Genomic DNA, 57671 nt, shown 5'->3' on the forward strand with positions numbered 1-57671 from the left:
CAGATCAGCGGGTTCATTAATTGCTACTACCTGCATCTGCTGGCGATATTCGGATTCATAAAGCGCACGCAACACACAGCGCCCAATGCGACCATAACCATTAATGGCTAAACGAAACACGGGGGCGCTGTCATCACTGACGGCTGACACAGTCATAGTTATCCCAGCGCGTCGACTACCGCTTCTACCACGGCCTCAACGGTAAAGCCAAAATGCTCCATTAAGTCTTTAATGGGCGCCGATTCACCAAAGGTTTCCATGCCCACAATGCGACCATCAAGGCCGACATACTTGTACCAGAAATCTTTATGGCCCGCTTCCACCGCCACTCTGGCCAACACATTACTCGGCAAAACTGACTCGCGATACGCCACATCCTGCGCATCAAATACTGATGTAGAAGGCATCGACACCACGCGAATTTTACGGCCTTGCTGTTCCAACTCGGTTTTGGCATCAATAGCTAATTGCACTTCCGAACCGGTGGCAATAATAATCGCATCGGGATCGGTGTCACAGTCGCTGAGGATATAGGCACCACGGGCGATATTGGCTAACTGCTCATTATCCCGCGGCTGGTGTGCCAGACTCTGACGCGAAAAGATCAACGCACTGGGGCCATCGGTGCGCTCTAATGCAGCTTTCCAGCTGACTGCAGATTCAACTGCATCACAGGGACGCCAGGTATCTAGCTGTGGCGTAGAACGCAATGAGGTTAATTGCTCTACCGGCTGATGGGTAGGGCCGTCTTCACCCAGGCCAATTGAATCATGGGTATAGACGAAAATGACTCGCTGACGCATCAAGGCCGCCATCCGCACCGCATTGCGGGCGTATTCCATAAACATCAAAAAGGTTGCTCCATAAGGAATGAAGCCACCATGCAAGGCCATACCATTCATCATGGCCGACATACCAAACTCGCGCACGCCGTAATAGAGGTAGTTACCGTTGGCATCATCGGCACTCACACCCTTGGAACCACTCCAGATGGTTAAGTTGGAACCCGCCAGGTCAGCGGAGCCGCCTAGCATTTCTGGCAGCAATGGACCGTAGGCATTCAGGCAATTCTGCGAAGCTTTACGCGACGCTACTGAGGCGCCGTCTTGCTGTAACTGAGCAATATAGGCATTGGCTTGCTCGGCGAAATCTTCCGGTAAGTCACCGCTTAAGCGACGGGCTAATTCCAGCGCCAATTCAGGATGCGCTTCGGCATAGGCGTCAAAGCGTGCATTCCATTCCGCTTCCAGCTTTGCGCCTTTTTCCTTGGCGCTCCAGCCACCATAAATATCGCTGGGTACAAAGAACGGTGCGTGGGACCAGCCAATGGTTTCGCGCACTAGCGCTACTTCCGCTTCGCCCAAAGCTGCACCGTGACAATCTTCCTTACCCTGCTTATTCGGTGAGCCTTTACCGATAATGGTTTTGCAACAAATCAGCGTCGGTTTGCCGGTTTCAGCCTGTGCCGCTTCGATTGCCGCAATGATGGCCTTGGCATCATGACCATCAACCGCAGGGATCACCTGCCAACCGTAGGACTCAAAACGCTTGGGCGTGTCGTCGGTAAACCAGCCTTCCACTTCACCATCAATAGAGATACCGTTGTCATCATAGAAACAAATTAGCTTGCCCAAACCCAAAGTACCCGCCAGCGAGCATGCTTCATGGGAGATACCTTCCATCAAGCAGCCATCGCCCAAAAAGGTATAGGTATAGTGGTTAACAATCTCGTGACCATCGCGGTTAAATTGCGCTGCCAACACCTTCTCTGCTACCGCCATACCCGCGGCATTTGTAATACCTTGCCCCAGCGGGCCAGTGGTGGTTTCAACACCGGGAGCGTAACCGTATTCCGGGTGACCCGGTGTTTTCGAGTGCATTTGCCGGAAGTTTTTCAATTCCTCCATCGGCAAGTCATAGCCGCTAAGGTGGAGTAGCGAGTAGATCAACATTGAGCCATGACCATTGGATAGCACAAAGCGGTCGCGGTCAGCCCAATTGGGATTAGCCGGGTTGTGGCGCAGATAATCATTCCACAGCACTTCGGCGATATCTGCCATCCCCATCGGGGCTCCAGGGTGGCCAGAATTGGCCTGTTGAACGGCGTCCATACTAAGGGCGCGGATGGCATTAGCTAACTCGCTACGAGAAGGCATCTATTTAGACTCCTGAGATAGGGTATTCATTACGGTGGTATTTGAGGGCGGCTATTTTCCCCTACCGGCGGCCCCACGGCAATTGCTGAGGGTAAAAAAACTGGCCAATACCGGCTAATTAACGTAATTGCACTCATAAATCCCGAATATCTGGCCGCCGAAAGAATTCTGCTTGCCTAAATTCGCTACCAGACTCCCAATAAGCCCTCAAAATCTATATCGAAATATTTTGATATAGATGCAAAGTGCTGATAGACTCCTCCGCCATGACTGAATTATCACCCACAAATGTGACCCCGCTGGTGGCCAACAACACCGACCCGGACGCCCTGCTTGCCTTTTGCAAAGCCAGCGCTGACCAGTTGCGGTTGGATATTTTGCGGGTACTCAATCGGGATTCCTACGGTGTGCTCGAACTGTGCAGCATCTTTGACACCAAGCAATCGGGCATGAGCCATCACCTGAAAATTCTCGCCAATGCCGGCCTGGTTAAAACCCGCCGAGAAGGCAATACTATTTTTTATCGTCGCGCCAACCGCAATAACAATTCTGAACTCACTGCCCTACAACAGGCCTTGCATCAGGTTATTGATAAGCAACCCAATTGCGAACAGCTACAAGATAAAATTGAACAGGTGCAACACAACCGCGCCGCGAACTCGGAAAACTTTTTTGCTGAAAACGCAGATAGTTTTCGGCAACAGCAAGAACAAATTGCTGCCTACGAATTGTATGGCCCTAATGCGATTGAAATGATTGGCCGTTGCTTTGGCAATCAGCGCCATCCCAAAGTGTTAGAAGTTGGACCAGGTGAAGGTGCATTCCTGGCGGAATTATCGCCACGCTTCCAACAAGTCTACGCTCTCGACAACTCACAAAAGATGTTAGACAAAGCCACCGTATTTGCTGAGCAAAGCGGCTTATCCAATATCAATTTTATTCAGGGCGATACCAAAGACCCGCAACTCGATAACCTCCATGCGGATTGCGCGGTAGTGAATATGGTTTTACATCACACCCCATCTCCTGCTGACATATTTTTCGACTTAGCAAAACTATTAAGAAAAGACGGGCAACTATTTGTTACTGATTTATGCAGCCATGATCAGGAGTGGGTGAAAGAATCCTGCGGTGATTTATGGCTGGGCTTTGCCCCGGAAGATTTAACCCAATGGGCCGCTGCCGCAGGATTTAAAACCGGTGAAAATATTTATCTGGCACAACGCAATGGCTTTCGTGTGCAGATAAGACAGTTCGTAAAAATTTAATTTAACGTTACAGCATTTTATTATCAGGAGAAGTATCCATGTCAGAGTATTCCGTATTCACATCAGAGTCAGTCTCTGAAGGCCACCCGGATAAAATGGCCGACCAGGTATCCGACGCGGTACTGGACGCGATTATTGCCCGCGACCCAATGGCCCGTGTCGCCGTAGAAACACTGGTCAAAACCGGTATGGCGATTGTTGCCGGTGAGCTCACCACGTCGTGCTATGTCGACCTGGAAGATATTATCCGCGACGTCATTATCGGCATTGGCTACAACAGCTCCGACGTTGGTTTTGATGGCGCCAGCTGTGCGGTATTAAACGCGATTGGTAAACAGTCGGTCGATATCAATATGGGCGTGGATCGCTCCAAGCCGGAAGATCAAGGCGCAGGCGATCAAGGTTTAATGTTTGGGTATGCCACCAACGAAACCGAAAGCCTGATGCCAGCAGCGGTGTATTATTCGCACCGTCTAGTCGAGCGCCAGGCGCAATTGCGTAAAGACGGCGTGCTGCCATGGTTGCGTCCCGATGCCAAATCCCAGGTCAGCTTGCGCTATGAAAATGGCAAGCCAGTAGCAATTGATGCCGTTGTATTATCCACCCAACACGATCCCGATATTTCATTAGATGATTTGCGCGAAGCCATTTTGGAAAACGTAGTGTTACCCGTTTTACCTAAAGAATGGTTGCATGAAAACACCCAGTACCACATCAACCCCACCGGCAACTTTGTCATTGGTGGCCCGGTAGGTGACTGTGGCTTGACCGGCCGTAAAATTATTGTTGATACTTATGGCGGCATGGCACGTCACGGTGGTGGTGCATTCTCGGGTAAGGATCCCTCTAAAGTGGACCGCTCTGCCGCTTATGCGGGCCGTTATGTTGCCAAGAATGTAGTAGCAGCGGGCTTGGCCGAGCGCTGTGAAATTCAGGTCTCTTACGCGATTGGCGTTGCCGAACCGACCTCTATTTCTATTAACACCTTTGGCACCGGTACCGTGTCCGATGAAAAACTAACCGCAGCGATTCGCGAAGTGTTTGACCTGCGTCCTTACGGCATTACTAAAATGCTGGATTTGCTACACCCCATGTATCAACTGACTGCGTCTTACGGTCACTTTGGTCGTGAACCATTTGAACATACCTATTCCTGGAAAGATGAAACCGGTGCTGAAAAGTCAGACACCTTTACCGCCTTTACCTGGGAAAAAACTGACAAAGTTGATGCGTTAAAAGCCGCCGTCAACGCCTAACCCCTTAGCCATTTACTTGCGTCGGGTCAGCACACTGACCCGACTTACCAAAGGACAAAAACATGACCGATTATAAAGTAGCAGACATTTCTCTCGCGGCCTGGGGCCGTAAAGAACTGGACATCGCCGAAACCGAAATGCCAGCACTGATGGCGATGCGCGCTAAATACAGCCCCAGCCAACCACTAGCGGGTGCCAAGATTTTAGGCTGTATCCACATGACCATTCAAACCGGCGTATTGATTGAAACACTGGTAGCACTGGGTGCAGAAGTGCGCTGGTCATCATGTAATATTTTCTCAACGCAGGATCACGCTGCCGCCGCTATCGCTGCTGCCGGTGTACCCGTTTATGCCTGGAAAGGTGAAACCGAAGAAGAGTATGAGTGGTGTTTGGAACAAACCATCTTAAAAGACGGTCAGCCTTGGGATGCCAATATGGTGCTCGATGACGGTGGCGATCTGACATTAATGCTACATGAAAAATACGGCCAGATGCTAGACAATATCCACGGTATCACCGAAGAAACCACCACCGGCGTTCACCGCTTACAAGAGATGTTAGAAAAAGGTACTTTGAAAGTACCGGCGATCAACGTTAACGATTCCATCACTAAATCCAAAAACGACAATAAGTATGGCTGTCGCCACTCGTTAAGCGATGCGATCAAGCGCGGTACCGATCACTTGTTATCGGGTAAAAAAGCACTGGTTATTGGTTATGGTGACGTGGGCAAAGGTTCTGCACAATCTTTGAACCAGGAAGGAATGATTGTACGGATATCGGAAATTGACCCCATTTGTGCAATGCAGGCATGTATGGACGGCTTTGAAGTCGTATCACCTTACAACAACGGCATTAACACCGGCAAAGCTGAAGATACCAATAAAGCATTGTTAGAAAATACCGATATTGTGGTAACCACCACCGGTAACTTGAACGTGTGTGACTCAGCCATTTTACAATCGCTGAAGAACGGTGCTGTGGTTTGTAACATCGGTCACTTCGATAACGAAATCGATACCGCGTTTATGCGCAAGAACTGGGAGTGGGATGAAGTTAAACCACAGGTCCATAAAGTCTATCGCGACAAAGCCACTAACGATCATTTGATTCTGTTATCAGAAGGTCGCTTGGTTAACCTGGGCAACGCTACTGGCCACCCTTCACGGATCATGGATGGTTCCTTTGCTAACCAGGTACTGGCGCAGATTCACTTGTATGGTTTGAAGTATGCAGATAAAAAAGATACTGCAATCACGTTGGAAGTATTGCCCAAACACTTGGATGAAGAAGTTGCGGCGCATATGGTCAATGGGTTTGGTGGTGTGATTACCAAACTGACGCAGGAGCAAGCTGACTACATCAATGTGGCGGTTGAAGGTCCGTTCAAAACGGATTCTTATAAGTACTAAGGCTGTTTCCCTAGCGGAGACTTAACCAAATAGCGCCTTGCTTTGCGAGGCGCAGTGTCTGGTCCATAACCAGACCTTTTGCTTAGAAGCGATGACCATGACTGACAAAAAACGCTTTAGTTTTGAATTTTTTCCGCCGAAAACTGATGTCGGTAGAGAAAAATTGAATGTCGTACGCGATGAACTTAATCAATTAAATCCTGATTTTTTCTCAGTAACCTATGGTGCTGGCGGCTCCACCCGCGACAACACTAAAGAAATTGTATTTGCCATGAAAACTGCAGGTATTGCTACCGCGCCGCACCTGTCTTTTGGCGGCGATGATGAAGCCTCTATGCTGGCACTGATTAACGAATACAAAGACGCAGGTATTGATCGTATTGTGTCACTGCGAGGCGATATTCCATCAGGCATGGGCGCCCAACGACTGGTCTATGCCGAGGAGTTAGTTCAGTTTATTCGTAAACATACTGGCGATCACTTTCATTTAGAAGTTGCCGCTTATCCGGAAATCCATCCGGACGCAGCCAGTTATGATAGTGATATCCAGTTTCTCAAGCGGAAATTTGATGCCGGTGCTAATAGTGCTATTACCCAGTACTTTTATAATGCCGACAGCTTTTTCTATTTTATCGATCAATGCCAAAAAGCGGGTATCGAAAAACCGATCTATCCAGGCATTATGCCGATCACCAATTTTCAAAACCTTGCCCGCTTCTCAAAAAATTGTGGCGCTGAAATTCCTCGATGGATGGCGCAAAAGCTTGAAGGCTATGGTGATGACACTGCAAGTATAAAGGCATTTGGTATAGAAGTAGTGACTCGCTTATGCGAGCAGCTGCTGGCCGCCGATGCTCCTGGTATTCATTTTTACACCATGAACCAGATAGAGCCTAATAAAACTATTTGGAATAATTTAGGCTTATCATCTTAGACTATTTAAGCTTAAGACGATTGTTAAAAGCCGCTTAGCTGTACTTGCTAAGCGGCTTTTTTATTTATTGAATCAGCACCGCAGTGCTACTATTGGCTCACATTCTTTTATATACAGAATACTATGCGCATACCCCGAATCTACGTGGCACAGCCATTAACTGAACATCAGACCACTGAATTAAATGAGGCTAGCAGTCACTACATTAGCAAAGTACTACGCCTTAACGAAGGTGCTCCACTGATCTTATTTAACGGCCAAGGTGGCCAGTTTGATGCGTGTATTGAGGCGGTGAGTAAAAAATGGGTCACTGTTACTGTTCAGCAGCAGCACTTACTTGAAACTGAATCCCCACTGAGCATCCATCTCGGGATAGCTATTTCGAAAGGCGATCGCATGGATTGGGTTATTCAAAAGGCTACCGAATTAGGTGTTACGGAAATAACCCCGCTACTAAGCGCGCGTGTAGAACTTAAACTTAAAGGCGAGCGTTTAGAAAAAAAGCTACAACACTGGCAAAAAATTGCTATTAGCGCCTGTGAACAATGCGGCCGCAATCGTATTCCTACTGTGCATAAATTACTGGGGATAGATCAATGGCTAACTAGCGTACAGGCTGATAAAAAACTGGTATTGCATCATCGCACAGAGCAAACTCTTAACAGTGACGATGAAGTAAATAAAACGGCCTTATTAATTGGACCAGAAGGCGGATTAAATGAAACGGAGATAAATGACGCTGAAAAAAATGGCTTCCAAGCTATGCAGCTTGGCCCAAGAGTATTGAGAACCGAAACGGCGCCACTGGTAGCGATCACGTTATTACAATCGGTATGGGCGATATTTAATTCTGGCTGTAAAAACGATGCTTAAATATGCAACAAAGTTTGCTGCTGAATAAAATCAACATTGGGAATAACTGCCTCTTCGCCGCTCACTAGCACTCTCGCTAGCTCAGCCGGGCCTATGGTTACCGACTCGTCGTTTGAAACCTCGTTGGGTAAAACCCGCATCAACCTCGGCATACCCTCGGTAACAATCGCGCAAAATGGCAAACGATCATCCACTAAACCATTTAGTACGGCAATCCGTTTACCCACACTTTGACTTTGAAATGATTCGTCGTTTAAAGACTCAAAAGACACTAATGGCACCTCTGTGTTGCGCCAGGAAAAATATCCTAGAAACCAGGCTGGACTACCTTCTTTAGCAGTAGGTTTAACAAACGGAATTATTTCGGCTACCGACACATTGGGTAACACCAGCTGCTTACCATTCATTGGGATTAATAATGTAGCCAATTCATTAGCGGCAATTGTGGATTGGACTTCTGTGCTCATGGATTGCCTCTCTATATATTTACGTAGGAATTAGGCCGGTAATGCTATATTTGCATTACTGTCGGTACTAATTTTTTTAACTAACTCAGCCGCCAATTGCTCTGGAGTCCCCTGAAAACTCACACAGCCAGTATCAATGGCGGCATTGGGCATTGCAGCACTGACACAACTTTCTGGTTCCTGTGCCCAAATTGTCGCGCCACAAGCTTTAGCTACTCGACAACCAATTTCGCCGTCGTTACAGGTACCACTAAATATAATCACACCTAATTTATCACGGTAGATCCGTGCCAAATCAGCAATAACTTGATCCAGTGCCGGTTGGTAGCTACCCGCCCAGGCCTTGCGAGTTTCGATCACTCGACCGCGAGGCAAAAATCTAAGTTGACGGTCTGCTGGCACTACAGCAACAGAACCTTGCGCCAACATCTGCTCACCACGAACCAACTGTAGAGGGTAACAATGTTGTGTACCAATTCCTTTAGCCAATACAGTATCGAAATTCGTTTCAATATGCTGCCCGTAAACCAGGGCAACCGGTAAACCTGCTGGCAAAGCCGATAAAAAAAGCTTTACTGCTTCTGGCCCACCCAGTGATGCTGCCAATACCCAAATCTGCGCAGGCAAATCTGGCGATTGCAGCTCTGCTGTAGTTGACAAACTACTGTCGTCGTTTCTTAACGCTACTACTTCCAGTTTTTCCAGTAATCGACGTCGCCATAAATCAGTAGCAGCGATATCTGTAGTCAGTGGTATATTATCGTTAAGCAATAACGGCAAATCACTTTGTTCTAGCAGTTTTTCTAAAGAGGGCTGGATATTACTTCCTTCAACATCCAACAACCAGGCATCAAAAACTGCAGCTTCATCTTTTGCTAAAAAGCCATCCAGGGCACTAAAGTCCATGGACTGGGCTAATAGATAACCGCCGTCACTAAGTACGTTTTGCAGCAGGTGACGATTAAGATCGCTATCTGTCACCAGAGCAATACGCGGCGCAGCGCTATCCGTCATTTTTTATTTCTCAGCCGCAACGCCCGTCAGTAGCTGAATTTTCTCCAACAACTCGGTTTCCTGGAACGGCTTACCCATATATTCATTCACACCTAACGAAAATGCTCTTTCGCGATGTTTTTCACCAGTACGTGACGTAATCATAATGATGGGAATATCTTGCAAGCGAGTGTTATGACGGACACGACTGGCGACTTCAAAACCATCCATACGTGGCATTTCAATATCCAACAACATGACATCAGGTATTTGTTCAATTTCCTGCAATTGCGTTACCGCATCCATACCGTCTTTGGCAGTGATAACCTCCATGCCTTGACGCTCGAGGAAGCGCGAGGTTACTTTCCGCACGGTAACTGAATCATCGACTACCATAACCAATGTAGCGCGCTCTTCTACCTGTTGCTCCTGCTGGGATGAAATCATATCTTTATGCATAAAGGATGCATCGGCACGAATCATCGCTAACAAATCCAATATAACTACCACGCTACCATCACCCAGCACGGTGGCACCGGACAAACCCTGTACCATACTGAATTGCGGGCCCAATGGTTTAACCACAATTTCTCGTGATCCCATCAAACTATCCACTTGTATTGCAATGGAATGCTCGGCACCGCGCACTAGCACAACAGGCAACGGCATTACCTGGCCTTCCAGATTTGGTTTCTCACCGCGGTGTAGTAACGCACCCATATAACGTAATAAATAAGGCTGACCCGCGTATTCGAACATGGGGGCATCAGGTTGATAATACGCCTCCAGTTCAAATGGGCTGACTCGTACAATACCTTCAATACTATTCAGTGGAATCGCGTAACGATCACCACCTACATTAACCATCAAGGCACGATTCACTGACACGGTAAATGGCAGACGTACCGTAAAGCGTGTTCCTTTGCCCAGTGTTGATTCGATATCCATCGAACCACCCAACTGTTTTATTTCACTATGGACCACGTCCATGCCCACACCCCGGCCTGAGATTTGGGTAACTTTTGCGGCGGTACTGAACCCGGACTGTAAAATAAATTGCAGTATTTCGTGGTCACTTAACTCGGCATTTGCCTCCATTAATCCACGCTCAATCGCCTTGGCTTTTACTGCCGCCAAATTAATACCGGCACCGTCATCAATCAATCTAATAACGATTTCGCCACCTTCCCTTGCTAGATCGAGGGTGACATTGCCGCGTTTATTTTTCCCGGATGCTTCTCTTTGCTCTGCTGATTCGATCCCGTGGTCAACCGCATTACGCAGCATATGCTCTAACGGTGCTACCATCCGTTCCAGTACTGAGCGATCCAGCTCACCCTCAACATTATCCAAGTGGAAATCTACGCGCTTATCCAATTCACCACTGATCTGGCGAACAATGCGGCGCAAACGCGGTACCATTCTTGAAAACGGCACCATCTGTGAACGCATCAAGCCTTCTTGTAATTCTGTATTAATCCGTGACTGTTGGACTAACAAGGTTTCCATGTCGCGAGATTTATCAGCCAGTGTGCTCTTGATATCAATCAAATCAGATGAGGATTCCAGCAGCGAACGAGAAAGCTGTTGTAGTTGTGAATAACGGTCCATTTCCAAGGGGTCAAAGCCCTCAAGACCCTCACTTTCAACCTGCTCCTGGCGATACAAAATTTGTTGCTCCGTCTCCATATCCAAACGACGGACTTGTTCCTGCAAGCGATCGACCGTGATCTGCATTTCATCCAGCGAGAATACCAACTCGGAAATTTGTTCTTCCGCTCGGCTTCGAGAAATAGACGTTTCACCTGCAAGGTTAACCAGCTCTTCCAATAACTGGGCAGATACTTTGACCACTTCCTGTGATCCTTTGCGCCCGGAATTATCGATACTGGCTGACAGCGCCTGCTCAGCCGACACCTCCCTTAACTGATGCGTCACTGATGGCAAAGTATTTGTTTCAACAGGCTTTTGCTCTACAGGAGCAATGTCATCAACAGGGGGCGGCGCCTCAGCCGCAACATCCTCTTCAAGGTCTGCATCTACCGCAGCAAAATCCAGATCATCAAGCTCAAAACTTTCATCGGTATCGTCAGCACCCAAATCCAGTGATTCAGATGCTGTTTCCGCTATGGCATCCACATCGTCTGCGGCAGGCGAGTCATCTATGTCCAGTTGTTGCTCTGGCTCTGGCTCTTCCTCAAACTCAACTTTTAATTCAGTCGTTTCATTTTCAACGCTAGGTTCGGACTCCAGCGGAGCAATCGACGCCAGGCGCTCACCAGCCTTAATAGCGGTTAGCTGGGCTAATAATTGATCCTGATACTCTTGCAAGGAATGCAGCGTATCGTCATCGACCTCGCCAGCTAAACCTTCCAGCCCCATTAACGAAGTTTCAAAATTATGGCTTAAATCGCCCATCGGAGTTATACCCGCCAGGCGCGCGCCACCTTTCAAGGTATGTAAAATACGCAGTAAATCATCCAGATGTTCACGGCTACCACGATTATCGCTCCAACCATGAATCGCTTCGTCAATGTCTTCTAATAAATCCTCAGCCTCTTCCAAAAAGATTTCGACAATCTCTTCATCGATATCATCGTCTTCAGTACTTTCCGGCGCAACTGAGGTTAGCTCCAGTTCTGGTTCTGGTTCTGGTTCTGGTTCTGGTTCTGGTTCTGGTTCTGGTTCGAGAGCTTCAGGGGAATCAACACCATTGGCAATGGCATCAGCTAAATCACTCATTGCAGCAGTAATAGTTTCATCATCCTGCGTCTCATCGGCAACTGCGGCCGGAACGACTTCATCACTCAACTCAGGAACGAATTCATTCAGCGCTTCTATTTCAACCGGCTCGGGCTCCAAGGCATCAAGGTCTATATTTTCTGTCAGGGCTTCATCAGTGACAGGTTCCAGAGTGGGTATCTGGTCGATGGAATCTTCAGGTTCAGCAATAGTGTCTAGCACTTCTTCCAGAATAGGGGCATCCAAAATAGGCGCTTCGAAGGTGATGTCCTCCTCATCATCACCGGATGACGCTACATCTTCATCAGATAATGCGGGCATACTCACAGTCGCATCCAGATCTAATTCGTAGACTTCCGCTTCAGCAAACATGGCATCGTCTTCAGCGATACCTTCGACAAAATCAATATCCTGCAACATAGCAACGTCGTTACTATCGACAACGTCTTCACTAGCGTCCGCCTCAATCGCTTCGGCTGCGAATTCAAAATCCTGCATCCGATTAAATAAATTATCATCGTAGACTGGCGTTTGATGACCTGCGATTTGATCAAGCATATCTACCAGACAATCATTGGCTTCATTCATCAGAGTAAAGAATTCAGCACTAACAGCGCTACTATCAACCTGGGCTGCCTGCCGATACAACACTTGTACCTGCTGCCCAAACTCTACCGCCGGAATAATATTGACGGACTCAGCTTGATTAATGAATCCATCCATTAACGACTCAAGTAATTCAAGCTCGCCTGGCTGCACATCACCTTGCTGCCACAGCACTAATCGCCCTGACAGTTCCGTAATCAAATCTAAACTTTCGGTTAAGAAATTATTTAATGCCTCTGGAGGAATACCCGACTCTTCACTATCCGCTTTGGCTGCTGCGGCTGTAGCCAGCCTCGCTTCAAACAGCGATAAAATTTCTTCAACAAAACTTTCCGAAGAAGGCAGCTCCTGCATTGGCGTCGTTGTCAGCTGCTCTACGCCGGCTTTAATTAATAACGAGCCTCGCTCTAATAATGCGACTAATGGTTCATCGACTTTTAATTGACTGGCCCGTAATTCTTTTATCACATGTTCCAACGGCGTCACTATCGCCACCACCGGAGTGATACCTGCCATATTGGCACTACCTTTAAGCGTGTGAAGCGCGCGCTGTAAAGCATCAGTTAATTCAGCCGGACCGGCAAGGTTGTAACAATGCGCAATAAAGTCGTCCAGTACTTGCACGTGTACGGCAGTTTCTGAAGCAAATATTTCCAGCAACTCCTCGTCCAGCTCTTCTTCTATCTGTTCAAGAATAACAGGCGGCTCGACGCTACTATTCTCAGCAACAGCCTCAGCTGATACATCAGGCTCAACATCAACCACTGCAGGTTCCACAACCCCGGCGATTTGATCAAGCGCTGGCGATTGTTCTTTGGCCAATAAATTCGCTCTGGCAATGATTGAATTCATTGCTGACTTATCAATTCCCTGGCGTTGTTCAAACGCAGAAACCATTGCCGGTACTAACGCCTTAGTTTCTTCAATTAAAGCAAAGCGAACAGCATCAATCGTCACAGATCCCTCTAATACACGATTGAGCATGTCTTCAATTGACCAAGCTAACTCGCCAATCGCCATGGCCTTCACCATTCGTCCGCTACCTTTTAAGGTATGGAAAGCACGCCTGACATTGGTCGCCGCTTCGCTGTTACTGGTATCGGCTTGCCAAAGCGGTAAAGACTCATCGATTTCGGCTAATACTTCACCGGCTTCTTCAACAAAAATTTCTACAATTTCAGGATCAAAATCTTCATCAACCTCTGCTTCCAATTCCGGCTCTAGCGCTGACTCAATAGTCTCTTCAGCGGGCGGTAGTACCTCTGTTGCTTGCGACGTTTCCTTATTGCCATTGGCTGCCTGAAAAGGAATTACTTCTGCCAGCACTGGCGCTTCAACCGGCTCTGCAGCAGACTCATCAGCAGAAATCGCTGACGACTCCATTTCCAAGGTTGGCGGTACTGCCTCACTCAAATTCCCAGCTGTTTGTTCAACCGCAACCGGATAACCTAATTCAGCAACACTTTCTTCTGCTACCGCTAATATGGTATTGCCTTCTTCTGCCGCGCCATCATCCAAACGTTCCAGATAATAATCTACCGACGTTATCGCATCGGCCAACGTATCCAGCATTTGCCACTCGGGTACCGAACGCTCTGTGAGTAATTTTTGACTAACGTATTGTTCGCAAGAATGCAGAATTCTCGCTGCTCGGGGCAGCGGTACAATATTTAAACTACCACTAATTTCAGTTAATAAATTCGGTAGATCAGTTAAACATTCATGGTTCCATTGCGTTGCCACAAATTCAATAATAGTTTCTTTTGCCTGCTCTAATGATTTACGCGATTCCCTGACAACTGACACATAAGCGCTATCCAGTTGCTGCTGTGCTTCCTCGCTATCATTAAATAATGTCCGCTCCTGTCCCTCTTCTAAAAATTCAGTGGGGTTTAATTCACTTTCAACTGCGGATATTTGAGCAGCAATATTATTAACTTGTTCATCACGGACGACATCCTGAGTAGCCAATGCCTTTGCCAAATCAGAGTAGGGAATTTGTAATTGTTTAAGGGCAACACCCATACCCAAAATTGCCATGGTGTCATTTACGCGTTTAAACAGAGGTAGCACGTTGGTTAACGTCGCACTATCATTGCCCGCTGCAAATAATGTTGATTTAATTTCTCCCAGCTCTTGCACCAAAGCTTCAATGACTGCGTGCATCACAGCACTATCTGGCGCGGCTAATGACTCATCATCAAGCTCACCATCGCCTAATAATGATACGTCCAAACTATATTCATTTCTGATCTCACTGATATAGCGGGAATTCGATTTACTGCGGGCTACGTAATAGAGCAAATTTTTGAGTAAATCTTCTGGTGGCGACTGTTGAAAAGCCGAGCTGCCTTCGTCAATAATTTTTTTAATCTGGCGATCGACCTGACGTAATAAAATTTTAACCGCGACACTGGAATCAATACTGTTATTCAACAAGCCTTCTAAAACGGCAATGCAAACTTTCCACAGCGGTTGCAGTGGCTGACCTTCAGTTAATTTTACTAGCCGCGCACAAACTTTGGCTAAATAATTTAAATTTTTACTAACATCATTGCCACGAATTAAACCCAATAATGCTACCTGAAACATTTGTCTTAATTTATTAGCAACTTCAGTCAGTTCATCAGCGGAAATCGTAACTTGGGAGGTTTCATTTTTAGCTATCGCTACGCGCATATCAGGTGCAAATAACACCGTTTCCGACAATAAGCTCTCACCACGAACGGCGCGCAAATCATTTAATACGGGTAATAATGTAGCCGGTAAGCCATGACGGGATTCTTTAACTTTTTCTAGATAGAGCGGCAATTGATTGATCGCGTTTTTCAATACCACCAAAGCATCATCTATATGGCTGCCATGGATTTTTCCCTGCGTCAGCGCGTGTGCCAATCCTTCCATTTCTTCAGCTAGCAAAGCTGCGCCAAAAAACTCCACCATTTGCAAAGTACCGTGCACCTGGTGAATGTGTGTTAGACAAAACCGTAATTTGGTACTGTCATCACGATTGGCAATGTACTCATCTAACGCTTGAGCGGCTTGCTTGAGGGTTTCCTCAATTTCTCCCGCCACCCACTCTAGCGCAATAAAATCCTGGCGCTCACTCATAGGATTGCAACCTTTTGTTGTTAGCCTCAGGCGCCATTTTTCGCGCGCTGGCTTTTTAACGATATTTTTATATATGCCTGCACCGCGGTATCTTTATACCTTTGCATCTTTGGGTGCTGCCATCCAACTACTTCACCGGGACCAATCACCAATAAACCACCAGGCTTTAAGTGTTCTGCCAGGCCATTTAGAACTTGCCATTGCCGATCGCGGCGAAAATAAACTAATACGTTTTGACAATAAATTACATCCATCGCCAGCTGGGGTATTTTATCCAGTTCCAACAAGTTGCCTTGTACAAAAGCTAAACGTTGACGTAACTTGGCAACTACTTGATATTGATTTTCCGTTATCCCTGTAAAATATTTATGCTTCAACGATGGCGGTAAACTATCAACTTTACGCGCACTGTATTTTCCGAGTCTTGCTACTGCTAACGCGCTCTGACTAATATCAGTAGCCATAACACCTAAAAAACATTCCGTTGATACATAATCAAGAACCTCATTCGCCAACATCGCCAACGAGTACGCCTCTTCTCCGGTAGAACAACCTACACTCCATAGGTCTAATGTATCGCCCTTACTTCTCGACTCAAGTTCAAATAGAGTCATTAAATATTTTTGCACTGCGCCGTAGGAATGAGACTCTCGATAAAAACTGGTTTCCTTGACAGATATCCTGTCTACCAACTGCGTCCACTCAATGAGTCCTTCAGGAATACGACTTACTTGCTGAAAATACTCTTCATAATCCTCACACCCGACTTCGCGCATACGCTGGCTGAGGCCTTTTTGTAAAATTGATTTATGTTGTAAAAAGCAAATGCCCGTACGGAGCTCTAATAGAGTTTGCCAACGGGCATACTGTTCATCACTAAGTTCCAGCGGCGCCTGATAAGACCACCTCGACATCGCTCTCACTCTCTCTAACGTTTGCCATTAACAATGTAAAACGGCCAATCAATTCACTAACAATTTTACTCAGCGACAGCCAGTGCCAGTGGTGCTTCTTCCTCGTAAAGATTTTCCTCATCCACTGGTACCATTGACTCTTCTTCAGGCAATTTAAAGCCAGCCACTGACTCACGTAGTTCGTTCGCCATATCAGCCAGATTACCGATCGATCTCGCTGTTGCTGTGGTACCAGAAGAGGTTTGAGTAGTGATTTCCTGGATAACATTCATCGTGTTGGATATATGACCCGCTGATGATGCTTGCTGACGAGCAGCGTTGGAGATGTTCTGAATCAATTCCGCAAGTTCCTGCGATACTTTCTCGATTTCTTCCAGTGCAGTACCCGCATCCTGTGCCAAGCGCGCACCCCGTACCACCTCGGCAGTGGTTTGTTCCATCGAGATAACCGCTTCGTTGGTATCTGACTGGATGGTTTTAACCAGCGCTTCAATCTGTTTTGTTGCCGCAGAAGAACGTTCCGCAAGGCGCTGTACTTCATCCGCAACTACCGCGAAACCACGACCCGCGTCACCCGCCATCGATGCCTGTATCGCCGCGTTCAATGCCAGTATGTTGGTTTGGTCGGCGATGTCGTTAATCAACGATACGATATCCCCGATCTCCTGGGATGATTCACCCAATCGTTTGATACGCTTTGAGGTTTCCTGAATCTGCTCACGGATGTTATCCATGCCGTTAATGGTGTTCTGTACCACTTCGGCGCCGGTATTTGCGATGGCAACCGAACGCTCCGCAACGCTGGCTGATTCCGAAGCGTTTGAAGATACCTGGTCGATGGTCACCGCCATCTCGTTTACCGCCGCGGATGCACCGGCAATTTCTTGCGCCTGGTGTTCGGACGCTTCGGCTAAGTGCAACGCGGTTGACTGCGATTCCTGTGCCGCCGTCGATACCTTCACCGCTGTATCGTTAATTTGCGATACCAGAATCCGCAATTGGTCGATAGTAAAGTTAATCGAGTCAGCAATCGCACCGGTGAAATCCTCGGTTACGGTTGCGGTAGTGGTTAAGTCACCATCTGCCAAGTCGGCGAGTTCATCGAGTAAACGTAAAATTGCATTCTGGTTTCGCTCGTTGGTTTCACCGGTTTCGCGCAAGCGAGCCTGGGTATTGCGGAATGTTTGAATACCGATCATTGCTAAAGAGAACAAGGTCACGCCCAAGAAAAACAGCGCGGTGGTTCCGGTAATTTTACGCTCACTTTCCAGCGTACTGATTTGTTCCGCTAACTTACTTGTGGCTTCCATGATTTGCGGTGAATCAACAACGATACCTTCAGCAGCAGTACGTGATTTCAACAGATCGGGAGAAGCCTGGAAAATTTCATCAACCGAACCACTAACAAATTCAAACAGCTTATTAACTTCTTCCAATGAAACCTGTGCGTCTTTATCGGTTACCCGTGAAATCCGCATGGCCTTATTGCCCTGCAACATGCCGTTTAGTACCGAACCAAACAAGCTCGCATCAAGGTTAAACTGATCGGCCGCATCTTTAGCAGCAGAACCACCCTGTAACATGTTATCTACGTTACGGGCGATACGCTCAGCCAGCCACGACTGCCGCTGAGCCACCGCAACCTGTTCAGCCGGGGCGCGGTTTTCTAATAAAATTTCTACAACGTTGTTATATTCCGCCTGTAATTCCGGGATCGATTCATTCAGGGTTTTAGCAACTTCGTGCAAAAATAAAAGTCGCTGGCGGTTATCAACGATAGTGGTCGAAGCGGTATTTACCTTGTTCCATAACGCATCTAATACGCCTAACTCACTGGATAACATGCTTTGGGGAGACGGCAGTGAAGTGGTGCCGTTCTTTAAAATACCGATGGTCTGGTTAAATTTATTACGGGATTTTTCAAGCTCATCAAACGATGCCGCGTCCCCCTCAGTCGCCTGCCGGGAACTGGTCGAGATTTGCTGCGCCAGTACTCGCAGCTCACCTGTCAGCTCCAAGTAACGGGCATCATAACCCGCATCTCGCAACACGATATAGGCGTTAAAACCGGCGCCAACAATGCCTGCAACCATCAGGAACAGGAAAAAACTTATGACTCGGTTGGTAGGCAGCTTGGCGGCTGCACCTCTTGTTTTAGCGTTCATGCCCGGGGCTCCCCGTTAAAAGTTTTACTATTTATGTAAACCCTAAAAAGTCAGTTTCGACTTCTCAAAGCCTCGCATCCTTCACAGCCAACGATACTCAAGACTGCATGTTTAATACTGGTATCAGCCTTGCGACCAATAGCGGCATTCCCTATCCACCTTTACTCATGACAGCGACTTAACTAGCCGCCGCATTATAAAACTCTGCGTTTTGTGCCAATTTATAAGGACTAAAAACGGACCAGACATAATTGTTGTGCTGGTACGACCCGGCTAAAAATGGCTTCAACGCAGAGACTTCTTCTGGCACTTCCTCACGGAAGCTGTCCACTGGAATATGTTGCATCCCAAATACTTCATTAACGATTAGGCCGGTATACAAATCACCTAACTCAAGAGCTAGCACCCGTCGATCTTTGCGATTACCTGGCACACTGCCAAAAAATCGCTCCAAATCAATCAAGGGTAATAAGCGTCCACGAACATTTGACACCCCCTGCACCCAAGGCTGCACGCCTGGCAAACGCGTCGATGGCGGCTGGGCTAAAATTTCTACCACCTCTCCCATTGGTGCGATAAACCGATAACCACCAAGGGTAAAGCCGATACCAGACCAGTGCGGCTTAATGTCTGCCTGCTCGGGCAAACCCGCGCACTTGAGACACTGCGCTGGGCGATATCAAGCAAGGCCGCAAAAGGTTCCAGTTCACTCATCAATCTTGTCCCCGTCGTCAGTCTTTGGGTCTAGCCCAACACATCAGCAATTGCTGACATTAGGGCGTTATCATCCACCGGCTTCGTCAAATAACCTTTTGCTCCCTGACGCTGTCCCCACAGGCGGTCGGTTTCCTGATCCTTGGTGGTGACAATAATCACGGGAATGTGACTGGTAGTCGCATGCTTACTCAATTGGCGAGTGGCTTGGAAGCCATTCAAGCCCGGCATCACGATATCCATAAGTACTACATCGGGCAAAGTCTCTTTAGCTTTAGCAACACCGTCTTCACCACTTACCGCAGTTATGACTTCATGGCCATGTCTATCAAGAATCGTGGTCATCTTGTGGGTTTCCGTCGGTGAATCATCGACGATCAGCACTCGTGCCATATTTCCTCCACTTCACAAGCTATTACAGCTAGAAATTATTGTTATTTCTTGCTCGCACACAAACGCCCGAACAAGGCAAGGTAGCTGGTATTACTAGGCAGCACCAACATGGGCTTGAATTGCACCCAATAATTCATTTTTACTAAAAGGCTTGGTCAGGTACTCATCGGACCCACAATTCGCCCTTTAGCCTTATCAAATAAGCCATCTTTACTGGATAGCATAATCACCGGGGTTTTTTTGAATTCGCTGTTGTTCTTAATCAGCGCGCAGGTCTGATAACCATCCAGACGCGGCATCATAATGTCGACAAAAATAATATCCGGCTTGCTATCGGCAATTTTGGCCAGCGCATCAAAGCCATCTGTCGCAGTAAACACCTCACAACCTACTTTCTGTAAGAGCGTTTCAGCAGTGCGACGAATCGTTTTACTGTCATCGATTACCATGACTTTCAAATTTTCGAAATTTCCTTCCATACCCTAGACCTTAAATGCTGACGAATTGGGGCTTATTGAACGAGTCTGGTCATTTAATGAACATATCGACACAAACACAGTGGAAACAGCTTTTAATATTTAACATAGATTCCAGCTTTTCGCCATAAACTACGGATAAATATAGTAAAACTGCTTATTATAACTTTTTACTTAAGTCTTGCTTTGCGATCTTTAGCGTCGTAACGTAATGGCCAAATTACAAAACAGGCTCATAACCTAAACCAATAATGAGTATAGAAGCGGATGCGCAGATCGCCCAATGGATAAGTGAGAAACTGCTAGCAACTCCGAAAAAAAATGGGCTACTTTAGATAAAATTATCATCACAGCCCTTTATTTCGGCCAAAGCTGGCATCACATAAGCAAAAAGCTGTATTTATCTACTAGCAGTAAACACAAAAAGCCAACACAGAGCATACTATGACAATCCGCCTCGGGGTCGTAATGGACCCAATCGAAACCATTACCTACAAAAAAGACACTACTTTGGCCATGTTATGGGCCGCCAGTGAGCGGGGCTGGCAATTACACTATATGCGACAGTCTGACTTGTACCTCAATGGCGGGGAACCGCGAGCCAAGATTCGCTCATTACAGGTATTTAGAGACCCAGACCATTATTACGAGCTGGGTGAGACCGAGGACATCAACTTGGGCGATCTCGATGTCGTACTCATGCGCAAAGATCCTCCCTTCGACAATGAGTTTATTTATAGCACCTATATACTCGAAGCCGCTGAGCAACTGGGCACCCTAATTGTTAACAAGCCTCAAAGCCTGCGTGACTGCAATGAAAAAATCTTTGCGACCCGGTTTCCAGACTGCTGCCCACCCTTAATTGTCAGCAAAGATGACGAGCGATTACGCGACTTCCACCGCCAGCACGGCGATGTAATCTATAAACCGTTAGACGGGATGGGGGCACGGGAATCTTTAGAGTCAAAGAAGACGGCAACAATCTGGGCGCCATTCTGGAAACCCTGACCGAATACGGCCGCACCTCCATCATGGCACAAAAATACCTACCGCAAATTGTCGATGGCGATAAGCGCATCCTGCTGGTCAATGGCGAAGCTATCGATTACTGCCTGGCGCGCATTCCGGCGAAGGGCGAAGTGCGCGGTAATTTGGCGGCCGGCGGCACCGGTCGCGCCCAGCCACTATCAGAACGAGATCGCTGGATTGCGAACCAGGTCGGCCCCATCGTCAAAGAGAAAGGGTTATTATTTGTCGGGCTGGATGTGATCGGGGATTACCTGACTGAAGTGAATGTCACCAGTCCCACCTGCGTGCGCGAGATAGATGATCAATTCGGAACTAACATCGCCGATAAATTGATGGACTGCATTGCCAGCAAGCTTTCGAAGTAAAGCTGACAACTGTGCACAAGCAACTAAACTTAAGGGCTATCAGTCAACTGTAGTCACCACTGTAAAAACGAAATATGGCCAATATCGCTGCAAGCTATAACGCTATCGACATTCAGGAACTCAGTCATGACCGCCTGGGCTTTACGTTCTGTCTAGCGCTGGCGTTACATGCTGCACTGATTCTAGGCATTACCTTCAGCCAAACCGAGCGCACTGTTGCTGCGCCCAAGCTCGAAATTACACTGGCGCAACACCGCAGCCAACAGGCACCCGACGAGGCCGATTTTCTAGCCCAGCATAACCAGCAAGGTAGCGGCACCCTTGAAGAAAAAGCCATGCTTACCACCAAAGAGCTTGCCGACTTTCAGGATACGCAAATTCAGGACGTAGCCAAACAACAGCAAAGCAGCCAAAGCCAAGCCCAACAAGCCATCACTACGCAACTCACCAGCAGCCTTAGCGACCAACAAACGCAACAGCAAATTGAACAAAATTTTGAGCGCGATCAGGATCAAGCCCGAACAATGAACTCACGATTCAACAACGCAGTCGTGAAATCGCCAGTCTGCAAGCGAAGCTGGACATTCAGGAATATGCCTATGCGAAGCGCCCGCGTATACATCGCCTTACATCCGTTGCTGCCAAGCAATCGGATGATGCCATGTACTTACACAACTGGCGCACCAAGGTGGAAGCGATTGGCAATCAACATTACCCCAGCAAGGCTAAAAGTAAGCAACTATACGGGGATTTAAGGATGGTGGTTTCGCTATTGCCCAATGGTGAAGTACATCGGGTCAAAATTTTAAAATCTTCCGGCCATAAAGTGCTTGATCAAGCCGCAATAAAAATCGTCCACCTCGCTGCCCCTTATGACCCCTTCCCCACCCAAATGCAAAATAGTGTCGATGTGCTGGAAATTATCCGCACCTGGCGTTTTCATAAAGATCGCCTGTCTTCAAGTAATACCTAATAAATAACTAAAAATTATTGGCATTTTCACCGACATCTCTAAGACCAGCATTTTCTATAACAAAACATTCCTTCAAATAAGCAATTAATGCATTTTTTTATCTTTACTCACAATTAACACTTGTCTTCATCTCTGCGCGCCCCAATAATCCAGTTATGGATAAATTAAGTAGTGCAAACAGTTTAAAAGACCACTTCCTGATAGCCATGCCGACTATCACTGACGGCCTATTCGCCAACAGTATTACTTACATCTGCGAACACAATGACCAAGGCGCGATGGGCATTGTCATTAATCACCCGCTGGATCTCAGCCTCGACGAAATTTTCCAGCATCTGGAAATTAATGATATCCAGGGCCCTCACAGTGACCAGATACTCGCCGGTGGTCCAGTACACATGGATCGCGGCTTTGTTTTGCATCGCACTACTGAACAGGAATGGGATTCCACTATTCGCATTTCTGGCCAAGTCGCACTGACTACCTCGCAAGATATTCTTACCGCTATCGCTCATGATCAGGGTCCGGTCGATAGCATTGTGGCGCTGGGTTATGCTGGTTGGAGCGCAGGCCAATTAGAAATAGAACTCGCTGACAATGCCTGGTTAACTGTGCCAGCCGATAGCGATATTATTTTTAATACGCCTGTAGAGTTACGCGCCAAAGCGGCTGCCGCACAAATGGGCGTGGACCTGGCACTAATCTCTCCCCAGGCAGGGCATGCCTAAGGCATGTCTGACAATAAACGTCCATTACTAGACGCAAAATCTATTCTTTGTTTTGACTATGGCACCAAATCCATCGGCGTTGCCATTGGCCAGTCCATCACCCAAACTGCAAACCCACTGATCGATTTAAAAGCACAAGATGGTATTCCAAGTTGGGAAGAAATAAAAAAAATTCTCGATGAATGGCGACCAGACTTATTACTTATTGGCTTGCCATTAAACATGGATGGCAGCGAATCTGAACTCAGTACTCGCGCTAAAAAATTCGCCAACCGTTTACATGGTCGCTTTGGTTTACCCATTGCGATGGCTGACGAACGCTTAAGTAGTTTTGCCGCCAAAGGAGAAATTATTCAGCAAACGGGCTCGCGGGATTTTAAGAAAAATAATGTGGACAGTTTAGCCGCAAAAATAATTCTAGAAAGCTGGTTTACCGAACACGGCCAATAAAGATCGCGCTAACATGCCTGTTCTTATCAAAGAATCATTGTAGATACACTAACGCTTAAAGTTTTGTCCTCTGTCTTGCTCACTTTCATCTTCCAATGATAAATCCCCGGCAATCGCATCTAATTGTGACGGGCTATTTTCATCGCCTAACTTGATCATCAAGCGTAAATCATTGGCCGAATCCGCATGCGCTAATGCATCCTCGTAAGTAATTTCGCCAGCTTTATATAATTCATACAAGGCCTGATCGAAAGTTTGCATACCATTATCGTTAGACTTACTCATCAAATCTTTCAACGAATGTACTTCACCTTTGCGAATTAAATCCTGTGCTAAAGGTGTATTAATTAATACTTCTACACAAGAGCGACGGCCTTTACCATCAGGCGTAGGAATTAACTGCTGAGCAACCATTGCCCGCAAGTTCAACGATAAATCCATCCATAGTTGCGAGTGTCTATCCGCAGGGAAAAAATGCAAAATTCTATCCAGCGCCTGATTGGCATTGTTCGCATGCAAAGTACACAAACATAAGTGGCCGGTTTCAGCAAAAGTTATAGCGTGCTCCATGGTTTCACGACTACGTACCTCACCAATCATGATTACGTCAGGCGCTTGTCGCAACATATTTTTCAAGCCAATTTCAAAGCTCGAGGTATCAATACCCACTTCACGCTGGGTCACAATACACCCCTCATGCTGATGAATATATTCAATCGGATCTTCAACTGAAATAATATGACCTTTGGAATTGCGATTGCGGTGACCAATCATCGCGGCCAAGGAAGTTGATTTACCCGCACCCGTGGCACCCACAAACACGACTAAGCCGCGCTTAATCATCGCCAAATCTTTAATAACATCTGGCAAACCTAAATCTTCAATCCGCGGAATAGTCGTTTCGATCCTGCGCAATACCATACCGGCCAAATTGCGTTGGTAAAAAGCACTCACCCGAAAGCGGCCAATACCTCTGGCGCTAATAGCAAAGTTACACTCTTTATCGCGAACAAAATCCCGACGCTGGGATTCATTCATTACCCCAAGCACAGTCTCGCGTGTTTTCTCCGGGCTTAGCGGACTCGTAGTGACCGGCACCACGCGACCATGGACTTTGATTGACGGGGGTACTCCAGCGGTAATAAAAAGATCCGAGGCGCCTTTTTCAACGACGATTTGTAACAGCTTATCAATATCCACGATGTGCTCCAGTGACTGTCGTTCAGTTTCACGACAGTCACAATAATTTTTCTATCTATTTTGTTTATTAATTGCGCTTTAACTTAATAAGAATGTATTTAAAAGTTTTCCGGGAAGCGCGCTTTCAGTCTTGCAACATCACGAGCAATCAAACGCTTATCTATTAAGTCAGATAAACATTGATCCATAGTCTGCATTCCCGCGGAGCCACCAGTTTGAATAGCTGAGTACATCTGTGCCACTTTATCTTCACGAATCAAATTACGAATAGCTGACGTCCCAATCATAATTTCATGGGCAGCGATACGACCGCCGCCGACTTTTTTCAATAGCGTTTGAGCAATAACCGCCTGCAATGATTCCGACAACATCGACCGTACCATTGATTTTTCTTCTGCTGGAAACACGTCAATAATACGGTCAATGGTTTTTGCCGCTGAGGTGGTGTGCAATGTACCGAATACCAAGTGGCCGGTTTCTGCGGCGGTCATTGCCAAACGGATAGTTTCCAAATCCCGTAATTCACCTACCAGAATAATATCGGGATCTTCCCGCAGCGCTGAGCGCAACGCTTCATTAAAGCCGTGAGTATCACGATGTACTTCACGCTGGTTAACCAAACACTTCTTGGATTCGTGCACAAATTCGATCGGGTCCTCTATGGTTAATACATGTTCGTATTTATTGTCATTAATAAAGTCCATCATCGCTGCCAGCGTAGTGGATTTACCCGAGCCAGTTGGCCCAGTCACCAATACCAAGCCCCGCGGCACCATGGAGATATCGCGAAATACCTGCCCCATACCCAGATCTTCCATCGACAAGACTTTGGAAGGGATAGTCCTGAACACAGCACCCGCACCGCGGTTCTGGTTAAAGGCATTAACCCGGAAGCGCGCCACACCAGGTACTTCGAAGGAGAAATCCGTCTCCAGAAATTCTTCATAGTCTTTGCGCTGCTTATCATTCATGATTTCATAAATCAGGCCGTGTACCTGTTTATGCTCCATCGGTGGCAAGTTAATCCGGCGCACGTCGCCATCCACACGAATCATCGGCGGTAGCCCCGCAGACAAATGTAAATCGGAAGCGCCTTGTTTGGCACTAAAGGCTAACAGCTCGGTAATATCCATGATAATCCTTAGGTTTAACGTCAATTAATACGAAGCGGCAGATGACACAGCGTTAATAACAACCGTTGAGTATAATGCAGCTTCAGTAACACGCATGGGTGACTGCACAACCGTGCCGCCATTTGTGAATCAGTGCACGGTTTAGTCATCACACTCACTTAGCTTAGCGGAGCTAGCAACAATACGTATGTCATCTTCAATAGAATTTAATATAGCAAAGGTCCAGCAAGCCATCCGCCTTGCGGAACAAAAATACTGCCGCGAGCCTCATTCTGTTCAATTAATAGCCGTCAGCAAGACGCGTTCAGCTTCTGAGATCCGGGAAGCCGCGGCCGCTGGTATCACCGAGCTTGGCGAAAACTATTTACAGGAAGCGCTGGAAAAACAAGCGGAGCTCACCAATTTACAGCTGAACTGGCATTTTATCGGCCCGATACAAGCCAATAAAACCGCGCCATTGCCGAACAGTTTGCCTGGGTGCACAGCGTTGATCGTCTTAAAATTGCGCAACGTTTAAATGAGCAGCGTCCTACCACCCTTCCCAAACTCAATATTTGCCTACAGGTCAATATCAGCGAAGAACACTCTAAATCAGGTGTTGCACTCACTGAACTGGAAGCCCTCGCTGCTCAAGTCGCAGCGCTGCCCGCTTGCAGTTACGAGGCCTTATGGCTATCCCCAAAGCGACTAGCGATAGCTCAGCACAACGCACAGCCTTTGCGCGGCTCAGTACCGCACTCAATCAATTACGAATTCATCACCCACAACTCGACACCCTATCCATGGGAATGTCGGCAGATATGGAATCCGCGATCGCAGAAGGTGCCACGATCGTCAGGATTGGTACGGATTTGTTTGGTAGTCGAAGCCGCTAAGCCTGTACCTCACTGCTGCCTGCCCTGCTATACTGCCGGGCCTAAGAACAGCGCGTTAACCATTATTTAAGCAAGCAAAAGGTACTTAATCTTGTCTACTGTCAGTTCTGATACTCCCCACTCCAACATCACGTTTATCGGCGCTGGTAATATGGCAGCCAGTATTATTGGTGGCTTGGTCAATAAAGGCTTTGCGCCACACTCAATCACTGCCAGCGACCCTTACCCTCAGTCTTTAAGTAATTTGCGTGAAGTGGCCGCCGTGAATATCACTGATGACAACCACCAGGCCATCGCCAATGCTGACGTAGTAGTCCTGGCGGTGAAACCGCAGGTGATGAAACCTATATTGCAAGATCTGGCCAGCAGCGCCCAGCAGTCAAAACCGCTGATTATTTCCATTGCCGCGGGCATCGAGATTCACAGCCTGAATAAATGGCTGGGCGGCAATATGGCCATTGTCCGCTGCATGCCTAACACCCCATCTTTGGTGCAAACAGGGGCAACGGCATTATTCGCCAACGATCTAGTTACTGAGCAACAACGCCAAGCAGCAGATTCTATCTTGCGCGCAGTGGGTATTGCTTTATGGGTAGATCAGGAAAGCCAGCTGGATGCTGTCACTGCTGTCTCTGGTAGTGGCCCCGCTTACTTCTTTCTATTAATGGAGGCCATGCAAGCCGCAGGCGAACAGTTGGGACTCAGCGCCGATGTGGCCAAGCAATTGACCTTGCAAACGGCTTTGGGAGCAGCACAAATGGCTATTTCCAGCGACGTGGATGCTGCCGAGCTACGACGGCGGGTCACCTCACCTGGTGGCACTACCGAACAGGCTATCAAAGTCTTCGAAGATCAGGGCATGCGGGATATTGTTAACCAAGCCCTGATCGCTTGCCGCGATCGATCTGAAGAATTAGCGAAACTGCTGGATGAATAATTAATCTCAAGACTGGAATAATGCCATCAGTACCACCATTATTTAATTTTTATACTACTAAGGCTACGACTCTATGGATGCTTTGCGCGAAATTGCGAATCTACTAATCCAGACATTTTTTAATCTCTATATACTGGCGCTACTGCTAAGACTATTGCTGCAATTATCCAAGGCGGATTTTTATAACCCCATCTCCCAGTTTATGGTGAAAGTAACCCAGCCAGTAGTGGCACCGACTCGCCGTATGATTCCCAGTGTTGGCCGCATTGATAGCGCGACGCTAGTCATCGTATTGCTATTACAAATGCTCGCCACTACTGCCCTGGTGCTTATTCAGGGTTACCCCATACCCAATCCAGTCTCACTCGCCATTTGGGGCGTACTCGGTACGCTGGGGATGGTAATCAATATTTATTTTGTTGCTATTATTGCTTCAATTATTTTAAGCTGGGTCGCGCCTGGCAGCTACAACCCCACCATTCTATTACTGCATCAGCTGACCGAGCCGGTGATGGCACCATTCCGCAAACTACTCCCGTCAATGGGTGGTTTGGACTTGTCGCCTATCTTTGTGTTTCTAGCCATCAATATTTTCCAAATCATACTCAATAATCTAGCCGTCTATGCCCGACTACCCGCCGCCTATGTGATTGGAATATAGCTCTGAAGGACTGTTTTTACCGCTGGCAAGGCGAGCATCTACTGCTGTTTTGCCACTTACAACCGAAAGCTTGCAATGATGAATTTGCCGGCCTCCATGCCGAGCGCTTAAAAGTGCGCATCTCCGCTCCGCCTATCGACGGTAAAGCCAACAAGCACTTGCAAGCGTTTATCGCCAAACAGTTTGGTGTCGCCAAAACAGCTGTGACTATTGTCCATGGCGAGCTGGGTAGACTTAAAACGCTGCGGATAACTCAACCAAGACGAATACCAAGCGTGCTTAAAATAGAAAAACCCCTGTAATTTCAAGAATCTATTGCAGTCGCTTGCTTGAATTATTAGACTCCGATCAGTTTAAAATCAGGTTTTATCCATGTCCGTGAATACCAACAACACCGTGCCTGGCTCTGTTGGAGTTGTTACTCCCCGGATCCAACACTTTGACCAGCCAGTTACTCTGGCCTGTGGTCGCACGCTCGCGCAATATGAATTGGTATATGAAACCTATGGCACGCTCAATGCCGATGCCTCCAACGCTGTGCTGATTTGTCATGCGCTGTCCGGCCACCATCATGCCGCCGGCTTACACCATGAAGATGATAGCAAACCCGGCTGGTGGGATAGCTATATCGGCCCCGGTAAGCCAATTGATTCCTCGCAATTTTATATTGTCAGCCTCAATAATATCGGCGGTTGCCACGGCTCTACCGGCCCTCAATCGATCAACCCGGAAACCGGCAAAGCCTGGCAAAAAGACTTTCCACCTTTGCGCTGCCGTGACTGGGTAGAGACCCAGCGCGCATTAATGAATGTGTTAGGTATCAACAGCTGGGCAGCTGTTATTGGCGGTAGCTTAGGTGGCATGCAAGCCATGCGCTGGGCATTGGAATATCCGAGTGAAGTTCGTCATTGCATCGTGATTGCCTCAGCAATGAAATTAACCGCGCAAAATATCGCTTTTAATGAAGTCGCCAGACAAGCAATCTGCTCTGATCTGGATTTTCATGACGGCTATTATATGGACCACAATGTCATCCCGAGGCGCGGCTTGCGCTTGGCCCGGATGGTAGGTCACATTACCTATTTATCTGAAGATGGCATGGGTAAAAAATTCGGTCGCGAATTAAAAGCCGGCACCTTTCAACTGGGTAGCGATGAGGATGTGGAGTTTCAAGTGGAAAGTTATTTGCGTTACCAAGGCGATAGCTTTTCAGAAACTTTTGATGCCAACACCTATATTCTGATGACCAAAGCACTGGATTATTTTGATCTCGCCCGCGAGTACGATGACGATCCGGTAAAAGCATTTACCCAGGCGCAATGTTCATTTCTTGTGGTTTCCTTTACCTCAGATTGGCGCTTTTCACCGGAGCGATCACGGGAGATTGTCGACGCACTTATCGCGGCCAATAAGCCGGTTAATTACGCAGAAATTGAAGCCAGCTTCGGCCACGATGCCTTTTTAATTCCTAACCAGCGCTATGAAAACGTGTTCCGTGCTTATATGCAGCGCGTCGCGCAGGAGTGTGGCTGATGCGTTTTGACTTACAACTTATTCCCCACTGGATTCAAGCGAACACTCGCGTATTGGATTTAGGCTGTGGCGATGGCGCGTTACTGCAAAAGTTGATAGAAACCAAGCAAGTCAATGGCCTGGGTATTGAAATCGACGAAGACCAAATCACCCACTGTATTGCTAACGGTTTAAATGTGGTTGAACAGGATCTTAATAAAGGCCTGAGTAATTTTCAGGACAATAGCTTTGATGTTGTCATTATGGCGCACGCCCTGCAAACACTACACAACCCACATATCGTTATTGATGAAATGTTACGGGTCGGCAAAGAGTGTATTGTCACCTTTCCCAATTTTGCGCACTGGCGTTGTCGTTGGTACCTGAGCCAACACGGCCGTATGCCCGTGTCTAAATCAATGCCTTACTCCTGGTATGACACACCCAACATCCACTTTTTCACTGTTAAAGACTTTGAAAGCCTATGCCGGGAAAAGAATATTAATATTATTCGCAGTACGGTAGTCGGCTTCGATAGCAGTGAAAGCTTTCTTGGCGCCTTAATACCAAATTTATTTGGTGTAACCGCGGTTTACCATATTAGCCGTTAAACCATCACAGGAACTCCTATGCGTGCTTTCACAGCTTTTATTTGTCTATTACTCAGCACTTCACTGCACGCCGAAAACAGCAAGGTTTTTGGTGACTATGAAGTCTATTACAACGTATTGAACTCCACGTTCATTACTCCGGAAGTTGCCAAAGCCTACCAAATCGTTCGCGGAAAAAATCGAGCGTTGGTTAATATTGCAGTGCGCAAACAATTAGATAAAGGAATGAGTCGCGCTAAAAAATCTCTCATTAGCGGAGAGAGTTCGGACTTGATTCATACCAAAACTCTGGATTTTAAAGAAATAATCGAACAAGACGCTATCTACTATCTTGCCGAGTTAAGTTTTAATGACAAAGAACTGCGAACCTTTACTATTAAAATACAACCTGATCCCAATATTGCCCCTATACCCTAAAGTTTAATCACACCTTATATATCGACGAATAACATCATGCAAAAAGTCGTTCTAGCCAGTGGCAACCAAGGTAAGTTAAAAGAGTTTCAACAGCTCTTAAGCGGCTGTGGTTATGAAGTATTAGCGCAGTCAGATTTTAATGTCCCTGATGTTGCCGAGACGGGCCTCAGCTTTGTCGAAAATGCCATCATCAAGGCCCGCCACGCCTCACTCCATTCAGGCTTACCGGCTATCGCCGATGATTCGGGTCTTGAGGTCGATGCACTTAACGGCCAACCCGGTATCTATTCAGCGCGCTTTGCTGGCACTCCCAGTAATGACCAGCACAACAATGAAAAACTGTTAGCCGATTTAGCTGATGTGCCCGCAGCCAATCGCAGCGCTCGCTTCCAGTGCCTATTGGTTTATATGCAGCACCATCAGGACCCCACACCATTGATATGCCAGGGCAGCTGGGATGGGCGAATTCTATTTGAGGCTGCAGGATCTAATGGCTTTGGCTACGACCCCTTATTTTTTGTGCCGGAAAAAAATTGCAGTTCCGCCGAATTACCATCATCAGTAAAAAATGCTATCAGCCATCGCGGTAAAGCAATGCATTTATTACTTCAGCACTGGCAAAAATAGTGCACAGCTCTACCGCCAGCCGCCCCCAGAATAGTGCAACCTTTTATGGCGCGCACCATTTTTGATATTTCGGTGTAACTTATAAAGTTATTTTGAAATAAGTCATTGATTCTTTTACTACAAGTAAAATGCAAGTGTAAAGAAATGTTTGCATGAAAATATGGCGCCTCATTTTTTTCTCGCACCACTCTTAAACTTTTGACTAATCGATGACTAAAGATGTGCTTCTTAAGCTATATCTTTTTCTGCTTTTTTATGGCTTTTTACGCAAAATTCTGTCTTTTTTATTTTTTGGCATCAGCTTTGCAATACCCAGGGTGGACCATAAATTTACTGGTTAACTTTAAACTCCAAGGAGCATGTAATGAAAAAATTAATGTTTGCACTATCTATGGGTATTAGCACTTTTGCTAACGCAGCTGATTGTTTAGACCCAGAGTGGTTCAAGACTCAGCCAGCGATTGTTTCAGGTGCATCGGCAACTTTTAATGAAATGTATCAAGTACAAACTGAAGTAAAGGAATATGTCAAAAAAGGCACTGCCTCTCTGGACTGCCTCCACACTTCGTATCGCTACAATATCATTGTTGACCAAATGCAGAATGCCGCTAATAAATACAATCAAGAACTGAAAGCATACCGTGATCAGGCTAGTTCAAATAGTGTAGCTGTTAACTAAACAAGCATGCAAAAGACTGCAACTACTGACATTAAAATCACCAACATAGAAGCTGTAGACAGTGCCGCTAACAATAACTAAGGCACTCTATTTTTCTCCCATAAAAGATAAATAATCCTGTAATTTTAAATCCTCCATTGCTTTGCTTGCGCGAATTAACCCGGCCGCTGCAATTTTCTCTTCCTGCATAGTATTTGATGCCGCTGTTACTGCTGCAGAAATCCACACATAGGAGGCATGTAGCAAGTATTGCTGTTGTGCCACAGTATTGTCCAGATTTATGCCTTGCTTTAACAATCTGCTGGTATAACGTTCAATCAAATGCTGTTGATATTCCCTGCGCAATTCGGTAGGTAAAGAGTTAATGATAAAATACGTTACATCACGCATACCGTGCTCATATCCAATCACTTGCCAATCTAACAAACCCGCTTTGCCGTCAGCTTTGAAGTACATATTGCCAATATGGGCATCTCCGTGCACCAGTGTGCGCTCGCCCTCACCCCACTGTTGCACTAACTTTTCGTAATGTTGATTAATCAGTGTTGCTATCTGCGGGGTATTTTCAGGCAGCAATTCTTTATAGCGTTTTATAGCTATCGCTGATGACTGTTGGCGCAATAGCGTTAAAAATATATGGTTGCGTTGATACTGTTGGCGGTTGACCCATTGCCACTGACTATCAAAACGCGCATCTTGCCAGCAACTGGCATGTAAATTTGCTAGCGTATCAATGACCGATTCTGCTTGCTGCAAATCACAGCGAAAACTGATATCGGTAAACGTTGCCTGATCGGATAGATCCTCGATTAATATTAAGTAGCGGTATCGATTTCCCATTAATCCAAAGCTATTTGGCTTATCTATGGTTAAATTGGCAGCGATATCACGATAAAAGCCTATCTCATTGAGCCCCAACTGAAAAAGCGCCCCGAAGAAGCGAGTGGTAAAGTCCGGGGGATTTGTTTTGGCAAAATAGACCTTATTGAGTGCAGGTACGTGCAAGCGCCAACGAGCCGTAGTGCCCTGGTGGATCAGCTCCCACTGATAACCTTGTAGCTCACCGCGCTCCAGATTAAGTATCCTCGCTAAAGCCCGCGGCGATATTTTTTTCGGATTTAAGGGCCGCTGTATAACCATCGCTAAACAGTTATATACAGCGATAGGAGCTAACTTGATCATCGGAAGTAATAAGGACATATCATCGTATTCCACTACTTGGCAATATTTTATCCAGTAAACCTTAGTCGCCAAGCAGTGTGCCATCCTAATTGCCCTATCGCGAACCGATTGGCAAAAGATTAACAATTTATTATCTTTATAAGCTAAATGGCTTATTCAGGTATAACTATCCATACCCAACTCCTGCCATTGATGCCAGACCTCGACCTGCCACAATTAGGCCTTACAATAGAAATCACTCATCCTACTTTAGACCTCGAGCCCGCTATGAAAATTGGAATTTGTTTACCCTATATGAAGCCCGACATTAATCGTAAAACCATTCTTGATTGGTGCCGAGCAATCGATCAGGGGCCATTTCATAGCCTTTCGTGTGGTGAGCGTATTAGTGGCTACACCTATGAAATGCGGGTACTACTCTCGGCCGCTGCCGCAGTCACCGAGCGAGTTCGAATTGTGCCGTCGCTTTATGTATTACCAATGACCGACGCAGTAAGGGCCGCCAAGGAAATAGCTACACTGGATGTGCTTTCTGAAGGCCGTGTCACAGTATGTGTTGGTGTCGGTGGACGCGAAGATGACTATAAAGCCGTTGGCGCTAATTTTAACAATCGCTTCAAACGCATGGATGATCAAATAGCTACTATGAAAAAGATTTGGGCAGGTGAGCCCGCTTTTGAAGGCGGTGACGAAATTGGACCTCGTCCCATACAAGCTGGCGGCCCGCCCATTTTAGTTGGCGCCATGGGGCCCAAAAGCATATCTCGCATTTCGCACTGGGCTGATGGCATCTACGGTTTTGCCATGAACGGCGAACAATCACTCAGTCAATATTTTTTCGATGCTGCTGATGCAGCATGGCAACAATCCAACCGTAGCACCTCACCCTATAAAATGGGCGGATTTTGGTACTCACTAGCCGATAACGCTGAATCACAGCTTAAAAGCTATGTATTCGATTATTTAAAAATCATGGGCGAGGAAGCGGCCCAAAATACTGCCAATAGCATGACGCGCTTTACCCCTGAAGCTATTATTGACGCATTGGACGCTACTGAAGCTGCGGGTGCAGAAGAGGTTTTTCTAGTACCGGCTACTGCGGATATAGCGGAAGTCGATAAGCTCGCCACTCTTATTGCCAGGCGATAAAATTAGTTTCGCTAAAATTTTTGTAACCAGCTAAACTTTGACGCAACAAATCAACTTTTTAGCTTTAGGGGAAATTTTAGTATGGATAAGCTCAATCGATTGCTATTAATAATCACAGCAGCGCTTATCGTCAACCTTGGTTTTTTATCAACAGCAAATGCCGACGAAGGTTATTATATTGGCGCTGGTCTGTATCAAGCTGATGTCGATATCTCAGGTATTGATGGCGATGACACCACCACTGCTTTTTTTGTCGGCTACACTTTTCTCGACTCAAATTTATTAATGTTATCGGCCGAAGGTGGATATTATGATTTGGGGGATTTTAGTGAAGGCGCCACCAAATTGAATGCCGAAGCTTTTACCGCCGCTGGTGTGGCTATGCTGCCTCTTGGTCCCCTGTTTGAAATTTACGCTAAAGTGGGTATTGCTTATATCGATGTTGATGGCCGTTCGGCTTTTGGCGATTTGGATGAAAGTGGCGAAGAGGTTTTTTATGGTGCCGGCGCATCAATAGATATCCTGGATACTATTGATATCTATGCAGAGTATCTTCAGTTTGATAATGACGCGGAATCCGAAGTAATTGGAATCGGTGTAAGGCTAGCGTTTTAAGCCTTAATGTTCTTTTTAAACACGCCTCTAAAATCCAGAGGCGTGTATCAACAAGATTAACTTTTCTAAAAAAATCTAGTGCGTTTTAGCGAACAGTAAATCCCACACCCCATGCCCTAAGCGCTCACCCCTTTTTTCAAATTTTGTGATAGGTCGATACTCTGGCCGTGGCGAAAAACAATACTCATCAGCCTGATTACTGAACCCATCGGCAGCCGTCATGACTTCCATCATTTGTTCCGCATAATGTTCCCAATCAGTCGCTAAATGCAAAATGCCTTTAGGTTTAAGTTTATTACGTAGCGTCTGCACAAAAGCGGGCTGAATCAAGCGGCGTTTATTGTGTTTTTTTTTGTGCCAGGGATCTGGAAAATAAATTTGAATACGATCAAGGCTATTATCTTCTATACACTGATTTAAAACCTCTACGGCATCATCGCAATACACGCGAATATTTTCCACTTGCTGTTCGCCCATACCATGCAGGAGCTTACCCACACCTGGAGCATGCACTTCGATACCGATAAAGTTTTTATCGGGAGCCGCTTTTGCCATTTCCACTAACGACGCACCCATGCCGAAACCGATCTCTAAAACAGTGTCAGCTTCTCGGCCAAAAACAGCGGAAAAGTTGATAACGCCATCACCCAAAGTTAAACCTTTAAGCGGCCAATACTGATCATAGGCTTTTTGCTGACCCGGCGTCATGCGCCCGGTGCGTAATACAAAGCTGCGAATCGATCGACGCTTGCGCTCCTCTGGCGTAGCGGAGGAATTAACTTGCGGTGTTACTGAATCAGCACTCATCTGTTACTCCATCCCTTTATAGACCGCTACGGCTAAACTCAACCAACCCGCTATCATTGCCACTCCGCCTAAAGGCGTAATAGCTCCTAACCATTTAATGCCAGTCAAGGCCAACAGGTACAAACTTCCTGAAAAAATAATCATCCCCACAATAAATAAACAGCCACTCCAATTTAATAACGGCATTGGCATTTGCAAGGCCAGCGTCCCCACTAACATCAACGCCAGCGTATGATAAAAATGATACTGCACTCCGGTTTGATAGACCGCCATCAAATCTTCCGTTAATCTTGCTTTCAAACCATGCGCGCCAAACGCACCAATCGCCACGGCCATTAAACCGCTAATCGCAGCTATCAATAGAAATGTTTTTGCCATAATTTTTTAACTCTGAAAGCTATTACCCAAATGTTTATTGATAAACATAAAAAAACCGCCATCAGGCGGTTTTAACGCGACACCATAAAGCATTAGGCTTCCATAGTGGCTCGCACTTTTTTCATTGCATTTTGTTCCAGCTGGCGCACACGCTCAGCTGAAACACCATACTTATCGGCCAGCTCATGCAAGGTGGCTTTACTATCTGATAACCAGCGCGCCTGCAAAATATCACGACTGCGCTCGTCCAGCTGATCCAATGCAATATGTAAGTGTTGGTTACTGTTCTGCTCCCAATCTGCATCTTCTAATAGCAAGGCAGGATTAGCAGACTTATCTTCCAGATAATGAGCAGGAGCGACAATACCATCATCATCGTCATCCGCACCCGCATCAAAGCCCAAGTCTGAAGCCGTTAACCGGCTTTCCATGCGGCGGACTTCTTTAATATCTACACCTAGATCATCGGCAACCGCATGCGCTTCATCATTGGTTAACCACGCCAGCTTTTTCTTGGCGCCACGAAGATTAAAAAACAATTTACGCTGTGCTTTAGTGGTAGCGACTTTCACAATCCGCCAGTTGCGCAGGATAAATTCGTGCATTTCTGCTTTTACCCAATGCACTGCAAAAGACACCAAACGGACGCCTTTTTCCGGATTAAAGCGCTTTACCGCTTTCATCAGGCCAATATTACCTTCCTGAATCAAATCGGCTAAAGGCAAACCATAGCCTTTGTATGACTTGGCAATATGGACGACAAAGCGCAAGTGAGACATAACCAGCTCACGGGCAGCTTCTAAATTTTCATGGTAATAGAGCTCTTCGCCCAGCTCGCGCTCGCGCTCAGCAGTCAAGACCGGAAAGGTATTCACAGTCTGCATGTAGGCGTTGAGGTTGCTCCCCGGTACCAAATTAACAGTCTGTAGTGCAGTACTCATAATATCCTCCAAACAATCGGCGCAAATTTTAGCACTCATTCCTTTAGAGTGCTAATAACAAAATAGTTCGTTTATTACGCGCCATTATTGCTCTAATTCATTGGGATATGGGGGTGATTTGACCTGGATCAAGGCCTACCTAGCCAGAAACTACCCTTTTTACCACTAATACCTTTATCGAGGCTCAATAGCGCCCAAGTGCTTGCCTACTGCTAACCAGGCACCAATCAAACCCAAACCCGCACTGCTCAACCACAGTAACAAGGTTTCGCCTATACCCAAGCCCTGCAATTGAAACTGGCTTTGATACAAGCCTGCCAGATTAGCAATCGGCCCACTTAGCCAAAACAAGCTCACTGAGATGGTTAGCCAACAGACAATACCGCCACCAAAGCCATACCATAAACCAGTATAGAGAAAGGGGCGACGCACAAAGGTGTTGGTTGCCCCCACCAGTTTGACAATAACTATCTCATCGCGCCGGCTTTCAATTGCCAGCCGAATGGTATTACCAATTACCAGCAGCACCCCCAGCGATAGTAGGGCCGCCAATGCTAGCGTTAAGCGCCGACCTAACTCCATCATGCTATATAAGCGCTGTACCCACTCTAGATCCAGTATTGCCTGCTCTATCTGGGGCAGGCTTTTCAATTCATTAAATAGTGCTTCGGTAGCTGCAGCTGAAATCTCCTTTTCCACCGGCCGGACAACAATCACTGCTGGCAGCGGGTTTTGATCCAGGTGAGCCAAAACATCGCCATAACCCGATAGCGCTTGAAATTCCTCCAGCGCCTGACTGCGGGAAATATACTCCACCTCGGCAATATCTGTCCGCAACCGCAGTTTTTTGGCTAGTTGCCGACTATCTTCCTCGGAAACCACTTTATTAACGAACAAGGAGATTTGCGCAGCACCGTCCCAGCCGCGGCTAACAGCATCAAGATTACCCAGCGCTACAAACAAGCCTGTGGGCAAGGCCAATGCAATACCGATCACCAGCCAGGTCATCAGGCTTGGAATAGGAGTGCTCAACAAGCGCTTAAAACTGTCTACCGCCACCAATTTATGATGGGCAATATAGCTATTCATCTTATCGCTGGTGCTGGTGCGACTTTGGCTAGCGCCTTTTTCTTTTTTAGGCGAACTACCAGCGCGGCTGTCTTTTCGAGGATTTTGCTTATTCATCAACCGCCACCCAAGGCCGAGACTATCTGCCCTTCACGCAAGGTCATCATACGATACGGTAATCTGGCAATCAGGCTAAGATCGTGGCTGGCAATTAATACCGTCACACCCACCTGATTAAACTGCTCAAACAAATGCATAATTTCAGCGGAAAGTTCCGGGTCAAGGTTACCGGTCGGCTCATCCGCCAATAATATTTTGGGTTTGTTCACTACCGCACGGGCGATACCAACCCTTTGCTGCTCACCCCGGACAAGGTAATCGGCATTAATTTTTCTTTGCTCAGCAGCCCTACTTTATCCAGTGCCGCACGAACCCTGCGACCCACTTCCCGCGGTTGATAACCGGCGATAATTAACGGCAACGCCACATTATCAAATACGGTACGATCAAATAATAATTGATGATTTTGAAATACCACCCCGATATCACGCCGCAATGCCGGAATTTTTCTGGCCGGCAAGCCTTTGAGGTTTTGCCCATTAACAAACACCTGACCCTGGGTAGGTCGTTCCATCACCATCATCAACTTGAGCAATGTACTTTTGCCAGCACCACTATGGCCCGTTAAAAACACCATCTCATTGGGCTCAATATGAAAGCTAACCCCGCGCAAAGCTTCATGGCCACCCGGGTAACGCTTACTGACTTGATCAAATTGAATCATGTGATGATTTGCTTAATGAAATTAAATTATTATTGGTCTACATCAAATAATGCCGCGACAAAATCTTCCGCCACAAAAGGACGCAAATCGTCTACTTTTTCGCCTACGCCAATAAATCGAATCGGAATATCTAGCTGCTTACTGATAGCGAAAATAATACCGCCTTTGGCGGTGCCATCTAATTTGGTCAATGTGAGGCCGCTGACACCCACCACTTGTTGAAAACTTTTTGCTTGCGATAGGGCATTTTGACCGGTACCTGCATCCAATACCAGCATCACTTCATGGGGAGCAGTATCATCGAGCTTAGCCATTACCCGCACGACTTTTTTCAACTCTTCCATTAAGTTGTCTTTGTTGTGTAAGCGCCCGGCAGTGTCTGCAATTAACACATCTATATTGCGGGCTTGTGCCGCTTGCACGGCATCAAAAATAACCGAGGCACTATCGGCTCCGCTGTGTTGAGCGATAACCGGCACATTATTGCGCTCGCCCCAGACTTGTAATTGTTCAACTGCAGCCGCGCGAAACGTATCACCGGCAGCCAACATAACGGACTTGCCTTCCGATTGAAAACGCTTGCTTAGCTTACCGATAGTAGTCGTTTTCCCGACGCCATTTACACCAACCATTAAAATAACATAAGGCTTTTTACCACTATCGATCTGTAATGGTATGGCACTGCCATGCAACAACGCTGCTAACTCTTTTTGTAAAGACTGGTACAAAGCATCTGCATCAAATAATTCTTTCCGCGACACCTGTTGGGTTAACTTTTCCATAATCTCGCGAGTCGCTTCAATGCCAACATCGGCAACCAGTAGCTGGGTTTCCAAATCATCCAACAGCTCGTCATCAATTTCTTTTTTGCCGAGAAAGATAGTGCCCATACCGCTGGCAAAACTGCTGCTGGTTTTCTTCAACCCGCTTTTCAGTCGAGAGAAAAAACCCGACTTGGACGTATCGTTATCTTCCGGGGAAGCTGTTTCTGGTTCTACGGCAACGTCAACGACCTCTGGCTCGGCGGAGCTAAGCTCGTCAGCATTTGTTTCGGGGTTGGATTTAAAGCGATCAAAGAACTTCATGAATGGAACATAGACTCAAATTATTTTACGGCTAATAAGAGTGGTATCCTACCACCCTTACGAGATGAAATAGAGTCTCATTAACGTTTATATCACTAACAATTTATGGCTAAAACTTCACCCCGGCGCCCGAGCAACAAAACCAGTAACCAATTGCGGATTATTGGTGGCCAATGGCGTGGTAGAAAATTGGCCTTCCCCACAGTCGAAGGACTGCGCCCGACTCCCGACAGGGTTCGGGAAACGCTATTTAACTGGCTGGCACCCAGCATCATTGGCGCTCGCTGTGCAGACCTATTCAGTGGCAGTGGCGCGCTCGGGTTGGAGGCGTTATCCAGAGGTTCCGGACATACCGATTTAGTTGACAGCGCCAAGCCCGTCAGCCAACAGCTCAACCTTAATCTGCAAACGTTGCAATGTGACCACGCCACTGTCTGGCACAGCCAAGCGCAGCCGTGGCTACAACAAGCAATACCGGGCTACGATATTATTTTTCTCGACCCCCCTTTTGGCCAGAATTTAGCCGCCAGCTGTATAGAAATCATCAATAATCGCAATTTACTGAACGACAAAGCCTGGGTATATCTGGAAATGGGTGCTACAGAACCGCTACCCCATTACCCCGAAAACTGGCAACTACACCGGGAAAAAACCGCCGGCCAGGTCTGCTATCGCCTATTCAAGGTTGAGCAGGCATAAATTCCCTAGACAGGTATAATTAGCCTCACGTCTACACTCACCCAACAGGCTTCATTGAGAACTGTATGAAAACCGTTATCTATCCTGGCACTTTCAACCCTATTACTAACGGTCATATCGATTTGGTGGAGCGCGCCGCCAAACTTTTCGACAAGGTGGTAATCGCCATTGCCTATAGTGAGAAAAAGCAGCCCATGTTTAGCCTTGAGCAGCGCATCACTCTATGTGAGCAGGCACTTGCTCACTTGGATAACATTGAGGTGTGTGGGTTTAGTGAGCTGCTGGTAGATTTTGCCCGCAGCAAAAATAGCCAATTTGTACTGCGCGGTGTGCGCTCAATGAAGGACTTTGAATATGAAATTCAAATGGCGGATATGAACCGGGCAATGTCGCCCGGGTTTGAAACTATTTTTCTCACCCCTGCTGATGGTCTGTCGTATATCTCTTCCACACTGGTAAGGGAGATTGCCGGCATGGGAGGCGATGTCAGCAACTTTGTCCCCGCCAATGTGCTAGGTGCATTGCAGCAACAACTGGATCAATAATTTAAGTCATTTATGTCTTTATTAATTACCGACGAATGTATCAATTGCGATGTTTGCGAGCCGGTGTGCCCCAATGAGGCCATCTATCAAGGCGAGCTGATTTATGAAATAGACCCATCACTGTGTACCGAATGTGTTGGGCATTTTGATGAACCACAATGTCAAACCGTCTGCCCTGTCGATTGTATTCCTTTAGACCCGGACCATCTGGAAACCCCGAAACAATTACAAGCAAAATACCAACGTTTAATAGCCGTTGGCTAATGCAAATACACAACCCGCCAACAAAAAAGCCCGATGATAGAACCACCGGGCTTTTTTAATACACTGCACTCTTGCTGATTCAGCAAGGCACTATTTTTAATTTTCGTCGAAAGTAGCAACTTCTTTCTTATAACCGGAACGGGTACAACCAAGACAACGAATAAAAGTCGCTTTGGCAGGACCAACAACCAGCGTTTCACCAGCTTCCAGCGCATTACCACCAGCCAGAGAAAACGGCAGACTGACCACATAAAAAACAGTACCTAACACGGTTGTAGCCAGTAACAGCGGCCGGGCTAAAATTAAATCACCGGCCATAGCCACTGCTGAAGGGTCTTCTTCAACCGCCTGACTATAAGCCATCTGTGGCATCAACAGGACCAGAGCCATACTCAGTGCCAAACCGATTCGATGACATTGATTGCTTAAGTGTTTTAGTGTGTTACGCATTGTGGCTATCTCCATTCGACCCTAAAGCTCAAACTCTCGGGGGATAAAATCTATTGCTAATAAGTAGTTACGTCTGACAATTGAAGTAATCATAGACTCAAAATACTCATTCGTCGCCCGTCAGGGATAATTTTTATGCAAGATGTGACCTTCTCCACGCGGCGACTGGCGCGAAGGCACAATCAACGCTGGCATTGCGGGCAAAACACCGTACTACGCTGACCTAAGCGGACCTCCTTCAAGCTAGCCTTGCACGTAATACAGGGCGTATCGCCACGACCATAGACCTTTAACTGCTGCTTAAAATAACCCGGTTTGCCGTCACCGCCAACAAAATCCCGCAAGGTCGTTCCACCTTGTTCAATCGCCTGCGCCAATACGGTTTTAATTTCTTGTGCTAATCGTAAATACCGTTGCTGTGACACTTTGCCCGCTTGCCGATCAGGCCTGATACCCGCAGCAAATAAGGCTTCGTTAGCATAGATATTGCCAACGCCCACCACAATCTTATTATCCATAATGAAGGTTTTCACCGGCGCCTTGCGACCCCGCGAGCGCTGAAATAATAACTCACCATCGAAATCGTCGGTAAGCGGCTCTGGCCCCAGAGACGCTAGCAAACTGTGCAGCTCATCATTGGCGCCCTGCCACAACAGACAGCCAAAGCGGCGGGGATCAGTAAAGCGCAAAGCGTGACCATCATCCAATACCCAGTCCACATGGTCATGAGCCATAGGTGGTTCATCGGCTTTGATAATGCGCAGACTTCCGGACATACCCAAATGAAGTATCGCCGTGCCATTGGAAAAGTGCAGCAGTAAATATTTAGCGCGGCGCTCAACGCCCTGAATTTGCTTGCCTTTAACCAGACGCGCCAGATTTGCAGGCACCGCCCAGCGCAGCTGCGGTTGTCGCACCACCAGTTTTTTGACGTGGCGCTGCAGAATATGCGGCTCAATCCCCAATCGGGTGGTTTCTACTTCGGGCAATTCAGGCATGGGCTAACCTAGGCTGGACAGGTGTGAAGATGCATAGCAATCGCCGGATCCACAGGCACAAAAAAGCCCGAACACAGCCGGGCTTTAGCAGAATCTTACATCCAATTACTTAATTTTGGATTCTTTATACTCTACGTGCTTACGAACAACAGGGTCATACTTCTTGAACACCATTTTGTCCGGAGTATTACGCTTGTTCTTATCAGTCGTGTAATAGTGACCAGTACCAGCAGTAGAAACCAATTTGATTTTATCGCGTGCGCTTTTCGCCATGATCTACTCCTTATACCTTCTCGCCACGAGCACGACAATCTGCTAATACAGCGTCGATACCCTTTTTATCAATGATACGCATACCTTTAGTGGTAACACGCAGTGAAACGAAGCGGTTTTCACTCTCAACCCAAAAACGGTGACGGTGCAGATTGGGTAAAAAACGACGACGCGTACGGTTTTTCGCGTGGGAAACATTGTTTCCCGAAATTGGGCGCTTGCCTGTAACCTGACATACTCTGGACATGGTTTGTCCCTTCCAAATTAATCAACTAAAACTGTTTCTCGGGACAGATAAAACCTAGTTAGTTGTTAGGTTGTTCATCTCAAAAGAGGGGCTGCCCGAACGGAGCGCGACTTTATACCAGAACAAGGATTTAAAGCCAAGCGAAAGTTGAATAATTAACCTTTTAAGCACCTAAATGACCAATATAATCGTCAAAGCAGCCCGCGCTCGGCAAAAGATACCAATTCGCCATCACCCACCACAAAGTGATCCAACACCCGAATATCCACCAATGCCAGTGCTTCCACCAAGCGTCTGGTGATGCGCTCATCGGCTTGTGACGGCTCAGCCACACCGCTGGGGTGATTGTGCGCCAGAATCAACGCAGCGGCCTGTAGCTGCAAACTGCGGGTAACTACTTCCCGTGGATACACACAGGCCGCATCGATAGTGCCGTAAAACAGGGTTTCAAAACAAATCACCCGGTGCTGGCTGTCTAGAAATAAACAGCAAAACTGCTCCTGCGACTGATCTCGCAAACAGGACAACAAATACTGGCGGGTCAGCGCGGGACTAGTAATGCCCTCACCACGCTCCATCGACTCCTGCAAATGGCGTCGCGACATTTCCAGTACTGCCTGTAATTGAGCAAATTTGGCTAAACCCAAACCACGGCCTTCGCAAAACTGGCGCATCTGGGCACTGAGCAAGGGGCGCAAACCACCAAACTGTGTCAGTAACTGTCGTGCCAAATCCACGGCGGTCATACCAGGTGCGCCGGTACGTAAAAAAATCGCTAGCAATTCTGCATCGGAAAGGGCTGCAGCACCCTGTTTAAGTAGTTTTTCGCGGGGCCTTTCTTTAACTGGCCAATCGGTAATTGCCATAGTATTTCCTCCTTGAAATAGCCTTGGGATATCGCTCCCTATCCTGAAACGCCCACTTATCATACAATCCCCAGCCTGAATTGCCGAGACCTTATCCGATTTTATGCAGCAACTAAACAACAAACAGATTTTACTGGGCGTCACCGGTGGTATTGCCGCTTATAAAGCGGCGGAATTGATCCGCCGCCTGCAAGACCACGGTGCCAACGTACGCGTGGTGATGACCAAAGCTGCTCAGGAATTTATCACGCCGTTAACATTGCAGGCACTCTCGGGTAACCCGGTACATACCGATTTGTTAAACCCCGAAGCCGAAGCCGCAATGGGGCATATTGAGCTCGCGCGCTGGGCCGATCTGGTGTTAGTTGCTCCCGCCAGCGCGGATTTTATGGCGCGCTTAGCCCATGGCGAAGCCGGCGATTTACTCACCACCCTGTGTTTGGCTACCCATGCCGGTATCGCCATAGCGCCGGCAATGAACCAGGGTATGTGGCGCGATCCTTCAACACAGGCCAATCTGCAAACCCTGATAGATCGTCAAGTCGCCATCCTGGGCCCCGCTGAAGGCTCTCAGGCCTGTGGTGATATCGGCCCTGGTCGCATGCTGGAAGCTGCCGATATTGCGGCTCTAGCCGCAGCACAATTTCAATCCGGCAGTTTGGATGGAGTAAAACTGGTGATTACCGCCGGGCCCACCCGCGAAGCTATCGACCCGGTTCGCTATATCAGTAACCACAGCTCCGGCAAAATGGGTTTTGCATTAGCCACCGCTGCCGTTGAGGCAGGCGCCTCGGTGACACTGATCGCCGGGCCGGTAGCCTTAGCCACACCCGAACGGGTTACCCGTATCAATGTAGAAAGCGCAGATCAAATGCATCAAGCCGCCCTTGCCGAGTTAGGCCACTGCGATATTTTCATTGGTGCCGCTGCTGTAGCAGATTACCGTCCAGCCAACATTGCAGAACAAAAAATCAAAAAAAACGATGACAATATGACAATCGCGCTGGTCCGCAACCCGGATATTATTGCTGCCGTCGCCAGTCACCCGCAGCGACCCTTCGCCATCGGTTTTGCTGCCGAGACTCAGGATGTACTGAGCTATGCGCGCGGAAAACTCAAAAATAAAAATCTCGATTTAATCATTGCCAATGATGTATCCGATAGCCGTATCGGTTTTAATAGTGATGACAATGCGGTTACCGTCGTTGCCGAAACCAGCGAAACAGCCATCGCCATTGCCTCCAAGCAGCAATTGGCGCGGCAGCTGCTAGCAGTGATCGCTGAACACTATTACGCTAAAAACGTTAAGTAATCGACGTGTCCGGGATTACCCCACACATAAATCGTCGTAAACTGTGCAAGTAGCCTGAATAATTAGGCAATGCAGGCTATAACTAATAACACTTATTAAACTTCTCCGTTTAAATTTAAATCGCAGGCACGATCTGTCAGCAAGACCAAGGGAACCATGGCTAAAAAGAACCCACCCAAACAAAAAAACGCATCGCCAGCAAAGCCGAAAAACCTGTTAATCACCACCATTATTAACTGCACTGCGATTAGCTTGCTTGTCACTGCCGCCGCCTTTAGCTACTTGGCCTTGGTTGAGCGGCCCGCGATCAGCAATGCAAGCATTCAGGCACAGGCACAAAGCCTTGCTGACAGCCAGGTGTCGCTACTCGATCAAGCCCTGACACAATTGCGACTGCGTCTCAGCAACATCGCACTGTCTGAAGATTTACTCGCGGCACTTGAGCAGTCAGACCCAGCAGCACTTGAGCGCTATCGCCTTGAGTTAAAACGAGCTTTTCCGGAAGCCATCAGCAGCAAACTAATTCCACTGGGACCACTCGGGATCGCCTCTCTAAACAAAGACAGCCGCGAGCTTCGCAATAACATCGAGCTGGACTTACTCCGCTCTGTTAGCAATGGTCAAAATGTAGAACCTGAAGCCTATCAATATGAGGATACGTGGTTATTCTCTGTAGCTGAATCAGTGCAATCGACCGATAAAAAATATGCCAGTGCTGCACTATTGGTGACACTGGATGAGCAATACCTGCGCAGTCTATTAAGCCAACTGGACAGCGCATTGGGCCAAACACAGTTGATCCAGCAATTTAAAAACAAGCAGCACATTATTGTATCATCTGGCAATGGCGACCCAGCCATCACAGTAGTCGCTGAAGCCACCGTTTCACAATGGCGCTTGCACTTTAGCCCCTCTGCCGAACTGATAGCAAAAAGTGGACATAGCTCAACAACCGTTTGGATGCTGTTAGCTGCTGCTGCACTGGCGATATTAGGCACAGGACTGTTTATGCTGTCTAGCCTGCAAAAAGTGCTGGCCCAAAACCTGACTCAACTCACTAGCAAATCCAAAGACCCAAGCTTTACGCTACCAGGCTTTGGGACGCTGGCCAAGAAGCTACAGCAAATCCCTAGCCCTGCACCAGCAGCGGCAGTAACACCGGCTGCCAAAGATAACCCTGAGGCTAAAACTGACACCGCAGCTAAGGCTGTGGAAGACGACAGCCTAGCGATAAACCTGCCAGCACAATTACCCGCCAGTATTTTTCGCGCCTACGATATTCGCGGTATTGCAGAAACAGAACTCACTGACGAGGTGGTTTATGCTATTGGGCTAGCCATTGGCAGCGAAGCACTGGATCAAGGTCAGCAGCGTATTATTATTTCCGCCGATGGTCGTCACAGCTCGCCCAGAATTCGCGACGCCATGGTACAGGGGCTGCGTGCCAGTGGCCGTGATGTCGTTGATATCGGCATACAACCAACGCCACTCATGTATTTTGCTACCCATCAGTTGGATACCCAAAGCGGCGTAATGATTACCGGCAGCCACAATCCTGCTGAGTACAACGGCATTAAAATCGTCATCGGCGGCCGTGCGCTCTCGGGCCAGGCAATTATGGCGCTGAAGGAGCGGATTGAAAGTAAATCCCTGGCAACGGGCGCGGGTGATTACCACCACCAGGATGTTGACCAAAGTTATATCGATTACATTATTAATGATGTTGCCATTGCCCAACCATTAAAAATTGTTATCGATGCGGGTAACGGCGTTGCCGGCGCGATTGCTCCTCAATTGTTTGAAGAATTAGGCTGTGAAGTGATACCTCTCTATTGCGAGGTGAACGGCGACTTCCCAAACCATCACCCAGACCCCAGCGTAGAAGCCAACCTGACTGACCTCAAGCAGCAGGTACAAGAACACAAAGCGGATTTAGGGATCGCTTTTGACGGTGATGGCGACCGTTTAGGTGTGGTCACTGCTACCGGTAAATCGGTGCCCGCTGATCGCTTATTAATGCTACTCGCACAAGACGTGGTATCACGTAACCCTGGCGCAGACGTTTTATTCGACGTGAAATGTACCCGCAACCTCAATACTTTAATCAGCAACTATGGTGGTCGCCCCATTATGTGGAAAACCGGCCATTCTTTTATGAAAGAAAAAATGCAGGAAACAGGCGCGCTGTTAGGTGGGGAGTTCAGCGGCCACATTTTCTTTAAAGAGCGCTGGTTTGGTTTTGACGATGGCATGTACGCCGCAGCGCGATTAATTGAAATACTCAGCACTACCGATCCTGATTTGGACCTGCAGTTGGAAGCGTTTCCGGAAAGCATCAGCTCTCCCGAACTCAAAGTTGAAACGACTGATACGCAGAAATTTAGCATTATTGAGCAGCTCATTAGCAACGCCAATTTTGATGACGGCAAAATCAGTACCCTTGATGGCCTCCGCGTAGACTTCCCTGATGGCTGGGGTCTGGTCCGCGCCTCCAACACCACCCCCATGCTCATTCTGCGTTTTGAGGCTGATACTGACGAAGCCATGGAGCGTATCCAATCTCAATTCAAAGATCAGCTAAGTGCTATTGATAACAGCTTACAATTTAGTTTTTAATACGTAAGCTTTTGCTGGCGGGAAACACTAGCCCGCCAGCCTTCACCGCAACCACCCCAATTGCCGTTAACTTTAAGGAACCATCATGTCACTAGACCGCGAAGCCGCCTCCAATGTCGCTAACGTATTGACCAAGGCGCTACCCTATATCCAACGCTTTACCGGTAAAACCATTGTGGTTAAATTTGGCGGCAATGCCATGATAGACGATGAACTCAAAGAGCAATTTGCCCGCGATGTGGTCCTTATGAAACTGGTTGGCATGAATCCTGTCGTGGTGCACGGGGGTGGACCGCAAATTGGCGAGCTACTTGATAAGCTCAACATTAAGTCCCATTTTATTGATGGTATGAGAGTAACCGACAGCCAAACCATGGACATTGTCGAAATGGTACTTGGCGGCAGCGTTAATAAAGAAATTGTTAACCTGCTGAATCATAACGGAGGTAAAGCCGTAGGTATTACGGGTAAAGATGGCAACATGATTCGCGCCCGAAAAATGACCGTCACCCAGCAAAGCCCGGAAATGAAAGCACCAGAAATCATAGATATTGGCCATGTAGGGGAAGTGTCACAAATTGATACTAGTGTACTGGAAATGTTAATTAACAGTAATTTTATTCCTGTTATCGCACCTATTGGTGTCGGCAAAGATGGCAGCTCTTACAACATTAACGCCGATCTGGTCGCGGGTAAAATTGCCGAAGTCATGAAGGCTGAAAAACTCATGCTACTGACCAATGTAGCTGGACTGCAGGATAAAAACGGCAAGGTGCTTACCGGCATCAGCACACAACAGGTAGACGAACTAATCAATGACGGCACTATTTATGGTGGCATGCTGCCTAAAATTCGCTGCGCTCAAGACGCCGTCAAATGCGGCGTCACCAGTGCCCATATAATTGATGGTAGGGTCCCCCACGCGGTTTTATTAGAAATATTTACAGATGAAGGTGTAGGTACGCTGATCACCAACCGCAATGCACTAGCGGCCCAGTAGCGGATTATTACTCACCCCAAAAAACGCCCGCCAAAAACCTGCATAGAAATTTCAATGTTTTTATGCAGGTTTTTTTCAAAAATTAAATGGCTTTACACGATTTTTTATTGCAGCACAGGACGGTAATCGATAGGATTAACAATCAAAACAAGAACAATTAATGACGCAATGATGCGTTGGTCATGATCCCGCATGATTAAAAAGACTCCACGCCGACAACAAATTCTAGAATGCCTCGCCCATATGCTTGAGGTAAGTCCAGGAGAAAGAATTACCACCGCACGCCTGGCAAAAGAAGTCGGCGTGTCTGAAGCGGCACTTTACCGCCACTTTCCCAGTAAATCAAAAATGTTTGAAGGCTTAATAGAGTTCATCGAAGAGACCATCTTCACTCGCATCGCTATGATTATTAAAGAAGAAGATCAAGCCATAGTACGTTGCGAAAAAATTCTGGGGCTGTTACTTGCCTTCTCGGAACGCAACCCAGGTATCACTCGTATTCTTAATGGCGATGCATTAGCGGGAGAAACTGAGCGACTACGAGCCAGAATGGTGCAGTTTTTTGATCGCGTTGAAACCCAGTTAAAACAAATATTGCGTGAAGCTGAAATCAACGAGGGAATTCGCCCGACTGTTCCTATGGCTATCGCCGCCAATTTATTGATGGCGACTGTCGAGGGTCGTATTTGCCAGTTTGTCCGCAGTGAATTTAAGCGCAAACCCACCGAGCACTGGCCTGATCAGTGGGCAGTTTTAATGACAGGATTTTTTAAGCAGGCGACAACTAACACTTCTTCTATGGCTCACGCCAGCTACCAAAACGGCTAACCGTTTTAACTTTGCGCCATACCACAATATCTGGTGATTAATTTATCCAGATAATTCAACGAGCTAACTAAAACACTAGCCAACCTATTAATAGTATTTACGCTGCTTTGAGGGCGCTGGCTGGGACTGCTGTCGACGCATTTCAACGCGATCCAGCAATTTGGTAAAGCGGTCAATATCACGTTGATAAGACGCCTTAACATTTGCAATTTCCTCATTCCGCACTTGAATTGATTGCTCTGTGTCCTCTATTTCCATCCGCAGCGTATCAATATTTTTACTCAGCTCGACAGGAACTTCCCGCCCGTTGCGCTCTATATCAGCCGCCTTGCGTTGTTCGCGTTCAATTTGGGATTTAATACTGGTAAGGTTGCTTTTCAGAATACTGATGCGAATTTTCAAGTCGCGCTCCGCCCGGTTTTGTGCGGCTTCAATATCAGCAATATCACTATAGCGCAGCAGTAAAGACTCATCCCAAGCACGCATCCGCACCGCCTCTTCTTCCTTCATCCGCGCCCGCGACTCATCAGTATTGCGAAAACGTAGCTCATCTTCTGTTAATTGTCGTGGCACCCGTTTTATCAAAGAGCCATCAACATTTATAACGTCATAACCATTAGTCACAAACTCCGGCGGTATCGAATCATTAATGACCTGCACCCCCTTTTCATTGATATAGCGGTATAGTTCGCTGCCGGCAAAAGCCGACAAACTGATGAGAAAAGCTGCCAACAGAATGCTGGCTTGAAAAATGTTCGAATTCATTCGTTTATTCAGTGCAATCATTGCTTAATTTAATAGGTCTTCAGTCCAATAAGATACAATTTATACGCCAAGTTGTTGGCAAGGCAATGTATTTATACCCCATATTGCTGACGGTAAGCATTAATCTTGTTCACATTTTGACTATGTTCTGGCTGGGTATTGAGGTAATCCACAATTTGAGCCAATTCTACAATACTGATTACTGGCACCTGGTACTCCTGTTCAACTTCCTGTATCGCTGAAAGCTCGCCTTTACCCTTTTCCTGACGGTTAAGACCAATGACAACGCCTGCCGGTTCCGCACCATTCTCTGCAATCATGGTCATCACTTCGCGCACCGCAGTACCCGCAGTAATCACGTCGTCAATGATCAACACTTTACCTGCCAGCGGCGCACCGACTATGGTGCCACCTTCGCCGTGAGTCTTCGCCTCTTTGCGATTATAGGCATAGGGGACATCCTTATCAAAGTGATCCGCTAGCGCAGCAGCGGTGGCAGCGGCCAGCGGGATCCCTTTATAAGCAGGACCAAAAAGGACATCAAACTCCACTCCAGAGTCGATGATAGTATTTGCATAGCAGCGCCCTAGCTGAGCCAGGGCGGCCCCGGTGGAAAATAAACCGGCATTAAAAAAGTAAGGACTGGTGCGACCAGACTTCAACGTGAACTCCCCAAAACAAAGGGCTTGTCTGGCGATGGCCAGCTCAATAAACTGCTGTTGATACTCTTGCATAAAACTCTCTATTAATCGGCGTTGATTTGTTCTTGGCTACAATTTGCTGGCATTACCTACAACATCTTCCTACACTAACTAATGAGTGAGCAGCCAGTCTGTAATAAAACTATAGCAACACAGTACTTGGCATCGATACCCTCAGGCAAACCTCAAGCTTAGGTAGATCGCTTAGACAGTAATTACTGCCATAAGCGGGCTTTTTATACCTTCTAATTGTTAGCTCGGGTATCATACGCGCTCCATTGTAATGAGGCGACCATGAGAATCATTAGTTTTTGTGCAGACGGTATTAAAGAAGCGGCTAAGCTGGGCTTTTATGATTGGGTTATTGAGCAGGATGCTGACTTTATTTGCATTCAGAATTTGAAAGCTCAGGAATACGATCTTCAATCCGACCTATTTTGGCCACAAGGCTACAACCCTTATTTCTTTGATGCGGTGGATAAAGACCTTAATGGCGTTGCCATTTATTGCCGGGAAATGCCAAAAGCGATTATGACCGGTTTAGGCTTTGTCGACTTCGATATGGAGGGGCGCTACATTCAGGCCGACTTCCAAAATATCAGCATTGGGTGCCTATTAGCGCCAAGTGCCTATAAAGCCGATGATGCCGCCAAACACCATAAAAAACAGTTCTTTGAATTATTCCAAAACCACCTCAACAAAGTCCGTAACAAGCGGCGCGAGTTCGTAATCTGTGGTAACTGGAATATGATCCACAATGAAGATGACCTGCAGGACCCACAAGGCAATTCAGGCGTTTCCGGTACCTTGCCTGAAGAACAACAATGGATGGATCAGCTTATTAACGGTTTAGGCTACGTCGATGCCTTCCGTGAAATTAACGCTGATAACGATGAGTTCACCTGGTGGCCCGATGGCGACCGCAGCCATGACGGCTGGCGGGTAGATCACCAAATTGTATCTCAAGGCTTACAGCCTTCGATTGAGTATGGCGCCATCTATAAGAACCAGGAATTTTCCAGCCACGCCCCTATCATCATGGATTTTGATTACGAGCTGTAATGTTAATGCAGTGCCGGATTAAGTATTGGCGCCCGGCACTGTTACTCAAACCCTAACTGGCTAACACCGCTTTCTGCTTCTCGATCAACGTCATAATCCCTTGCTCGGCCAATTCCAGCATTTGATTCAATTCTTCCCGGCTGTAAGACTCACCTTCCGCAGTGCCTTGCACTTCAATAAAACCACCCTGCTCGGTCATGATTACATTCATGTCGGTCTCCGCGTTGGAATCTTCCGGATAATCCAAATCCAGTACCGCCATACCATCATAAATACCTACCGACACTGCAGCGATCATTTGCTTTAACGGGTTGGTCTCAATCATGCCCTCTTTTTGCATATAGCTAATAGCATCAGCCAAGGCCACACAGGCACCGGTTATAGACGCTGTGCGTGTACCACCGTCCGCCTGAATAACATCGCAATCTATCGTAATGGCATGCTCGCCCAGCGCGGTTAAATCGATTGCCGCTCGCAACGAGCGACCGATAAGGCGCTGGATTTCAACGGTACGGCCGCCCTGCTTACCCTTGGCCGCTTCACGATGCATCCGGCTGCCGGTAGAGCGCGGTAACATGCCATATTCAGCGGTGACCCAACCCTGACCTTTACCCCGTAAAAAACTCGGTACATTTTTTTCGACGGAAGCCGTACAAATAACTTTAGTATTGCCAAACGTTATCAGCACAGAGCCCTCAGCATGGCAGGTGAATTGGCGGGTAATGGTAATATCGCGAAGTTGATTGTTGTTGCGGCCACTGGGTCTGGACATAGATAATTCCTATTAAAGCTTGCATGATCAGTATTGAATAGCGGAGAATTTTTTGAGGCCGCATTATACACACTAACGCTGACGCGGCGCTTTAATCCAGCTAGAATAACTGCGCATTGCACCGCAGCCAACGCCGATCGTTAGCCATCGGTGCATTTTCAACACAGTGCTATTAACGCACCACAAATAACTCACAGGTAATAGCACTTTATGATCCGCAGCATGACCTCTTTTGCCCGTCAATCCTCGCAACAAGACTGGGGCTCACTCATCTGGGAAATCCGCTCGGTCAACCACCGCTACCTTGAACCCAGCTTTAAATTACCAGAGTCCATGCGGCGGCTTGAAAATGATCTACGGGAAAAACTGCGCAATACCCTGCGCCGGGGTAAAGTGGAATGCAGTTTGCGATTACAAATTCAGCCCAATAGCAGCGCACGGCAGCTCAATATTAATTCAGCCTTACTGGAGCAATTAATTAGCGCTGGAGAAGCGGTGCAAAAAAATCTGCAAGAACCCTCTGCGCTAAACCCATTACAATTACTGCAATGGCCAGGGGTAATTGCTGAGCCCGAAACGGATAGCGATATCATTTGCGAACAGGCACTCGCTTGTTTTCAACTGACACTGGAGCAACTGGTCGAAAGCCGGGAGCGCGAGGGCTCTGCCCTCAAGGTATTTATCGAGCAGCGCCTGGATACCATTGCTGACATTAACGGCGCCGTTAAACAACAGCTTCCGTCTATCCTGCAGGCGCAACGGCAGAAACTGCAAGATCGCCTTGCTGAACTCAAGGCCGACTTCAATCAGGACAGGCTGGAACAGGAAATGGTCATTCTGGCGCAAAAAGCTGATGTCGACGAAGAACTCGACCGGCTGGACGCCCATTTAGCTGAAGTGCGTCGGGTACTGAATAAAGGCAATGACTGCGGCCGCCGGCTGGATTTTTTAATGCAGGAACTCAACCGGGAGGCCAATACCTTGTCCTCAAAATCCATCGTTAGCGATACCACTCAGGCCGCCGTCGAATTAAAAGTATTAATTGAGCAAATGCGCGAACAGGTACAAAACATTGAGTAACTCGAACACCCCTCAACAAGGCAAACTCTATACCGTTTCGGCCCCTTCGGGGGCGGGCAAAACCAGTCTGGTTAAAGCCCTGATCGACAGCAGCGACAGGGTACTGGTATCGGTCTCCCATACCACTCGCCCGATGCGCCCTGGTGAAGTAGATGGCGTTAACTACCATTTTGTCGACCGGCCACAGTTTGAATCAATGTTGGCCCAACAGGCTTTTTTAGAGCATGCACAAGTATTCGGCAATTTCTATGGCACCTCCCGCCACTGGGTGCAGGAAACCCTCGATGCGGGCAATGACGTTATTTTAGAAATAGACTGGCAGGGCGCCGAGCAGGTCAAAAAGGTACTGCCAAAGACCGTCGCCATCTTTATTTTACCGCCGTCAAAAGCCGCACTAAAAGAGCGCCTCACCAACCGGGGGCAGGACGATGAGGCTGTCATTCAAGGCCGCATGGCAGAAGCAGCGAACGAAATGTCCCATTATCAATTGGGCGACTTTCTGGTCATCAATGACGACTTCAATACCGCATTGGCTGAGCTGCAGTCCATTTTAGCGACTGCCAACCCGGAACTCAGCCTGCAACAGCAATGCGAAAGACATAAAGACCTATTGCAGGAGCTGCTAGGCTAAACTGATTGTTTTTGATACACTGCGCGACCTTTCAGCACCAAGCATTAAAACCGCTTGGTTTCAGCAGGGCTAACCTGCTGCTGAAGCCCCGTTTTAACAAGCAAATTGAGATCGCATCATGGCCCGTATTACAGTTGAAGATTGTCTGGATAAAGTTGAGAACCGTTTTGAGCTGGTAATGGTATCCAGCAAACGCGCTCGTGCCATCGCCACTGGCGGTGTTACCCCCTTGGTTAGCGAAGATTCTGATAAGCCCACGGTTATCGCTTTGCGCGAAATCGCCGATAGTCTGATTACCCCTGCCGAAATCATGAATCCTAAAGAAGAAGATCCAGAAGAAATGATTCTGGATATGGATGCGGTCATGGACGCTGCGGATTTTTCTCCTTCTTTGTAAGCTCACTCCAAGCACATTCAAAAATCCTGCATTTTGCCAGACGGTTGTACTCCCAACTGTCTGGCAGGCTATGCTACAGTTAAGCCTCTACCACCCACCGTTTTAGGTTAAGGCGCCGACCACCATGCAGCAGTACAGCTTCTTTCAGCACCAGGATATGTACAAAGAAGTCGATTCTATCGAAAGCCTCGGTAGCACACTGCACAGCTATCTTTCTGAAGATCAGGTTAATCAAATTAAGCGTGCGTATTACTACGCCGAGCAAGCCCACGAAGGCCAGCGCCGCCGCAGTGGCGAACCCTATGTCACCCACCCGCTAGCCGTCGCCGGCATTTTGGCCGATATGCATATGGACCATCAAAGTTTGATGGCGGCCATGTTGCACGATGTGATTGAAGACACCGGCATTAGCAAATCCGCATTGGGCAAGCAATTTGGTGAAACCGTTGCCGATCTGGTCGATGGGGTCAGCAAACTAACCCAAATGGAATCCCAAACCCGCGCCGAAGCACAAGCCGATAATTTTCAAAAAATGGCGCTGGCGATGGCCAAAGACATTCGCGTTATTTTAGTCAAACTGGCAGACCGCCTGCACAATATGCGCACCTTGCGCGTACTAAAAACTGAAAAGCGTCAACGCATCGCCAAAGAAACTTTGGACATGTACGCACCGATAGCGCAGCGCTTGGGCATGCACAATATCCGGGTGGAATTTGAAGACCTTGGGTTTGCCGCACTCAACCCCATGCGCTCCTCGCGAATTCGTTCGGCAGTAAAATCAGCCCGCGGTAATCGCCGTGAAATTATTGAACAAATTAAAGAATCTATTGAAGCCTGTCTGGAACGCGAGGGCCACCCTGCTGTAGTCTCCGGCAGAGAAAAACACCTGTATAGCATTTATCAAAAAATGCGGACCAAACGAAAAGCTTTCGCCGATATTATGGACATCTATGCCTTTCGCATTGTGGTCGATAATGTCGACACGTGTTATCGCGTGCTCGGTTGTATTCATAGCCTCTACAAGCCGGTGCCCGGTCAGTTCAAAGATTATATTGCCATCCCTAAATCCAACGGCTATCAATCGCTGCACACTATTTTAAAAGGTATGCACGGCGTACCCATTGAAATTCAAATTCGCACCACTGAAATGGAAGAGATGGCCAACCACGGTATCGCCGCACATTGGTTGTATAAAACCAATGAAGGTCAGCCCTTAAATGGTAGCCATACCCGCGCCAGGCAATGGTTGCAGGGCTTGCTGGAAATGCAGCAACGGGCAGGCGACTCCCTGGAATTTATCGAAAGTGTAAAAATCGATTTATTCCCGGATGAAGTCTATGTGTTTACTCCTAATGGTAGAATTTTAGAATTACCCCAGGGTTCTACTGCTGTGGATTTTGCCTATGCTGTGCATACCGATGTCGGTAATCGCTGCGTTGCTTGTCGTATTAATCGCCGCTTAGCGCCACTGTCAGA

The 57671-nt window shown here is 47.3% G+C and carries 56 protein-coding genes and 4 pseudogenes (2 of these 60 running past the window's edge); 33 read left to right on the forward strand and 27 right to left on the reverse strand.

The genetic code is table 11. The features are described from left to right. Both UNITIG_RS11615 and tkt read right to left on the reverse strand, forming a co-directional pair. Positions 1-156, reverse strand: partial view of a type I glyceraldehyde-3-phosphate dehydrogenase gene (locus UNITIG_RS11615; RefSeq protein WP_200821277.1) — the 5' end (the start) only. 891 nt of this gene lie to the left of the window's left edge; only the first 156 of its 1047 coding nucleotides appear in the window; its start codon is at positions 154-156; its stop codon lies off the left edge, out of view. A gap of 2 nt (positions 157-158) precedes the next feature. Next, complete coding sequence (tkt, locus tag UNITIG_RS11620; RefSeq protein WP_101758530.1) at positions 159-2156, reverse strand: transketolase; 1998 nt, start codon at positions 2154-2156, stop codon at positions 159-161. Between the two features lie 266 nt (positions 2157-2422). On the opposite strand from tkt, the gene UNITIG_RS11625 reads away from it, so the two are divergent. The 5 genes from UNITIG_RS11625 to UNITIG_RS11645 all read left to right on the forward strand — a co-directional run bounded on the left by UNITIG_RS11625 (position 2423) and on the right by UNITIG_RS11645 (position 7902). After that, complete coding sequence (locus tag UNITIG_RS11625; RefSeq protein ID WP_101758531.1) at positions 2423-3424, forward strand: metalloregulator ArsR/SmtB family transcription factor; 1002 nt, start codon at positions 2423-2425, stop codon at positions 3422-3424. A gap of 38 nt (positions 3425-3462) precedes the next feature. Beyond that, the gene (gene metK / locus UNITIG_RS11630) at positions 3463-4680 is read left to right on the forward strand and encodes a methionine adenosyltransferase (RefSeq protein WP_101758532.1); all 1218 of its coding nucleotides are present in this window, start codon (positions 3463-3465) and stop codon (positions 4678-4680) included. A 62-nt stretch (positions 4681-4742) separates the two neighbouring features. Then, positions 4743-6095, forward strand: a complete 1353-nt coding sequence (gene ahcY, locus UNITIG_RS11635; RefSeq protein WP_101758533.1) for an adenosylhomocysteinase — start codon at positions 4743-4745, stop codon at positions 6093-6095. A gap of 97 nt (positions 6096-6192) precedes the next feature. After that, positions 6193-7029 (forward strand): methylenetetrahydrofolate reductase [NAD(P)H], encoded by an 837-nt coding sequence (gene metF / locus UNITIG_RS11640; protein WP_101758534.1) that lies wholly within the window; start codon positions 6193-6195, stop codon positions 7027-7029. Positions 7030-7152: 123 nt separating this feature from the next. Beyond that, positions 7153-7902 carry a 16S rRNA (uracil(1498)-N(3))-methyltransferase gene (locus tag UNITIG_RS11645; RefSeq protein ID WP_101758535.1) on the forward strand — a complete coding sequence of 250 codons (750 nt, stop codon included), beginning with the start codon at positions 7153-7155 and terminating at the stop codon, positions 7900-7902. Here UNITIG_RS11645 and UNITIG_RS11650 read toward each other — a convergent pair. The 8 genes and pseudogenes from UNITIG_RS11650 to pilG all read right to left on the reverse strand — a co-directional run bounded on the left by UNITIG_RS11650 (position 7899) and on the right by pilG (position 20486). Next, positions 7899-8369 (reverse strand): chemotaxis protein CheW, encoded by a 471-nt coding sequence (locus UNITIG_RS11650; protein WP_101758536.1) that lies wholly within the window; start codon positions 8367-8369, stop codon positions 7899-7901. The two genes, UNITIG_RS11645 and UNITIG_RS11650, sit on opposite strands and share 4 nt — an antisense overlap. A 30-nt stretch (positions 8370-8399) precedes the next feature. Then, positions 8400-9383: a chemotaxis protein CheB gene (locus UNITIG_RS11655; RefSeq protein WP_101758537.1), complete on the reverse strand. Its 984-nt coding sequence runs from the start codon at positions 9381-9383 to the stop codon at positions 8400-8402. A 3-nt stretch (positions 9384-9386) separates the two neighbouring features. Beyond that, positions 9387-15821 (reverse strand): Hpt domain-containing protein, encoded by a 6435-nt coding sequence (locus UNITIG_RS11660; protein ID WP_101758538.1) that lies wholly within the window; start codon positions 15819-15821, stop codon positions 9387-9389. Between the two features lie 26 nt (positions 15822-15847). Continuing rightward, positions 15848-16735 carry a protein-glutamate O-methyltransferase CheR gene (locus UNITIG_RS11665; protein WP_101758539.1) on the reverse strand — a complete coding sequence of 296 codons (888 nt, stop codon included), beginning with the start codon at positions 16733-16735 and terminating at the stop codon, positions 15848-15850. A gap of 65 nt (positions 16736-16800) precedes the next feature. Next, entirely contained in the window at positions 16801-18900 is a 2100-nt protein-coding gene (locus UNITIG_RS11670) for a methyl-accepting chemotaxis protein (RefSeq protein ID WP_101758540.1), read from the reverse strand. A 178-nt stretch (positions 18901-19078) separates the two neighbouring features. Continuing rightward, positions 19079-19546, reverse strand: a complete 468-nt coding sequence (locus tag UNITIG_RS11675; protein WP_369809164.1) for a chemotaxis protein CheW — start codon at positions 19544-19546, stop codon at positions 19079-19081. 98 nt (positions 19547-19644) lie between these two features. After that, positions 19645-20007, reverse strand: a complete 363-nt coding sequence (pilH, locus tag UNITIG_RS11680; protein WP_101758541.1) for a twitching motility response regulator PilH — start codon at positions 20005-20007, stop codon at positions 19645-19647. A gap of 93 nt (positions 20008-20100) precedes the next feature. Continuing rightward, a pseudogene (gene pilG / locus UNITIG_RS11685) lies at positions 20101-20486 on the reverse strand (twitching motility response regulator PilG). Between the two features lie 441 nt (positions 20487-20927). On the opposite strand from pilG, the pseudogene gshB reads away from it, so the two are divergent. From gshB to ruvX, 5 genes and pseudogenes are all read left to right on the forward strand, one after another. Next, positions 20928-21877 (forward strand): annotated as a pseudogene (gene gshB, locus UNITIG_RS11690) (glutathione synthase). Positions 21878-21951: 74 nt separating this feature from the next. Beyond that, on the forward strand, positions 21952-22632 hold the full coding sequence (locus UNITIG_RS11695) for a hypothetical protein (RefSeq protein ID WP_235015362.1): 681 nt from the start codon (positions 21952-21954) through the stop codon (positions 22630-22632). Then, positions 22539-22850, forward strand: a complete 312-nt coding sequence (locus tag UNITIG_RS24305) for an energy transducer TonB (protein WP_235015363.1) — start codon at positions 22539-22541, stop codon at positions 22848-22850. Before UNITIG_RS11695 ends, UNITIG_RS24305 begins: the two co-directional genes overlap by 94 nt. A gap of 155 nt (positions 22851-23005) precedes the next feature. After that, complete coding sequence (locus tag UNITIG_RS11700) at positions 23006-23578, forward strand: YqgE/AlgH family protein (RefSeq protein WP_101758542.1); 573 nt, start codon at positions 23006-23008, stop codon at positions 23576-23578. A gap of 3 nt (positions 23579-23581) precedes the next feature. After that, positions 23582-24028, forward strand: coding sequence for a Holliday junction resolvase RuvX (gene ruvX / locus UNITIG_RS11705; protein ID WP_101758543.1), 447 nt, complete (start codon positions 23582-23584; stop codon positions 24026-24028). Positions 24029-24076: 48 nt separating this feature from the next. On the opposite strand, the gene UNITIG_RS11710 is transcribed toward ruvX, so the two are convergent. Together UNITIG_RS11710 and UNITIG_RS11715 are read right to left on the reverse strand one after the other, a co-directional pair. Further along, positions 24077-25228, reverse strand: a complete 1152-nt coding sequence (locus tag UNITIG_RS11710) for a PilT/PilU family type 4a pilus ATPase (protein WP_101758544.1) — start codon at positions 25226-25228, stop codon at positions 24077-24079. A 98-nt stretch (positions 25229-25326) separates the two neighbouring features. Further along, the gene (locus UNITIG_RS11715; protein ID WP_101758545.1) at positions 25327-26361 is read right to left on the reverse strand and encodes a type IV pilus twitching motility protein PilT; all 1035 of its coding nucleotides are present in this window, start codon (positions 26359-26361) and stop codon (positions 25327-25329) included. A 187-nt stretch (positions 26362-26548) separates the two neighbouring features. Here UNITIG_RS11715 and UNITIG_RS11720 point away from each other — a divergent pair. The 9 genes and pseudogenes from UNITIG_RS11720 to UNITIG_RS11760 all read left to right on the forward strand — a co-directional run bounded on the left by UNITIG_RS11720 (position 26549) and on the right by UNITIG_RS11760 (position 32680). Then, a pseudogene (locus UNITIG_RS11720) lies at positions 26549-27236 on the forward strand (YggS family pyridoxal phosphate-dependent enzyme). A gap of 91 nt (positions 27237-27327) precedes the next feature. Further along, positions 27328-28173, forward strand: a complete 846-nt coding sequence (gene proC / locus UNITIG_RS11725) for a pyrroline-5-carboxylate reductase (RefSeq protein ID WP_255399494.1) — start codon at positions 27328-27330, stop codon at positions 28171-28173. 73 nt (positions 28174-28246) lie between these two features. Beyond that, complete coding sequence (locus tag UNITIG_RS11730) at positions 28247-28834, forward strand: YggT family protein (protein WP_101758547.1); 588 nt, start codon at positions 28247-28249, stop codon at positions 28832-28834. A gap of 44 nt (positions 28835-28878) precedes the next feature. Beyond that, positions 28879-29136 carry a DUF167 family protein gene (locus tag UNITIG_RS11735; RefSeq protein ID WP_255399598.1) on the forward strand — a complete coding sequence of 86 codons (258 nt, stop codon included), beginning with the start codon at positions 28879-28881 and terminating at the stop codon, positions 29134-29136. Between the two features lie 70 nt (positions 29137-29206). Continuing rightward, complete coding sequence (locus UNITIG_RS11740; RefSeq protein ID WP_101758549.1) at positions 29207-30367, forward strand: homoserine O-acetyltransferase; 1161 nt, start codon at positions 29207-29209, stop codon at positions 30365-30367. Further along, a complete protein-coding gene (gene metW, locus UNITIG_RS11745; protein ID WP_101758550.1) occupies positions 30367-30957 on the forward strand; it encodes a methionine biosynthesis protein MetW in 591 nt (196 codons plus the stop codon). Before UNITIG_RS11740 ends, metW begins: the two co-directional genes overlap by 1 nt. A gap of 18 nt (positions 30958-30975) precedes the next feature. Further along, positions 30976-31374, forward strand: a complete 399-nt coding sequence (locus tag UNITIG_RS11750) for a DUF4426 domain-containing protein (RefSeq protein WP_235015364.1) — start codon at positions 30976-30978, stop codon at positions 31372-31374. Positions 31375-31410: 36 nt separating this feature from the next. After that, a complete protein-coding gene (gene rdgB / locus UNITIG_RS11755) occupies positions 31411-32001 on the forward strand; it encodes an RdgB/HAM1 family non-canonical purine NTP pyrophosphatase (RefSeq protein WP_101758551.1) in 591 nt (196 codons plus the stop codon). Positions 32002-32365: 364 nt separating this feature from the next. Continuing rightward, entirely contained in the window at positions 32366-32680 is a 315-nt protein-coding gene (locus UNITIG_RS11760) for a hypothetical protein (RefSeq protein ID WP_101758552.1), read from the forward strand. Positions 32681-32767: 87 nt separating this feature from the next. On the opposite strand, the gene UNITIG_RS11765 is transcribed toward UNITIG_RS11760, so the two are convergent. Then, complete coding sequence (locus UNITIG_RS11765) at positions 32768-33880, reverse strand: phosphotransferase (protein WP_159931146.1); 1113 nt, start codon at positions 33878-33880, stop codon at positions 32768-32770. 249 nt (positions 33881-34129) lie between these two features. Here UNITIG_RS11765 and UNITIG_RS11770 point away from each other — a divergent pair, with 249 nt between their 5' ends. Next, positions 34130-35011: an LLM class flavin-dependent oxidoreductase gene (locus UNITIG_RS11770; protein WP_101759266.1), complete on the forward strand. Its 882-nt coding sequence runs from the start codon at positions 34130-34132 to the stop codon at positions 35009-35011. 81 nt (positions 35012-35092) lie between these two features. Further along, positions 35093-35626, forward strand: coding sequence for an outer membrane beta-barrel protein (locus UNITIG_RS11775; protein WP_101758554.1), 534 nt, complete (start codon positions 35093-35095; stop codon positions 35624-35626). 75 nt (positions 35627-35701) lie between these two features. Here the strand turns inward: UNITIG_RS11775 and trmB are convergent, their stop codons facing one another. The 6 genes and pseudogenes from trmB to ftsY all read right to left on the reverse strand — a co-directional run bounded on the left by trmB (position 35702) and on the right by ftsY (position 40689). Next, complete coding sequence (gene trmB / locus UNITIG_RS11780) at positions 35702-36433, reverse strand: tRNA (guanosine(46)-N7)-methyltransferase TrmB (protein WP_101758555.1); 732 nt, start codon at positions 36431-36433, stop codon at positions 35702-35704. A gap of 3 nt (positions 36434-36436) precedes the next feature. Continuing rightward, positions 36437-36811, reverse strand: a complete 375-nt coding sequence (locus UNITIG_RS11785) for a DUF423 domain-containing protein (protein WP_101758556.1) — start codon at positions 36809-36811, stop codon at positions 36437-36439. Between the two features lie 92 nt (positions 36812-36903). Further along, a complete protein-coding gene (gene rpoH / locus UNITIG_RS11790) occupies positions 36904-37752 on the reverse strand; it encodes an RNA polymerase sigma factor RpoH (protein WP_101759267.1) in 849 nt (282 codons plus the stop codon). A gap of 174 nt (positions 37753-37926) precedes the next feature. Further along, positions 37927-38937 (reverse strand): permease-like cell division protein FtsX, encoded by a 1011-nt coding sequence (gene ftsX / locus UNITIG_RS11795; protein WP_101758557.1) that lies wholly within the window; start codon positions 38935-38937, stop codon positions 37927-37929. After that, positions 38937-39604, reverse strand: a pseudogene (gene ftsE / locus UNITIG_RS11800) (cell division ATP-binding protein FtsE). Before ftsE ends, ftsX begins: the two are co-directional and overlap by 1 nt. 29 nt (positions 39605-39633) lie before the next feature. Then, positions 39634-40689 (reverse strand): signal recognition particle-docking protein FtsY, encoded by a 1056-nt coding sequence (gene ftsY / locus UNITIG_RS11805; RefSeq protein ID WP_101758558.1) that lies wholly within the window; start codon positions 40687-40689, stop codon positions 39634-39636. Between the two features lie 105 nt (positions 40690-40794). On the opposite strand from ftsY, the gene rsmD reads away from it, so the two are divergent. From rsmD to UNITIG_RS11820, 3 genes are all read left to right on the forward strand, one after another. Then, positions 40795-41388 carry a 16S rRNA (guanine(966)-N(2))-methyltransferase RsmD gene (gene rsmD, locus UNITIG_RS11810; RefSeq protein ID WP_101758559.1) on the forward strand — a complete coding sequence of 198 codons (594 nt, stop codon included), beginning with the start codon at positions 40795-40797 and terminating at the stop codon, positions 41386-41388. 65 nt (positions 41389-41453) lie between these two features. After that, positions 41454-41933, forward strand: coding sequence for a pantetheine-phosphate adenylyltransferase (coaD, locus tag UNITIG_RS11815; RefSeq protein ID WP_101758560.1), 480 nt, complete (start codon positions 41454-41456; stop codon positions 41931-41933). Positions 41934-41945: 12 nt separating this feature from the next. Continuing rightward, positions 41946-42197 (forward strand): YfhL family 4Fe-4S dicluster ferredoxin, encoded by a 252-nt coding sequence (locus UNITIG_RS11820; RefSeq protein WP_101758561.1) that lies wholly within the window; start codon positions 41946-41948, stop codon positions 42195-42197. Between the two features lie 96 nt (positions 42198-42293). Here UNITIG_RS11820 and UNITIG_RS11825 read toward each other — a convergent pair whose 3' ends face one another. The 5 genes from UNITIG_RS11825 to radC all read right to left on the reverse strand — a co-directional run bounded on the left by UNITIG_RS11825 (position 42294) and on the right by radC (position 45031). Beyond that, complete coding sequence (locus tag UNITIG_RS11825) at positions 42294-42647, reverse strand: hypothetical protein (protein WP_200821278.1); 354 nt, start codon at positions 42645-42647, stop codon at positions 42294-42296. Between the two features lie 182 nt (positions 42648-42829). Then, positions 42830-43645, reverse strand: coding sequence for a bifunctional DNA-formamidopyrimidine glycosylase/DNA-(apurinic or apyrimidinic site) lyase (mutM, locus tag UNITIG_RS11830; RefSeq protein ID WP_101758562.1), 816 nt, complete (start codon positions 43643-43645; stop codon positions 42830-42832). A 105-nt stretch (positions 43646-43750) separates the two neighbouring features. Beyond that, complete coding sequence (gene rpmG / locus UNITIG_RS11835) at positions 43751-43918, reverse strand: 50S ribosomal protein L33 (RefSeq protein WP_007224202.1); 168 nt, start codon at positions 43916-43918, stop codon at positions 43751-43753. Positions 43919-43928: 10 nt separating this feature from the next. Continuing rightward, positions 43929-44165, reverse strand: a complete 237-nt coding sequence (rpmB, locus tag UNITIG_RS11840) for a 50S ribosomal protein L28 (RefSeq protein ID WP_101758563.1) — start codon at positions 44163-44165, stop codon at positions 43929-43931. 191 nt (positions 44166-44356) lie between these two features. Then, positions 44357-45031: a DNA repair protein RadC gene (gene radC, locus UNITIG_RS11845; RefSeq protein WP_101758564.1), complete on the reverse strand. Its 675-nt coding sequence runs from the start codon at positions 45029-45031 to the stop codon at positions 44357-44359. 103 nt (positions 45032-45134) lie between these two features. On the opposite strand from radC, the gene coaBC reads away from it, so the two are divergent. The 4 genes from coaBC (at position 45135) to slmA (ending at position 50787) form a co-directional block, all read left to right on the forward strand. Beyond that, positions 45135-46343 carry a bifunctional phosphopantothenoylcysteine decarboxylase/phosphopantothenate--cysteine ligase CoaBC gene (gene coaBC / locus UNITIG_RS11850; protein WP_101758565.1) on the forward strand — a complete coding sequence of 403 codons (1209 nt, stop codon included), beginning with the start codon at positions 45135-45137 and terminating at the stop codon, positions 46341-46343. A gap of 156 nt (positions 46344-46499) precedes the next feature. Then, positions 46500-48959 carry a phosphomannomutase/phosphoglucomutase gene (locus UNITIG_RS25300; RefSeq protein ID WP_101758566.1) on the forward strand — a complete coding sequence of 820 codons (2460 nt, stop codon included), beginning with the start codon at positions 46500-46502 and terminating at the stop codon, positions 48957-48959. Between the two features lie 85 nt (positions 48960-49044). After that, on the forward strand, positions 49045-49959 hold the full coding sequence (argB, locus tag UNITIG_RS11860) for an acetylglutamate kinase (protein ID WP_101758567.1): 915 nt from the start codon (positions 49045-49047) through the stop codon (positions 49957-49959). Positions 49960-50151: 192 nt separating this feature from the next. Continuing rightward, positions 50152-50787, forward strand: a complete 636-nt coding sequence (gene slmA / locus UNITIG_RS11865) for a nucleoid occlusion factor SlmA (protein ID WP_101758568.1) — start codon at positions 50152-50154, stop codon at positions 50785-50787. 87 nt (positions 50788-50874) lie between these two features. On the opposite strand, the gene UNITIG_RS11870 is transcribed toward slmA, so the two are convergent. Together UNITIG_RS11870 and pyrE are read right to left on the reverse strand one after the other, a co-directional pair. Beyond that, the gene (locus tag UNITIG_RS11870; protein WP_101758569.1) at positions 50875-51552 is read right to left on the reverse strand and encodes a hypothetical protein; all 678 of its coding nucleotides are present in this window, start codon (positions 51550-51552) and stop codon (positions 50875-50877) included. Positions 51553-51644: 92 nt separating this feature from the next. Continuing rightward, the gene (gene pyrE / locus UNITIG_RS11875; protein ID WP_101758570.1) at positions 51645-52286 is read right to left on the reverse strand and encodes an orotate phosphoribosyltransferase; all 642 of its coding nucleotides are present in this window, start codon (positions 52284-52286) and stop codon (positions 51645-51647) included. A gap of 261 nt (positions 52287-52547) precedes the next feature. Between pyrE and UNITIG_RS11880 the strand changes: the two genes are divergently transcribed. Then, positions 52548-53315 carry an exodeoxyribonuclease III gene (locus tag UNITIG_RS11880; protein ID WP_101758571.1) on the forward strand — a complete coding sequence of 256 codons (768 nt, stop codon included), beginning with the start codon at positions 52548-52550 and terminating at the stop codon, positions 53313-53315. A 52-nt stretch (positions 53316-53367) separates the two neighbouring features. Here UNITIG_RS11880 and rph read toward each other — a convergent pair whose 3' ends face one another. After that, positions 53368-54087, reverse strand: coding sequence for a ribonuclease PH (rph, locus tag UNITIG_RS11885; protein ID WP_101758572.1), 720 nt, complete (start codon positions 54085-54087; stop codon positions 53368-53370). 210 nt (positions 54088-54297) lie between these two features. Between rph and UNITIG_RS11890 the strand changes: the two genes are divergently transcribed. From UNITIG_RS11890 to UNITIG_RS11905, 4 genes are all read left to right on the forward strand, one after another. After that, positions 54298-55167, forward strand: coding sequence for a YicC/YloC family endoribonuclease (locus tag UNITIG_RS11890; protein WP_101758573.1), 870 nt, complete (start codon positions 54298-54300; stop codon positions 55165-55167). Continuing rightward, positions 55160-55798, forward strand: coding sequence for a guanylate kinase (gmk, locus tag UNITIG_RS11895; RefSeq protein ID WP_101758574.1), 639 nt, complete (start codon positions 55160-55162; stop codon positions 55796-55798). The genes UNITIG_RS11890 and gmk overlap by 8 nt, the downstream gene beginning before the upstream one ends. A 118-nt stretch (positions 55799-55916) precedes the next feature. Beyond that, a complete protein-coding gene (gene rpoZ, locus UNITIG_RS11900; protein WP_101758575.1) occupies positions 55917-56195 on the forward strand; it encodes a DNA-directed RNA polymerase subunit omega in 279 nt (92 codons plus the stop codon). A 157-nt stretch (positions 56196-56352) separates the two neighbouring features. Continuing rightward, on the forward strand, positions 56353-57671 hold the 5' portion of the coding sequence (locus UNITIG_RS11905; RefSeq protein WP_304528931.1) for a bifunctional (p)ppGpp synthetase/guanosine-3',5'-bis(diphosphate) 3'-pyrophosphohydrolase. Its footprint extends 820 nt past the window's final position; only the first 1319 of its 2139 coding nucleotides appear in the window; its start codon is at positions 56353-56355; its stop codon lies beyond the right edge, outside the window.

The organism is Oceanicoccus sp. KOV_DT_Chl (assembly GCF_900120175.1).
In the GTDB taxonomy this organism is placed as follows: Bacteria; Pseudomonadota; Gammaproteobacteria; order Pseudomonadales; family Dasaniaceae; genus Oceanicoccus.

Coding starts and splice junctions, on each gene's coding strand:
- UNITIG_RS11870 (WP_101758569.1), bottom strand. CDS start 51,552: ATGAATTCGAACATTTTTCAAGCCAGCATTCTGTTGGCAGCTTTTCTC.
- UNITIG_RS11700 (WP_101758542.1), top strand. CDS start 23,006: ATGGATAAATTAAGTAGTGCAAACAGTTTAAAAGACCACTTCCTGATA.
- UNITIG_RS11785 (WP_101758556.1), bottom strand. CDS start 36,811: ATGGCAAAAACATTTCTATTGATAGCTGCGATTAGCGGTTTAATGGCC.
- UNITIG_RS24305 (WP_235015363.1), top strand. CDS start 22,539: ATGTACTTACACAACTGGCGCACCAAGGTGGAAGCGATTGGCAATCAA.
- ruvX (WP_101758543.1), top strand. CDS start 23,582: ATGTCTGACAATAAACGTCCATTACTAGACGCAAAATCTATTCTTTGT.
- ftsY (WP_101758558.1), bottom strand. CDS start 40,689: ATGAAGTTCTTTGATCGCTTTAAATCCAACCCCGAAACAAATGCTGAC.
- radC (WP_101758564.1), bottom strand. CDS start 45,031: ATGGCAATTACCGATTGGCCAGTTAAAGAAAGGCCCCGCGAAAAACTA.
- UNITIG_RS11660 (WP_101758538.1), bottom strand. CDS start 15,821: ATGAGTGAGCGCCAGGATTTTATTGCGCTAGAGTGGGTGGCGGGAGAA.
- UNITIG_RS25300 (WP_101758566.1), top strand. CDS start 46,500: ATGGCTAAAAAGAACCCACCCAAACAAAAAAACGCATCGCCAGCAAAG.
- slmA (WP_101758568.1), top strand. CDS start 50,152: ATGATTAAAAAGACTCCACGCCGACAACAAATTCTAGAATGCCTCGCC.
- UNITIG_RS11880 (WP_101758571.1), top strand. CDS start 52,548: ATGAGAATCATTAGTTTTTGTGCAGACGGTATTAAAGAAGCGGCTAAG.
- UNITIG_RS11625 (WP_101758531.1), top strand. CDS start 2,423: ATGACTGAATTATCACCCACAAATGTGACCCCGCTGGTGGCCAACAAC.
- UNITIG_RS11770 (WP_101759266.1), top strand. CDS start 34,130: ATGAAAATTGGAATTTGTTTACCCTATATGAAGCCCGACATTAATCGT.
- coaD (WP_101758560.1), top strand. CDS start 41,454: ATGAAAACCGTTATCTATCCTGGCACTTTCAACCCTATTACTAACGGT.
- metK (WP_101758532.1), top strand. CDS start 3,463: ATGTCAGAGTATTCCGTATTCACATCAGAGTCAGTCTCTGAAGGCCAC.
- coaBC (WP_101758565.1), top strand. CDS start 45,135: ATGCAGCAACTAAACAACAAACAGATTTTACTGGGCGTCACCGGTGGT.
- UNITIG_RS11825 (WP_200821278.1), bottom strand. CDS start 42,647: ATGCGTAACACACTAAAACACTTAAGCAATCAATGTCATCGAATCGGT.
- metF (WP_101758534.1), top strand. CDS start 6,193: ATGACTGACAAAAAACGCTTTAGTTTTGAATTTTTTCCGCCGAAAACT.
- pyrE (WP_101758570.1), bottom strand. CDS start 52,286: ATGCAAGAGTATCAACAGCAGTTTATTGAGCTGGCCATCGCCAGACAA.
- metW (WP_101758550.1), top strand. CDS start 30,367: ATGCGTTTTGACTTACAACTTATTCCCCACTGGATTCAAGCGAACACT.
- pilH (WP_101758541.1), bottom strand. CDS start 20,007: ATGGCACGAGTGCTGATCGTCGATGATTCACCGACGGAAACCCACAAG.
- UNITIG_RS11645 (WP_101758535.1), top strand. CDS start 7,153: ATGCGCATACCCCGAATCTACGTGGCACAGCCATTAACTGAACATCAG.
- UNITIG_RS11665 (WP_101758539.1), bottom strand. CDS start 16,735: ATGTCGAGGTGGTCTTATCAGGCGCCGCTGGAACTTAGTGATGAACAG.
- UNITIG_RS11740 (WP_101758549.1), top strand. CDS start 29,207: ATGTCCGTGAATACCAACAACACCGTGCCTGGCTCTGTTGGAGTTGTT.
- mutM (WP_101758562.1), bottom strand. CDS start 43,645: ATGCCTGAATTGCCCGAAGTAGAAACCACCCGATTGGGGATTGAGCCG.
- UNITIG_RS11765 (WP_159931146.1), bottom strand. CDS start 33,880: ATGTCCTTATTACTTCCGATGATCAAGTTAGCTCCTATCGCTGTATAT.
- ahcY (WP_101758533.1), top strand. CDS start 4,743: ATGACCGATTATAAAGTAGCAGACATTTCTCTCGCGGCCTGGGGCCGT.
- rpoZ (WP_101758575.1), top strand. CDS start 55,917: ATGGCCCGTATTACAGTTGAAGATTGTCTGGATAAAGTTGAGAACCGT.
- UNITIG_RS11775 (WP_101758554.1), top strand. CDS start 35,093: ATGGATAAGCTCAATCGATTGCTATTAATAATCACAGCAGCGCTTATC.
- UNITIG_RS11760 (WP_101758552.1), top strand. CDS start 32,366: ATGAAAAAATTAATGTTTGCACTATCTATGGGTATTAGCACTTTTGCT.
- UNITIG_RS11670 (WP_101758540.1), bottom strand. CDS start 18,900: ATGAACGCTAAAACAAGAGGTGCAGCCGCCAAGCTGCCTACCAACCGA.
- argB (WP_101758567.1), top strand. CDS start 49,045: ATGTCACTAGACCGCGAAGCCGCCTCCAATGTCGCTAACGTATTGACC.
- ftsX (WP_101758557.1), bottom strand. CDS start 38,937: ATGAATAAGCAAAATCCTCGAAAAGACAGCCGCGCTGGTAGTTCGCCT.
- UNITIG_RS11890 (WP_101758573.1), top strand. CDS start 54,298: ATGATCCGCAGCATGACCTCTTTTGCCCGTCAATCCTCGCAACAAGAC.
- trmB (WP_101758555.1), bottom strand. CDS start 36,433: ATGAGTGCTGATTCAGTAACACCGCAAGTTAATTCCTCCGCTACGCCA.
- UNITIG_RS11650 (WP_101758536.1), bottom strand. CDS start 8,369: ATGAGCACAGAAGTCCAATCCACAATTGCCGCTAATGAATTGGCTACA.
- rpoH (WP_101759267.1), bottom strand. CDS start 37,752: ATGAGTACTGCACTACAGACTGTTAATTTGGTACCGGGGAGCAACCTC.
- rpmG (WP_007224202.1), bottom strand. CDS start 43,918: ATGGCGAAAAGCGCACGCGATAAAATCAAATTGGTTTCTACTGCTGGT.
- rdgB (WP_101758551.1), top strand. CDS start 31,411: ATGCAAAAAGTCGTTCTAGCCAGTGGCAACCAAGGTAAGTTAAAAGAG.
- UNITIG_RS11750 (WP_235015364.1), top strand. CDS start 30,976: ATGCGTGCTTTCACAGCTTTTATTTGTCTATTACTCAGCACTTCACTG.
- UNITIG_RS11655 (WP_101758537.1), bottom strand. CDS start 9,383: ATGACGGATAGCGCTGCGCCGCGTATTGCTCTGGTGACAGATAGCGAT.
- rsmD (WP_101758559.1), top strand. CDS start 40,795: ATGGCTAAAACTTCACCCCGGCGCCCGAGCAACAAAACCAGTAACCAA.
- tkt (WP_101758530.1), bottom strand. CDS start 2,156: ATGCCTTCTCGTAGCGAGTTAGCTAATGCCATCCGCGCCCTTAGTATG.
- rph (WP_101758572.1), bottom strand. CDS start 54,087: ATGTCCAGACCCAGTGGCCGCAACAACAATCAACTTCGCGATATTACC.
- UNITIG_RS11695 (WP_235015362.1), top strand. CDS start 21,952: ATGGCCAATATCGCTGCAAGCTATAACGCTATCGACATTCAGGAACTC.
- rpmB (WP_101758563.1), bottom strand. CDS start 44,165: ATGTCCAGAGTATGTCAGGTTACAGGCAAGCGCCCAATTTCGGGAAAC.
- UNITIG_RS11715 (WP_101758545.1), bottom strand. CDS start 26,361: ATGGATATTACCGAGCTGTTAGCCTTTAGTGCCAAACAAGGCGCTTCC.
- UNITIG_RS11730 (WP_101758547.1), top strand. CDS start 28,247: ATGGATGCTTTGCGCGAAATTGCGAATCTACTAATCCAGACATTTTTT.
- UNITIG_RS11820 (WP_101758561.1), top strand. CDS start 41,946: ATGTCTTTATTAATTACCGACGAATGTATCAATTGCGATGTTTGCGAG.